Here is a 54667-nt window from a genome sequence, read left to right on the forward strand (position 1 = left end):
AGGTCCGCCGCCACCGCCTCCTCCGTCACCTCAGATGGTGCTGCAATGGAACTGAAACTTAACCGGACAGCCGTGGGCTTGACCCGGCTATCCAGGGGCCGCACCGGGCTGAAGCGTTTTGCGATTTGGCGGAACCACCAAGAATCGCAAAGACACATCGGAACAAGGGGTTAGAGCAAATGAGCGTTCACGCTTGAACACACTTTGCTCCAATGTCAGCGGTCGCGATGACGGTACCTGATCGGTCAATCATCAATACCGTTGGTATAGGGCTGGATTACCGGCTCAAGCTCAGCCATGGCAAAGGTCGTGTGAACTCGAAGACGCGGAATTGAGCTGCACGAGGCCTCGGCCCCTACCCTTCGTGATGCACCTTGCGCTTGGGCGGCTTGGCAGGAGTCTTGGGCAGCGTCTTCGGCTTGCTGTCGGCGGCCTTCTTCAGGTTCTTGCGCCCCTTGTTGAGCTTGGAGTCGGTGAGCTGATCGGGCACCGCCAGGGACTTGCCGGGGTCGGCATAGCCGGCGGCCGTCACGCCCTTCTTGCCGGCGAGTTTGCTGGCCGGCAGTGCTTTCGCAGGCTTGGGCGGCAGATCGGCGAGAATGGGCGTATTGGGCAGGCTGTAGATCGGGCGCCGGGGGCCGAGATAGGGGCCGACCGCAATGGGCGGTGCCGTCACCCAGCTCGCCAGCAGCGGGCTGGGTTCCGGCGCGGGTGCAGGCGCTGCCGGACTGCCGGGCTGCACTTCGGCGGTGTCGGCACTCTCCGCCGCTCCCGAACCGCCCTTCTTGCGCGAGCAGGCGATGTCGCGGATGTCGGTCGGGCCGGGATAGGCCGAGGCCGGGAGTTGGGTGGCGAGCGGCGCCTTGGTGAAGAAGCCGCCGCCCGAATTGGTGTAGTTGGCCTCGAACAGAGCCACCGCCTGGTTGGTGCGCTCCTTGGGCGTCGGCGCACCCATGATCACTGTGATCAGCTTGCGGCCATTGCGGGTGGCCGTCGCCACCACATTGAAACCGGCGGCGCAGATGAAGCCCGTCTTCATGCCGTCGGTGCCGGGATAGCGATAGACCAGCGCATTGTGGGTGCGCATGACCCGGCTGCCGGACTGGATGGTCTGGATCTGGAACAGCGAGGCATATTGCGGAAATTGCGTGATGATGGCGTCGGCCATCACCGCCATGTCGCGCGCCGAGGTGATCTGGCGCGGATCGGGCAGGCCGTTGGGATTGACCCATTGGCTCTGGGCCATGCCCAGCGCCCGCGAATTGGCGTTCATTTCAGCGGCGAAGGCATCCACCGAACCGGATACCCCTTCGGCCAAGGCCACCGCGATGTCATTGGCCGAATGCACCACCAGCATTTTGAGGGCGTCGTCGATGGTGATCATCGTGCCGACGGGATAGCCCATCTTGGACGGCGCCTGCTTGGCGGCCAGCGGCGAGATGGCGATCGGCGTGCCCAGGTCGACACGCCCGGCCTTGATGGCCTTGAACACCGTATAGGCTGTCATCAGCTTGGTGAGGGAGGCCGGATACCAGGGCCGGGTTGCATCCTGCTGCTGCAGGACCCGCCCGCTGGCGGCATCGACGACGATGGTGGGGTTTGCCATGGGATTGGAACGCGCAACGCTTGCGGCGAGTCCGAGGGCCAAACCGGCCACGAGCGTGGTTGTGATTGCGCGATTCGTAATACCCATCAGTTCCTCTTTCGGCTGCAGCGGCGGCGACACATCGACCTCAAGGGGGGCATTTTAATGACCGCCGGGTGATTTGGCATGCAGGCATTGGCAGACGCGCAGTATCGCGGCAAAGCCTTAACGGATCAATGCGGGCAGGAAGACAGGTCGGCTGCGTCGTTTCGGCAGGAAAGATGGCTCGTTCGGCGGGTATAGTCCCGGGAGCACGGACGGAGGCGGTCCGCGCTCCCGGCTGGTCTCGTCCCTTCAGGCGTCCTGCTGCCGGAGAACGGCTTGCAACACATCCTTGACGCCGATGGCGCCGACAAAGCGCTCTTGGTCGTCGAACAGGGCGACAGGGGCCGTGTTGGATCGATGCATGGCCAGCATCACCGTCTTGAGCGAGGTACCGGGGCTGGCCCAGTAGCAGGGGTGTTCCCCGTCAGCCACCGGTTTTTCGCATTCGGAGCAATGCACCCAGGCGCCATGCACGCCGTCGCGCTCGGCTTCCACGACATGGCCGCCGTCATCGAGCCGGAAGCGCGTGGTCTGGCGGGTATCGAGCCAGATCCAGCCATCCTCGCCGCGATGGAGATCGCGTGCGTCCTGCATGACATGCCAGGCGGTGAGCACGCTGAGCGGGTTCACATTGGCGATGAATTCCTGGACATAGTCGTTGGCCGGGCGCAGCACGATATCCTCGGGCCGGCCCGACTGCACGATGCGCCCACTCTCCAGGATGGTGATGGTGTTGCCGATCTTGAGGGCTTCCTCGAGATCGTGGCTGACGAAGATGATGGTCTTCTTCAGTTCCTTCTGCAGCTGCAGCAACTCGTCCTGCAGCTTCGTGCGGATCAGGGGGTCGAGCGCCGAGAAGGGCTCGTCCATCAAAAGGATCGGCGCCTCGGTGGCGAAGGCACGGGCAAGGCCGACGCGCTGCTGCATGCCGCCCGACAGCTCATGGGCGAACTTCTTTTCCCATTGCTTGAGGTGGACCAGCTCCAGCTGCTTGTCGACCTTGGCCTTGCGCTCGGCCTCGGGCACGCCGGCCAGTTCCAGACCGAAGCCGACATTCTCCGCCACGGTCCGCCAGGGCAGGAGGCCGAACTGCTGGAACACCATGGCGACGGAATGCTGGCGGACATGGCGCAGGGTCTGCTCGCTGCAGCTGACCACGTCGACCATCTTGTTGTCGGACTTCACCAGCACCTGGCCGCGTGTCACCTTGTTGAGGCCGTTGACGGCGCGCATCAAGGTCGATTTGCCGGAACCCGACAGGCCCATCAGCACGCTGATCTCGCCTTCCTGCACGGTGAGGTTGCCATCGGCGCACCCCAGCACCGCGCCGGTCTTTTCCAGGATCTGGGCGCGGGTGGCACCGGCGTCGAGCAGCTTGATGGCTTCGGCCTGACGGGATCCGAAGATGATATCGACATTCTTGAAATCGACGGCGACGCTCATCAATGCGCTCCCTTCACTCGGCACAGACGATCCAGCACGATCGCCAGGATAACGATGCAGGCACCCGCTTCGAAGCCACGCGGAATGTTGAACTGGCCCATGGCGCGCACGACGTCGACGCCGAGGCCTTCGGCACCGACCAGGCCGGCGATGACCACCATCGACAGGCTGAGCATGATGCACTGGGTGACACCGGCCATGATGGTGGGCATGGCATGCGGCAGTTCCACCTTCCACAACAGCTGGCGCTTGGTGGAACCGAAGGACTCGCCGGCCTCCTTGAGTGCGACCGGCGTGGAGGTGATGCCCAGATAGGTCAACCGGATCGGCGCAGGCAGGGCGAAGATCAGCGTGGCGATCAGGCCTGGGGCGGCGCCGAGGCGGAACAGCGCCACCATCGGGATGAGATAGACCAGAGTGGGCAGGGTCTGCATCATGTCGAGGACGGGGTGCAACACGGTATAGAGCTTGGGACGGTGCGCCGCCATCACGCCGAGCGGGATGCCGATGGCCATGGCGACGGCGGCCGACCAGAATACCAGTGAGACCGTCTTCATGGTCGCGGCCCAATAGCCCTGGTTCCAGATGAACAGGCAGCCCAGCACGATGAACAGGCACAATTGCCAGGAACGGTGCCGCCACCACGCCAGGGCAACGACGAGCACGATGACGACGATGGGCGGCGGGTAGACCAGCAGCGCGGAGGTGCCGTTGACGATGAACTCGATGCTCAGGCGCAGCGGATCGAACAGCCAGGTGGTGCAGTATTTCTGCAGGAACTCGATGACGAGCTGCATGAACTTGCCGAATGGCAGCTTCGTATCCGTCACCCAATCGAACATCATATCCCCCGCGCTATGGCGTTTTGCGATTTGACGGAATCGGCAGGGATCGCAAAGACGCGTCGAACCAAAGAGTACGAGCAAAAGGGTGTTCACACCGAACGCGCTTTGCTCCGGGTCGCGGGCCGTCCGGCGCCCTGGCTGTGAAGCCACGACGATCCGCATTGCCCGTCGACGTCATGACTGCCGGCCCAAGAGAGGACATGACATCATTGAGGGCCGATCTGTGTCGGCTTCGTCGAGCCACCCAGCGAGTTGCCCCGCCGGGCGATCCTATACGTTCAGTGGAATGGCGCGTCCGCTCAGAGGCCGAGGCTCTTCTTCACGGCATCGAGGCCGGGCTGCCCGTCGAAGGTGGTGACGCCGGCAAGCCAGGCATCCAGAACACCCGGATTGGCCTTGAGATATTCGGTGGCGGCCGTCGGGCCATCCTTGCCGTCGCCGGTGATCGCCTGCATCACCTTGTTCTCGAGGTCCACGGTGAATTTGAGGTTGGCGATGAACTTGCCCGCATTGGGGCATTCCTCGCTCCAGCCGGCGCGCTCGTTGGTATAGACCTTGGCGGCACCGAAATTCGGGCCGAACGTATCGTCGCCACCCGTCAGATACTGGATCTTGAAATTGACGTTCATCGGGTGCGGCGCCCAGCCGAGGAAGACGATGTCCTCGCCGCGCGCCACGGCACCCTGGACCTGGGCGAGCATACCCTGCTCGGATGACTCGACGAGCTGGAAGTCCTTCAGGCCGTTCTTGTTGCCGTCGATCAGGCTCTGCACCAGGCGGTTGCCGTCATTGCCGGGCTCGATGCCGTAGATCTTGCCCTGGAGCGAATCCTTGAACTTGGCGATGTCGCCGAAGTCCTTCAGGCCCTTGTCATAGGTCGCCTGCGGCACGGCCAGCGTGTATTTTGCACCTTCGGGCAGATTGGCACCCACTTCGATCACCGATTTGTCGGCGATATAGGCCTTGCGATCATTCTCCATGCTCGGCTGCCAATTGCCGAGGAAGACGTCGATATCCTTGCTCTTCATCGAGGCATAGGTGACCGGGACGGCCAGAACCGTGGTCTTGGGGGTGTAGCCGAGACCTTCGAGAACGCGGGAGGCGATCGCCGTGGTCGCGGTGATGTCGGTCCAGCCCACATCGGAGAACTTGACCGTCTTGCAGGCTTCCGCATCGCCCGCCAGCGCGGCGCCCGTGCCGAGGCCGATGGCCAGGGCGACGCCTGCAATCATTCTACCAATACCCGTCATTTCATTTCTCCCGGAAAACACCGAAGGCCGAATCTGGGATAGACCCAGTCCGTCTTGTCTTTGTTAACCCCTCTCGACCCCAGATGGGATCGAACTCTTGCCACGGAGCCCTTTCCCCTATGGCAATTCAGCACGAAAGACAGTGCTTGTCCCGCGATTTTCCGGCGCTGGATGACGCCGACGGCACAAAGCCGCCCATCCGCGCCAGAACCGGTTTGCATCGATTTCTTGGCGTTGCCGTATGGGCATTCTATTGATTGAACATATAATCAATTAAACCTGGAACCGGCCGATCTTGGATGCGTGCAGGCGACACTCTGTGTCATAGTCGCGCCACTTTCCCAATCCGGGATGCGACGAGAATTCGAGTGATTTGCCTCAAGCAGAATTTCCGGATGTTGCAAGAATGGGCAGCATCCGGAAATTCTGCAGGCATCCGAGATCCTGCAGCAACCAAGGCAGCCCATACCGGCCTTCAACTCTTCCAAAGGACCCAACATGCTCAAGACCAAGGCAGCCGTCGTCACCGGTTCGACATCGGGCATCGGCCTCGGCATCGCGCGCGCTCTGGCCCGCGAAGGCGCCAATGTCATGCTCAACGGACTGGGCGATGCCGCCGAGATCGAGAAGACCCGGGCCGGCATCGAGGCCGAATTCGGCGTCAAGGCCCTGTTCTCGCCGGCCAACCTGATGGAACCGGCCGCGGTGAAGGGCCTGATCGGCGAGGCCGAGACCGCCTTCGGCGCGGTCGACATCCTGGTCAACAATGCCGGCATCCAGTTCGTCTCGCCGATCGACGAATTCCCCGACGACAAGTGGGAAGCGATCATCAGGCTCAACCTGCTCGCTTCCTTCTATGCCATCAAGGCGGCCCTGCCCGGCATGAAGAGGAAGGGCTGGGGACGGATCATCAACACCGCCTCGGCCCATTCCCTGGTCGCCTCGCCCTTCAAGTCCGCCTATGTCGCCGCCAAGCACGGCATTGCCGGCCTGACCAAGACGGTAGCGCTGGAGGTGGCGCAGCAGAAGATCACCTGCAACGCCATTTCCCCGGGCTATGTCTGGACACCGCTGGTCGAGGCGCAGATTCCCGACACCATGAAGGCGCGCAACATGACGGCGGAGCAGGTCAAGAATGACGTGATGCTGGGAGGTCAGCCGACCAAGGAGTTCGTCACCATCGACCAGGTCGCCTCGCTCGCGGTGTATCTGTGCTCGGATGCGGCGGCGAGCATCACCGGCGCCAATCTGTCGATGGATGGCGGCTGGACTGCCGCATGAGCACCGCCGCCAAACCCGTAAATCTGGCGTTGCAGGGCGGCGGCGCCCATGGCGCCTTCACCTGGGGCGTGCTCGATGGCCTGCTGGAGGACGGCCGCCTCGAGGTCAAGGCGATCACCGGCACCAGCGCCGGGGCCATGAACGCCGTGGTCTTCGCCGAAGGTTACCTCGAAGGCGGGGCGCCAGGCGCCCGCCGCCAGCTCGAGACATTCTGGCGTGAGATCAGCCGCAAGGGGCGGCTGTCGCCCATGCGCCGCCCGTTGCTGGAACGCTTCATGGCCGGTTGGTCGCTGGAAGATTCGCCCGGCATGGCCCTGTTCGAGAATTGGAGCCGGCTGTTCAGCCCCTATGACAGCAATCCGCTCAATCTCAACCCGCTGCGCGATCTCATCGCCGAACTGATCTGCTTCGACAAGCTCAAGGCGAGCGAGGCGATCAGGCTGTTCGTCTCCGCCACCAATGTGCGCAGCGGCCATATCCGCATTTTCGAGAATGCCGAACTGAGCGCCGATGTGGTGATGGCCTCTGCCTGCCTGCCCCAGATCTTCCAGGCCGTCGAGATCGGCGGGCAGGCCTATTGGGACGGCGGCTATCTCGGCAACCCGGCCCTGTTTCCGCTGCTCGACGAGCGCACGCCCGATGATACCATCCTGGTGCAGATCAACCCCGTGCTGGTGCGGGAGGTGCCGCAGACGGCCGGCGGTATCGCCAACCGCCTCAATGAGATCACCTTCAACGCCTCCCTCCTCGGCGAATTGCGCGCCCTCGCCATGATGCAGCGTCGCGCCCGGGGCGCCGACCGTTTCGGCGACATCCGCCTGCATCGCATCGCGCTGGGCCAGAAGGAGGGTCTCGACGCCACCTCCAAGCTCAATACCGAATGGGATTTCCTCACCTTCCTGCGCGACCAGGGCCGCCGGGCGGCGAAGACCTTCCTCACCCGGCATTTCGACGCGATCGGCACGACGGCAACGCTCGACATCGAAGCCATGCTGGGGTGAGCCGAACCGATTGACCGCCGCAACGGCTGCTGGAACGCAGCCCTGACATGCCGATCCGCCCCTTGATTTCGGGAAGGAGTCCGGCACAATGCCACTCGTTCGCGGCCTCCATGTCGCGATCGAGGAGGCCACGCCCTCCCCCATGATGGGTTTGATGTCCGGGACGGCCCGGGCCCTTTTTAGAGGAGGGCCTGATGGCCTGGATCTATCTCGTTATCGCCGGCATCTTCGAAGTGGTGTGGGCCTTCTACATGAAACAGTCGGAAGGCTTTTCGAAGCTGGTGCCGACCATCGTCACCTTCGTCACCATGGCCATCAGCTTCGGCCTGCTCTCGATCTCGATGCGCAGCCTGCCGCTCGGCACCGCCTATACGATCTGGACCGGCATCGGCGCCGTGGGCGCCTTCATCGTCGGCGTGCTGGTGCTCGGCGAACAGGCCAACGCCATGCGCATCATCGCCGCAGCCCTGATCGTCTCCGGCCTGACCATGATGAAACTGTCGACGCCGGCCTGAGGATCCATCCCGGGATCGCAGGCATCCAGCCTGCCCTTCCTCGTCTGCAAGCGCAGCGCTTCCAAGAGCAGGCTGGATGCCTGCGATCCAGGAAAAGCCTCAGATCAGGACCTGCGTGCCGATCTCCACCACCCGGTTGGAGGGGATGGAGAAATAGTCGCTGGCGTCGTCGGCATTGCGGGCGAGGATCATGTAGAGCCGGCGCTGCCAGCGCCACATCAGGGGCTGCGCCCCGCCGCGCAGGTGGCGGCGCGACAGGAAGAAGGAGGTGTCCATGATGTCGAAGGACCAGCCGGCCCTGCGGCTGAGCGCCAGCGCCTTCGGCACGTTCGGGCTTTCCATATAGCCGAACTGCACCCGCATCTTGGTGAAGGAGGCCGAGACCTCTTCGAGCGTGATGCGGCCGCCTCCCGGCACGATCGGATCATCGGTGGTCTCGATGGTCAGGATCGCGACCTTCTCATGCAGCGCCTTGTAGTGCTTGAGGCTATGCAGCAGCGCCGTGGGCGTATAGTCGGGATCGCTGGTCAGGAAGATTGCCGTACCCGGCACGCGGGCAACCGAGCCCTTTTCCAGGCTCTTGACGATGGTCATCAGCGGCACCTCGGTGCGGCGCGTCTTCTCCAGCACCAGCCGCGTGCCACGCCGCCAGGTGATCATCAGGATCATCAGGGCAGCCGCGATCATCAGGGGCACCCAGCCACCATCATGCACCTTGAGCAGGTTGGCGGAGAGGAAGACGAGGTCGATCAGCAGGAACGGCACGATGATCAGCGCCGCCGTCAGCGCCGACCAGCGCCAGACCTTCCAGATCACCAGGAAGGCCATCATCGCCGTCACCACCATGGTGGTGGTCACCGCGATGCCATAGGCCGAAGCCAGGCGAGAGGAACTCTCGAAGGCCAACACCAGGATCAGCACGCCGACCAGCAGGATGCCGTTGACCTGGGCGATATAGATCTGGCCCGACTGGTGCTCGGAGGTATGGGCCACCTTCATGCGCGGCAGAAGGCCGAGCTGGATGGCCTGGCGCGTCAGGGAATAGGCGCCGGTGATCACGGCCTGGCTGGCGATGATGGTGGCGACCGTCGCCAGGACCACCATCGGCACCAGGAAGAGCGGGTTCTGGGGCACCAGCATGTAGAAAGGATTGTCGAGGATTTCGGGTGCCGGGTTGTTCAAGACCAGCGCCCCTTGGCCGAGATAGTTCAGCGCCAGCGAGGGCAGAACCAGGGTCATCCAGGCCATCTGGATCGGCTTGCGGCCGAAATGGCCGAGATCAGCATAGAGCGCCTCGGCCCCGGTGACCGCCAGGAACACTGCGCCGAGCGCCACGAAGCCGATATGACCATGGCTGAGCATGAAGGCGACGGCGTGCCAGGGATTGAAGGCCGCGAGCACCACCGGTGCATCCTTGATGTGCCACAGGCCCGCCAGACCCATCACCACGAACCACAGTGCCATGATCGGCCCGAAGAAGGCGCCGACCCGCGCCGTGCCGTGGCTCTGGACGGCGAACAGCGCCACGATGATCGCCACGGTGATCGGCACCACGAAGGGATCGAAAGCCGGCGTCACCAGCTTCATGCCTTCCACTGCCGAGAGCACCGACACGGCCGGCGTGATGATGGCGTCGCCATAGAACATGGCAGCCCCGATGGTGCCGAGCAGCAGGAGCACGGTGCCCGAGCGCCCCAGGGCCCGCTGGGCCAGCGCCATCAAGGTAAGGGTACCGCCCTCGCCCTTGTTGTCGGCCCGGAGCAGCAACAGCACATATTTCAGCGTGACGATGACGATGAGCGCCCACAGGATCAGCGAGATCACGCCGAGCACCGCTTCCTGGCTCATCAGCCTGCCACCCTCGGTCGCCGCATGCAGCGCCTCGCGGAAGGCGTAGAGCGGGCTGGTACCGATATCGCCGTAGACGACGCCGATGGAGCCGAGCGTCAGCGCCCAGAAGCCACCACCATGGCCACTGGTTTCCTCGCCGGTGTCGGCGCTATGCGTAAGCCCCATACGGGCCTCCGTTGGATATGTTGAAGTCGGGCAGAATGAAGATGAAAAGCGCGGCTGCCATCGCCAGGCAAGCCCGTCCCCTGTTTGTGCAGCGCAGCAAGCCCGCTCTCTTACACCTTTCCGATTTCACGGCAAAGGGCTCCCGACGAGGCCGGGCCGGCTTGCGGATGCGCAAAAGCCGGCCGCCGGAACCGTTTCCCGGGAGCATGACTGTTTCAGATCAGCCTGGTCTCAGATCAGGACCTGAGTGCCGATCTCCACCACGCGGTTGGAGGGGATGGAGAAATAGTCGCTGGCATCGTCGGCGTTGCGGGCGAGGATCATGTAGAGCCGGCGCTGCCAGCGCCACATGGTGGGCTGCTTGCCGCCCCTCAGATGGCGGCGCGACAGGAAGAAGGAGGTCGACATGATGTCGAAGGACCAGCCGGCCTTGCGGCACAGCGCCAGCGCCTTCGGCACGTTCGGGCTTTCCATATAGCCGAACTGCACCTTCATCTTGGTGAAGGACGCCGAGATCTCCTCGATCGAGACCCGTCCGCCTCCCGGCACGATCGGATCGTCGGTGGTCTCGATGGTCAGGATGGCCACCTTCTCATGCAGCGCCTTGTAGTGCTTGAGGCTGTGCAGCATGGCCGTGGGCGCGTAATCGGGATCGCTGGTCAGGAAGATCGCCGTGCCCGGCACGCGGGCGACCGAGCCCTTTTCCAGGCTCTTGACGATGGTCATCAGCGGCACCTCGGTACGCCGGGACTTCTCCAGTACCAGGCGCGTGCCGCGCCGCCAGGTGACCATCAGCGTGATCAGGCCGAGGGCGATCAGGATCGGCAGCCAGGCGCCGTCGAACAGCTTGAGCAGGTTGGCGCCGAGGAAGATCGAATCGATGAGGAGGAAGGGCACGATGATCGCCGCTGCGGCCCAGGGCTTCCACAGCCAGACCCGCCAGATCACCACGAAGGCGAGGATGGCATCCACCACCATGGTGGTGGTCACGGCGATGCCATAGGCCGAAGCCAGGCGCGAGGAACTCTCGAACACCAAGACCAGCAGCACCACGCCGGCAAGCAGCATGCCGTTGACCTGGGCGATGAAGATCTGGCCGGACTGGTGCTCCGATGTGTGCGAGATGCGCATGCGCGGCACCAGGCCGAGCTGCACGGCCTGCCGCGTCAGCGAGAAGGTGCCTGTGATCACCGCCTGGCTGGCGATGATGGTGGCGCTGGTGGCCATGATCACCATCGGCACCAGGAACAGGGGCGAGGCCGGCACCAGGCGGTAGAACGGGTTCTCCAGGGCGCTGAAATCATTGAGCACCAGGGCGCCCTGGCCGAGATAATTGAGGGTCAGGGCCGGCAGCACCAGGCCGAGCCAGGCCGTTTGAATCGGCTTGCGGCCGAAATGGCCGAGATCGGCATAGAGCGCCTCGCCGCCGGTGACGGCCAGGAACACCGCGCCCAGCGTAACGAAGCCGATATGGCCATGGGTGAGCAGGAATTCGGCGGCATACCAGGGATTGATCGCCGCGATGATGCCGGGATGCTGCAGGAAATTGACGAAGCCGATCACGCCGACAAGCGTGAACCAGATCGCCATGACCGGGCCGAAAAAGGCACCGACCCGCGCCGTGCCGTGGCTCTGCACCAGAAAGAGGGCGACGATGATCACCAGCGTCAGCGGCACCACGAAGACGTCGAAGCCGGGCGCCACCAGCTTCAGGCCTTCCACGGCCGACAGCACGGAGACAGCCGGGGTGATCATGGCGTCGCCATAGAACATCGAAGCGCCGACGATGCCGAGCAGTACGATGGGTGCCCCGGTGCGCCCGAGGGCCCGCTGGGCCAGCGCCATCAGGGTCAGGGTGCCACCCTCGCCCTTGTTGTCGGCCCGAAGCAGCAGCAGCACATATTTGAGCGTGACGATGATGATCAGCGCCCACAGGATCAGGGAAATCACGCCGAGCACGGCGGTGGGCGTGACGTTCTTGCCGCCATCGGTGGCGGCATGGGCGGCCTCGCGAAAGGCATAGAGCGGGCTGGTACCGATATCGCCATAGACGACGCCGATGGAGCCAAGCGTCAACGCGGCAAACCCGCCGCTATGCTTGTGTTCGGTGGTGTCTTCGCCGTTCTCGACGGCGTTCGCGAGCCCCATGCGGGCAACTCCGTTCTGACCTGTTGGGATTGTTTCGATCGGTCGATCGCGAGATGCGATCTTCGCTCTCCAAAATGCGGCTCAAGGCGCCGCCGGTCGCATCAGGGCCGGACGGCAGGTGACGGCACGCCGGTCGAACCCGGGGTTTCCTGCCCTCGGGGTTGGGCCTCTTACACTCTTCTGCCGGTCGGGCATAGAGGCCCGCAACCCTTTTGACCAACAACTCCCCAGCCAATCGGTCCCGAAACCATGCATAGCCCACATTCAACCCGAGCGCATCATCGCGAAGGCGACACATCCTGTGACGGTTTCGGACAAGCCGATTCGATTGCAATCGGCTACCTATCTTTCATGCGACGCCGCGTCGTATTCGGAACAGTCTTTCTCTTATTTTTTCCGTAATCGCCGCAATACAAGCCCCTACTGCCAAGAAAGATATTTTCATTTCCGTGAAAATATGTCTCAACTGCGCAGAACAACCGCCCCAGAGGGAACCAGCATGGCCCAAGACCCGAAAAAGCCACTGAGCGACATCGAAATCGCGCGTCAAGCCAAGATGCAGCGCATCGAGGCGATTGCCGAGAAAGCCGGCATTCCCGACGAGGCCTTCGAGCCCTATGGCAAACATATCGCCAAGATCGATCTCGACAAGATCCCCGGCCTGCAGGATCGCCCCGACGGCAAGCTGATCCTGGTCACCGCCATCAACCCGACCCCGGCCGGCGAAGGCAAGACCACCACCACCGTCGGCCTCGGTGACGGCCTGGCCGCGATCGGCAAGAAGACCATGATCTGCCTGCGCGAACCCTCGCTCGGCCCCTGCTTCGGCGTCAAGGGCGGCGCGGCCGGCGGCGGCTATGCCCAGATCGTGCCGATGGAGCAGATCAACCTGCACTTCACCGGCGACTTCCACGCCATCACCTCGGCGCATAACCTTTTGTCGGCGATGATCGACAACCACATCTATTGGGGCAATGCGCTCGGCATCGACACCCGCCGCGTCACCTGGCGCCGCGTCCTCGACATGAACGACCGCTCGCTGCGCGCCATCAACTCCTCGCTCGGCGGCGTCTCCAACGGCTTCCCGCGCGAAGACGGCTTCGACATCACCGTGGCTTCCGAAGTCATGGCCGTGTTCTGCCTCGCCAAGGACCTCGCCGATCTCGAGGAACGCCTCGGCAAGATGATCATCGGCTACACCCGCGACAAGAAGGCGATCACCGCCGCCGACATCAAGGCTTCCAGCGCCATGACGGTGCTGCTCAAGGACGCCCTGAAGCCCAATCTGGTGCAGACGCTGGAAGGCAACCCCGCCTTCGTGCATGGCGGCCCCTTCGCCAACATCGCCCATGGCTGCAACTCGGTGACCGCGACCCGCGCCGGCCTCAAGCTCGCCGACTACGTGGTGACGGAAGCCGGCTTCGGCGCCGACCTCGGTGCCGAGAAGTTCTTCGACATCAAGTGCCGCAAGGCGGGCCTCACCCCGGCAGCCGTGGTGATCGTCGCCACCGTGCGCGCCCTCAAGATGCATGGCGGCGTGCCGAAGGACCAGCTCGGCAAGGAGAATCTGGAAGCCTTGCGCAAGGGCCTGGCCAATCTCGGCCGCCATGTCGAGAACGTGCGCAAGTTCGGTGTCTCCGCCATCGTCGGCATCAACCACTTCATTGCCGACACGCCGGCCGAGCATGAGCTCATCGCCCAGGTCTGCAAGGAGCAGTTCGGCGTCGACGCCGTGGTCTGCAGCCATTGGGCCGAGGGTTCGAAGGGCACCGAGGAACTCGCCCGCCGCGTGGTCGCGCTGGCCGAGGCACCGCATCCGCTCGACGGCCGCGGCTTCCGCACCCTCTACCCGGACGAGATGCCGCTCTGGGACAAGATGAAGCTGATCGCCAAGGAGATCTATCGCGCCGCCGATATCATCGCCGACCAGAAGGTCCGCGACCAGTTCAGGGACATCGAGGCTGCCGGCTTTGGCCATCTGCCGATCTGCGTGGCCAAGACGCAATATTCCTTCTCGACCGATCCGAACCATCGCGGCGCGCCGGTCGATCACGTCGTGCCGATCCGTGAAGTGCGCCTGTCGGCCGGCGCAGGCTTCCTGGTGGTGGTCTGCGGCGAGATCATGACCATGCCGGGCCTGCCCCGCGTGCCCTCGGCGGAGTTCATCCGTCTCGACACCAAGGGCCAGATCGAAGGTCTGTTCTGATCCCGGGTCTGCCATGCCGGTCCGGTGCGACCGGCATGGCAACACCGGCTCGAGAGCCGGGACCAACGGGTGCGTACAGCTGAACGCGCTTTACTGGGCAGGGCCGCTATGCTGCGGCCCTTCCGATCGCTCGGCGAGGAACACATCGCCATAGCCGACGATTCAAGGCAGCTCCGCCTTGAGCCGGTGCCGATGGGCGGCCTGCTTGGCCCGGTTGCCGCAGAGCGCCATGCTGCACCATCGCCGCCGATGCCCGCGTGTATGATCCGCGAACACAAGCGTACAGGACGCCCCCTCGCAAGCCTTCACGTTTGAAAAGTCCTCCGTGCAGACGAAGCGCCCCATGGCTTCGGCGAGAGGCTGAAGCAGGGTCTCGGGGGAGCGCCATTTGCGCAAGGCCTGGAACTCCAGCCCCTCATGACCCTCATCTCGCCTGGGCGCGATCCGATGAAAGCCTTCATTGCGCTCAAGCAGGCGATTGAGCGGCTCCAGTTCGCTTACGGCGTCGGCTGCAAGCGGCCTGCCCCGATGCTTTCGCACGAAGCCCCTGAACCATTCACGCAAGGCCCTGGCCTGGCCGGCCACCCTGTCGAGTTCCTCGGGCAGAGCTTGCGCCCGCACGGACTCGGCAATGTCCGGCGGCAGCAACCGCGCCTGCTCCAGCCAATTTAGCAGGCCGTCCCCGTTGTCGATCCAGTCGACCGGCGTGTCGACCGGCGTCGCCACGGAATTGAGGAAATCCAGCCCCTCGGCGTCAGCGACGAAAAGGGCGGGGGAACGCACATCCATCACATACTCCCATTGCGGCCGGCATCCTGGCCGGCGCCAAACATCTGTCCATCCCTCAAATAACCCGTTCAACAAGGCTTGACAAGTTACGATAAGCTGAAGTAACCATTTTAAGGCTATCAAGACAGTTACTCTAAACATGCCATAGAGGAGAACGTCGATGCCCCGCAAGCCTGTCAGCGTTGTTCTCGTCCATGGCGCCTGGGCCGATGGCACGAGTTGGGCAAAAATCATCCGTCCCCTCGCCGAGGAAGGGTACGGCACGGTTGCGGCGCCGCTGCCGCTGACCTCCTTCGCCGACGACGTGGCAGCGCTCGAGCGCACGTTGGAGCGCGTGCCTGGCCCGGTCGTTCTGGTCGGTCATGCCTATGCCGGCGCCGTCATCGCCGCCGTGCAAAGCAGGAAGGTCGCGTCGCTGGTCTATGTGGCCGCCCTGGCACCGGACGAGGGCGAGACGGTTGCAGATGTCTTCTATCGCGGCCGACCACATCCCGAGGCGCCGACACTTGCCCCGGACGGCCACGGCTTGATCTATCTGCCGCCAGAAGCCGTCTCCACCGCGTTTGCACCAGGAGCAACGGCCGGCGAACTGGCCCTGCTCACCGCCGTGCAACGGCCGATCTCGCTGGCCTGCATTACGGCTCCGGTCGGTCGCCCGGCCTGGAAGCAGGTACCGGCTTGGTTCCTGGTCGCGGAACAGGACCGCATGATCATCGCCGACAATCAGCACTTCATGGCGAGACGCATGCAGGCACGCATCCATGCTCGCCCGGTCGATCACACGCCGATGGTAACGGCACCGGATGTGGTCCTCGCCATCATTCAGGAGGCGATCCGCGAAGCGGCCTTGGCGTGAAGCCAAGCCCTGACCCGCCCCCGACGAACAAAGCCATGCGCGAGCCGAAGGTGCCGAGTGGACCGCGCATTCCCAGCCGCCACGACCGTGGCGTAACCCGAAAATACCGATCCATCAGGTTATAGCAGACAGGAGAGAGCCATGACGATCATTACCTACCGCACCGCGGACGTGGACGGGCTCAAGATCTTCTACCGGGAGGCGGGATCACCGCAGGCACCCAAACTCCTGCTGCTGCATGGCTTTCCGAGTTCGAGCCATATGTTTCGCGACCTGATACCGCTTCTGGCCGATCGTTTTCATATCGTTGCACCAGATCTGCCAGGCTTCGGCCAGTCGGGCCTGCCCGCGAGCGGCCATAGTTTCGAAGCGATCGCCGCCGTGATCGACCGGTTCACCGAGATCGTCGGCCTCGACCGCTATGCCATCTACGTGTTCGACTATGGCGCTCCGACGGGATTTCGCCTCGCCTTGAGGCATCCCGAACGCATCACGGCGATCATCACGCAAAACGGCAACGCCTATGAAGAAGGGCTGAGCGAGGGCTGGAACCCGATCCGCGCCTATTGGGAGGATGCGTCGGAGGCCAACCGGCAGGCGCTGAAGGCTCTTCTCAGGCCGGAGGCGACGATCTGGCAATATACCCATGGCGTGCCGGATACGCACACGGTCTCGCCTGACGGCTACTCGCTGGACAATTTCTACCTGGCCCGCCCTGAATCAGAGGCGATCCAGCTCGATCTGTTCGGCGACTATAAGAGCAATGTCGCACTCTATCCGGCCTTCCAGGCCTATTTCCGCGCACACCGGCCGCCTTTGCTGGCGGTATGGGGCAAGCACGATCCCTTCTTCCTGCCGCCCGGCGCCGAAGCCTTCAAGCGCGACATCCCAGACGCCGTCATCCGTTTCTTCGACACGGGGCACTTCGCGCTGGAGACGCATGCGACGGAGATCGCAGCGGCGATCAGGGATTTCCTGCCGCGTTGAGCGCGGTGCCCGGACAGCCATGCGGATGACGCATCGGCATCGCCATCCCCATCTGCCATGCAAAAACCCCACGGTTCGGTGAACCGTGGGGTCGATGTTTCTACGCGAGCGATACCAAGCGCGTCCGGGCAACCGACTGTGCCGGGATCGTTCGGCACAGCGTCATTCCCACCTCAATATTCGCGATAATCGCGGTAGTACCGGCGGGGACGTTCCCGATAGCGCCAGCCACCGTCATCGCGCCAACCACGCCGGTAGCCGCGATCGGGGACACAGCCATAGGGGGAGCGGTGCATCCCATAGGGGCACAAACGGCGAATTTGCTGGACGAGCCCGTTGTCGGCCTGTGATTGCGCGGATGGTGCCATCGGCATTGCCGAAGCAACCTGCGGAGCAAACATCATGCTTCCAGCGGTCAGACCAGCTGCAACAAACAGCTTCAGGGATAGTTTCATAGCTCCCTCCCTCAATTTCAATACTCGATGTCTAGCAGTATGATCTGAATGCAAGGTGAACAGGTCAGGACAAGCGATCAGATTAACGTAACGTCAACAAATCCCCAAACCTCACCAAGCCGACAAGAGACGGCCGGTCGGAAGACCTGCCCAGCGCGCTAGCTTAGAGGCGGCCCTTCCTGAAACCAAGCTCATAGATTTGCCAGACGAGCACGGCCAGCATGGCGAGGGTTACGATCCAGCGTCCATAGACCGGCAACAGCTGGTCGCTGAGGATCGGCGAGAAGATCTGGAAATAGATGGCAGCGGGCAGGATGAGCGCCAGTTGCGCCGGCCGGCCCAGGTCGTTGTAGCGCTTGGCGCCGACGAAATAGATGCAGACCGAGACCAGCACCATCACCAGATAGATGACGTCGACCGCAAAAAGCGACAGGTAATAGGGCGCCGTCATCAGCCGGGTATGCTCGCGGGCAACTTCGTCGACCAGGGCTTCGGCCGCCGCGGGATTGCGCGGCAGGACATGATTGAGCCCGTAGGCCGCCGCCACCAGCGCCCCCAGGACCAAGGCCAGCACCGCCATGGCGCGCCACCAGGTCTGCCGGTCGATGCTGCCCTTATCGTCACGAAACAGGAAACGGGCGCTGTGCGCGCCCAGGATACCAGCCATATCTCCTCCGAGGCCTGCATGCCGCCGGCTTCTAGAGCAAAGCGCGTTTAGACGGCAACACTGCTTTGCGCTGCCTCTTTGGTTCGACGCGTCTTTGCGACTCCTGGCGATGCTGCCAACGCAAAACGCTCCTGCCTGCGTGGCAAGGCAGGATCAAGGCATTTCTACTCGACCACGCCGACGAAGGGCAGCTGGCGATAGGAATGGGCGACGTCCATGCCATAGCCGACCACGAAGACGTCGGGGCACTCGAAGCCGATGAAATCGGCCTTGATGTTGACGGCGCTCTTGCCCGGCTTGTCGAGGAGCACGCAGCTCAGCACCTGCTTGGCGCCGCGCGCCGCGAGCAGGTCCTTGGCGAAGGCCAGGGTACGTCCCGATTCGAGAATGTCGTCGACCAGGAGGATGTTGCGCCCGCGCACATCGCTCTCCACGTCATGGAGAATGTTCACCGTGCCGGTCGATACGGTCGCCTCCCGATAGCTCGACAGATGCACGAACTCCACTTCCGGCGCCATGCCGGCCTTGTGCATGGCGCGCAGGAGGTCGGCCGTGAACACGAAGGAACCTTTCAGCACCGCGACCACGAGCAGATTCTCGAGATTGCGGGCCTTGATCTCCTGCACCAGCGACGCGTTGCGCTTGGCAATCGTCTCGGCATCGAACAGGACTTTGATATTACGCGACGTGGCCATCGAACTCCTCATTTCTGCCGGCACCATAGCCGCAGGAGGGTATCGGCGACAATGGCGTTGCAGTGCCGCCCGCCGCCCACCCACAGCCGCCGGATCGCCGGTCGGGCAGAGCTCTTCCCTCCTGCCTGCGAAAAGGGAGATCTTCCGAAGGTTAAATTCGTTGTCATTTCGTTAACGTTAACACCTCGTTAACGCCCTCCCGGCACAGTGCAGCCGAGGCGGTCGGGGCCGTCTTTTCGGAGATTCTGTCTTGGTTCGGTTCGAGAATGTGGGATTGCGCTACGGGATGGGCCCGGAAGTGCTGCGCGACGTCAGTTTCGACCTGCCCGCCAATTCCTTCCAGTTCCTCACCGGTCCCTCCGGCGCAGGCAAGACCACGCTGCTGCGCCTGCTCTTTCTCACCCTCAAGCCGACCCGTGGCCTCATCCACACCTTCGACCAGGAGGTGTCGACCCTCTCCAAGCACGCCCTCGCCGAGACACGGCGGCGCATCGGCATCGTCTTCCAGGATTTCCGCCTGCTCGACCACCTCACCACCTATGAGAACATCGCCCTGCCCCTGCGCGTACAGGGCCAGGACGAGGCGCGCTACCGGGCCGAAGTGGTCGAATTGCTGCATTGGGTCGGGCTGGGCGAGCGCATGCATGTGCTGCCGCCCGTATTGTCCGGCGGTGAGAAGCAGCGCGCCGCCATCGCCCGCGCCCTGATCGTACGCCCCGAATTGCTGCTGGCGGACGAGCCGACCGGCAATGTCGATCCGGCCCTGGCGCGGCGCCTGCTGCGCCTGTTCATCGAACTCAATCGTTCCGGCACCTCGGTGGTGATCGCCACCCATGACGAAAGCCTGATGGAGCTCTTCCCCGCCCGGCGCCTGCGCCTCGAGGATGGCCACGTCACGGTCCAGGAGCCCGCGTCATGGTCGTGAACGATAGAGGCCAGCCTGCCGGCCGGCGCGCCGAGACGCTGATCCGCCCGGCTGCCCCGATCGTGCCGTCGGGTTCGATCGCAGGGCGCTCGCTGATGGCCGTGGTGGCCATCATGACCTTCCTGGTCGCCCTTACGGCCGGCGGCGTGCTGCTGATTGCCGGCGCGGCCGCCGATTGGGGTTCGCAGATCGCGCGCGAGGTCACCATCCAGGTCCGCCCGGTGGAGGGGCGCGACGTCGAGGCCGAGATCGCCAAGGCCGTCGTCGCCGCCCGCGCCACCGAAGGGATCAGCGACGTGCAGGTCTATTCGCGCGAGGAAACCGAGCGCATGCTGGTGCCCTGGCTCGGCGAGGGCCTCGACATGGGCGACCTGCCGATCCCGCGCCTCATCGTGGTGAAGATCACGCCGGGCAGCCTCCCCGACTTCGCCACCTTGAAGAAGACGCTGGCCGAAACCGTGGCCGGCGCCAGCCTCGACGATCACCGCTTCTGGATCGCACGCCTGGCGGCCATGGCGCGTGCCATGGTGCTGGCGGGCCTGGCCATCCTCGTGCTGATGGTCGTCGCCACGGCACTGTCGGTGGTATTCGCCACCCGCGGCGCCATGGCCGGCAACAAGGACGTGGTGGAGGTGCTGCACTTCGTCGGCGCGCATGACAGCTTCATCGCCAACGAATTCCAGCGCCATTTCCTCTGGCTCGGTCTCAAGGGCGGGCTCATCGGCGGCGGCGCGGCGGCGCTGACCTTCCTCTTTGCCCATATGCTGGCCTCGCGCTTCACGGCCACGGCGGCGGGCGACCAGATGGAAGCCCTGTTCGGCTCCTTCAACATGGACTGGCGCGGCTATGCCGCCATTGCCGCGGCAGTCGTGCTCATTGCCATCATCACCGGCGTCACATCGCGCATGACGGTTCACCGTGTGCTGCGAGGCCACATATAGGGGTCATCCATGAGCGTCTGGCAGGGCTCTGCGCCCATTCCGCTACACACCCGCCCCGCCGACCCCATTTTCGCCCAAACCATCCGTAAGAATTTCGGATATGGCGGATTGGCCAGTTTTCGCAGGCTGGCCAGATTCGACCGGCTGACATGGGCGCGTCCGATGCGGCAGGCCTCGACGATCGATGGCATCGCTTCCCCCTCCCAGGCGGAGCACCCGCCGAGGCGGCCGCGCCGTTGGCTGCGCTGGGTCATGGAAATCACCGGCGCCTGCCTGCTGTTCTTCACCGCGGCCGTGGTGACGGATTTCGCCTATTTCGTCTCCAGCCTGCAGAACCAGACGCCCAGCCCGGCGGTGAGGGCCGACGGCATCATTGCCCTCACCGGCGGCGCCGACCGCATCAGCGAGGCCTTCGACCTGCTCAACCAGGGCCGTGCCAGGCGGCTTCTCATCACCGGCGTCAACAAGGCCACCAGCCAACAGGCGCTGGCCGGACATAGCGCCGGCGGCGTCGAGGTGCTCGACTGCTGCGTGGATATCGACCGCAACGCCCTCAATACCCTCGGCAACGCCCTGGAAACGGCACGTTGGGTACGCGACAAGCAGTTCAAGTCGATCATCGTGGTGACCTCGAACTACCATATGCCGCGTTCGCTGCTGGAATTGCGCCGGGTGCTGCCGGATACCACGCTGATCGCCTATCCCGTGATCTCGCAGAATCTTAGGCTCGATTCCTGGTGGTCCGATCCGGCCAGCATCCGCCTGCTGCTGTCGGAATATGTGAAATATGCAGGCGCCACCTTCCAGCTCCGGATGGAACGGGCCACGGCGGAGAGGGTGCAGGCGCGGGCCAAGTGAGGGATATTGCGAGAGCAGGATAGAGCCGTCCTGTCCTCGCATCGCAAAGCTCAGAGGTAGAAATGCATCCTTGATCGGGATTTCCGCAGCAAAACAGTCCCGTAGAAACTCACAGAAGATAGATTATGTCATTTCTTGCACGAGCCGGCTATTTACTGGCGCTGGCGGCGGCCTTGCCGACCGCTGCCGCCTCACAAGACGCCCGGACTTTCCAATCCGTCGATGGCTCCTATACCTTCAACTATCCCTTGAATTTCGCGCTGGATCGCGAGTTCGCCGACGGAACTGGCGATGTGACGGGCGTGACCGCATCTTCGCCGGCGAACGGTGACGTCATCATCACCTTTCTCGGCCCGCGTGATTTGGGAGATTTCAAGGAAGTGAGCGAGAAGACACGTCAGGAAATTACGGATGCCTTCACGAAGGCGATCGCGAATCTGCCTTTGATCAAGCTCAAATCCTCATCCATGACCAAGATGCTCGGACAGCCCGCCATCGACATGGTCTTCCAGAACGCTCGAATGCCTTTTGGCAAGGAGCGCCCGCAAATCAAACGCTATGTGTTCACGATCGCGAACGCCAAGGCGTACAATTTCGAGTGCATCTATCGCGAGGACAAGGCCGCCGAGTTCGCTCCGGCCTGCGATCTCGCCGTTTCCACGGTCCAATTGGCAGACGCTGCGGCGGCGAACATGTTGCCCGCGGACGAGGATGATAAGGATGCTCCGGCGGCCGGAAGCTGCACCAAGCTTGAACTCAACAGGCGCGCCATGCAGGTGACGGATCTCACCTCCGACATGCTGATGAAGGATCAGTCGCCGGCGATGGTCACCCGGGTCCGGAAGGCACACGATGCGGCGACGGCGATCGACGAGCGCGCCGGACAAAACCCATCAACGCAGGATTGCATGGACGTCGACGCGATCATAGCAACACTGAAATAGCCCGCCGTACCGCGACAACTGTCATTCCCCTGGTCGCAAAAGTCGCGCGCGAGAGTGCCGCCAAACAAGAGACATTTGCCTCGGGCAACAAAGTTTGCTCCCCCTCCCCCGAAGATGACAGTCCCTGGTCGACCGGCAATGAAGAGGGAGGCATCCGCCGTCAATTCTGCTATAGCCGCACCAGCATCCCTCGAATGATCCAGTTCATGCTCGTATTGCGCTCGCTCCTGTTCAACCTGGCCTTCTATGTCAACATCGTCCTGTGGATGATCCTGGCGCTGCCGACATTGCTGATGCCGCGCGCTGCACTGCTCTGGATCGTGAAGAACTGGGCGCGGGTGAATATCTTCCTGATGCGCCACATTGCCGGCATCACCTGCGAGATTCGCGGGCGGGAGAACCTGCCGCCCGGGCCGGTTCTGGTCGCCGCCAAGCACCAGTCGACCTGGGACATCTTCGCCATGTTCCTCGTCTGCGAGGATCCCTGCTACGTGCTCAAGCGCGAACTGATGTGGCTGCCCGTCTTCGGCTGGCTCGCCGCCAAGGCGCAGATGATCGCCGTCAACCGTGGCGCCCGCTCCAAAGCGATGAAGCAGATGAAGGCGGATGGTGAGCGCGAACTCGCCCGGGGCCGGCAGATCGTGATCTTCCCCGAGGGGACCCGCCGGGCGCCGGCCGCCGAGCCGGCCTATAAATATGGCGTGGTCTATCTCTACAGCGAGTTCGACGTTCCCTGCGTCCCGGTTGCCCTCAATTCCGGGCATTTCTGGCCGCGGCGCCAGTTCATCCGCCAGCCTGGCAGGCTGGTGATGGAAATCCTGCCGGCCATACCGGCCGGCCAGGACAAGACGGTCTTCTTCGAGCGCCTCGTGAACGACATCGAGACGGCGTCGGACCGGCTGCTTGCAGAGGCCCGCGGCCCCCTGGCAGCGGAACAAACCCGAATCGCTTGACGCCACGGCAGGCGATGTTCTAGATTTGTTCCATGACACAGATCGCGATTCGTTCTCGTTCATCGTCGCCCGAGCACCGCCTGTGCACGACGCTGGCCGCCTTGGGCCGCGATGCGCCGGCGGCGGCATCGCGCTTCCGTCGCTGGGTCGGCATATCAGGCCGTTCCTATCTGGTCTCGGTCTATCCGATCGCCCAATGCCCTGATTATGTCGATGCCGTCCTGATCGCGGTCGATGCAGGCGGTGCCTGTGTGTGGATCGGTGAGGCCGGCCAAGGCGGCGACGATCTCCTCGCCATGCTCGCGGCAGCAGCCGGGGCCGGCGCCTGCGAAGTCCACGTGCATCTCCTGGCCGGGGATCCGGCAGCGCGGGCGGCAGCCATTCGCGATCTCGACGGCCGGCACTGAACGCCCACCTGTCGCAACACGCCCTTGCGAGACGTCTTGTCTCCGTCAGATCGCAAGGTGTTTCGGACCGCAAACTTCTTTGCCGCCCGACCGACGGATTTTCCTGGCCCCGCCGTTCAAATGGCGTCCCTCGCGCTGCTATCCGCGCGATCTGTCCCAGGAGATGCCCATGATCGGCCGTTCGATCCTTGCCTTGATGCTGGCCTTGCCGGCCGCAGCCGCTATGGCACAGACGACGCAACCGGCGCCGTCCGAGACCCCGGCCGCCCAGGCCCCCACTCCCCAGGCCCCCGATCCTCAGGCCCCTTCACAATCCAACGCACCGGCCAAGGTCGGACTCAGCCTTGCCGAATTCCAGGCCCGCCGCGAGAAGGCCCTGATGAAGGCGGATACCGATGGCGACGGTAAGATCAGCCTGGCGGAATGGAGCGCCTTCCAGACCAAACGAAACGCCAAGACCGACCCGGCCAAATCCTTCGTTCGCCTCGATACCAACAAGGACGGCTTCCTCGACAAGGCCGAACTCGACGCCTTCTTCGCCAAGCGTTTTGCCCGGCTCGATGCCAACAAGGACGGCGCGCTCGCCCGGGAGGAACTGCCGGGCCACAAATCGGCTGCCAAACCGGCGCAATGATGCTGGACCATGGCCCTCGATGAGTCCCGGGAGTGCGCCTGGCCATGGTGTCCGATCCAGACGAGGAGTTGGTGCGCCGGATCGGTTCGGGCGACGATGCCGCCATGCAGGCCCTGGTCTCGCGCAAGCTGCCCCGGCTGCTCGCTTTGGCGCGCCGCATGCTGGGCGATGCCGCTGAGGCCGAGGATGTCGCGCAGGAGACCTTCCTGCGGATCTGGCGCAATGCGGCGCGCTGGCGGCCCGGCGCAGCCCGATTCGACACCTGGATCCATCGTGTCGCGCTCAATCTCTGCTATGACCGCCTGCGCCGCCGCAGGGAGTGGACAGGCCTCGATCTACCCGAATTGGCCGCCCCTGTGGACCATCCGGCGACCAGCGGGATCGAGGAGGCCAGCGACCATGTCGAGCGAGCCTTGCAGGCCATTGCTCCGCGGCAGCGGGAAGCCATCGTCCTGACCTACTATCAGGCGATGTCTAATATCGAGGCCGCCGCGGCCATGGAAATCAGCGTCGAGGCGCTGGAGAGCCTGCTTGCCCGCGGACGCCGTTCTCTGCAATCGCTCCTGATCAGGAAGGCCGACCATGACTGAAGCTCCCTTCGCGATGAGTGCAGAGCGTTTTGCGGCCCTCGCCGCCGCCTATGGCGCGGTGATGGAGACCTGGCCCGCATCCGAGCGTAGCGCCGGGCGCGCCTTCGCGCTGACACCGCAGGGCCGGCATATTCTCGCACGGGCCGGCCGCCTCGACCTGGCGTTGCGCGGCATCGGGGAACATGGCTGCATCCGCCTCCAGGCTGCAGGACAGGGCAATGCAGCCGCTCCCGCTCCCCAAGCCCGGACAGCAGCCGGCCTCCCGCAGCGCCTCGCAGCACCCGTCCGCCGGTCCCGTTCGGACAAGCTTGAAGCCCTGCTGTCAGGGAGCAGCTCCCATGCCTGACCGACCCACACCAATGGATGCCAGGCGTTTTGCCGCCCTTGCCGACAGCCATGGCAGCCGCCTGCAGCACTGGCCGGAAGCCGAACGGGCTGCAGCCATGGCCTTTGCGTCGAGCGCCGAGGGGCAGGCCATCCTGCAGGCTGCCGCCCAACTCGACGCCATGCTGGATCGCTATGCGGTCCCGTCCCCAACCGCCGATCTTCATGCACGGGTCGTGGCGGCCGGAACCGCCAGCCTCGCTCCCCGCCGCCGGACCCGCCGCTGGTGGCTCGGCCTCGGCCTCGCAGGCGCCGGTCTTGCCGGCGCCCTGGCGGGAACCCTGGCAATCGCCCTGCTCGATGCGCCGACAAGGACAGAGCATCTCGGTCTGGGCGCGACGGTCACGGCTTTCGGAGACGCCGGGCCTGATACCGAGATCAGCGAGGAAGGATCGTGATCATGGCCGGCGCGCGCGTCCCCCTCATCGTCTCGATCGCCCTCAACATTTTCCTGGCCGGGGCGATCGCCGGCGGCATCGTCTGGTTCGAGGCGCGCAGATCCGTCCCGCGTGCCTCGCTGCAGGCCCTGGGCAACCAGCTTCCGGCGCCGGAACGCGATGCCTTCTACAAGACCCTGCGCGAGGCGCGCCATCAGGCGCGGCAGACAATCCTCGACGGACAGCAGGCTCGGCGCGATGCCGCCGCCCTATTGCGGCAACCGACACTGGATGCTCCGGCCCTGCTTGCGGCCCTGGAACGCGCCCGCATCGCCGATTCCGCCATGCGGGCCGGACTCGAACAGCGCATCGTCGAATTCGCGGCCACGAGTTCGCCGGCCGATCGCGCCATCCTGGCCGAAGGGCTGAGCCGCTATATCCACGCGCCGCCGCCACCGCCGAAGAAATCCGCTCAATAGCGACGGATTTCCCTGCGGACTGCGTTCAAGCTCGCAGGAGGCCACGCCGGCCTTCCGCAAGCAGTATCCGGTGGAGTTCCATCATGAAGCGTATCATTCAAATCGCCGCCATCGCCACGCTCGGCCTGCCCGGCCTGGCCGCCACGACCACAGGCGCCTCGGCCATGCCGCTGGCTGCCTCCAACCCGGCCTCCGCGCCCTTGGTGCAGCAGGTGGCCTGGGGCTGCGGCCCTGGCTGGCGTCCCAACATCTGGGGGCGCTGCGTGCCGCAATATCCGGTCTACAGCTATGGCTGGAGCCGCCCCGTCTACTATTACGGCTGGGGCGGCGGTTACGGCTGGCATCGCCCCTATTACAGGCACGCCTGGCATCGCTGGTAGACCGAGCTGCGACAGGCTGATCGCTCAAAGCACCGGATCCGGAAGCGGATCCGGTGCTGCAAATCCTGCCGTCGCATCCCATTTTCCGAAAATGGCGCTCGCTTTCCGGCGCCATACTCCCGGCCGTAGCCCGCTCGCCGCTCAGTCGTGGCCGTGCTTGCCGTGATGCCCGTGCTCATGGTCGTGCCCACAACCGCAAGCATCACCATGGTCATGGTGATGATGATGGTCGTGCTTGTGATCATGGCCGTGATGATGGCCGTGATCGTGTCCATGCGCGTCGTGGCTGTGATCCCCGCCCTCCGGCTGGAACGGCCCTTCGATCGCCACGACCTTGGCGCCGAGCCCCTTGAGGACTTCGGCGATCGCGGCATCCTGGCGGATGCGCAGCCATTTCGCCCCGATCTCGGTTTCGCGGTGGCGGTCGCCGAGATGCCAGGCCAGACGCATCAGGTGCAGGGGGTCGCGGCCCTTGATCTCGAGCAAGGGCTCGGCCTCGGCCACGATCTCGATCAGCCGGCCGTCCTCCAGCCGATAGGCATCGCCATGGGCAAGCGCCGGCGCCTCGGAGAGGTCAACCAGGATATCAAGGCCACCCACCGTCTGCACCACGCCCTGGCGCTGGCAGCGATCCTCGAAGGTCAGCACGACACTGTCGGCAATGGACTTGGCTTCGACCTCGCGGGCCGGCACGAAAGAATGGGCGTGAAGCATGGATGTTTCCTGCAGGGGTCTCACTGCCTCATATAGACTGCTTCGCGCCGATGTGCAGGGGCGAAATCGTCGCCGGGCCGGCGAATGACGCCGGCGGCTCAGGCCGCATCGCGCCTGGCAAGACAGTCGCCGTCCCGCAATACGCGCTCCGTCGAAGGCGGGTATTTGGCCAGCAGGGCGGCAGGACGGACCGGCCGGCGCACGAGGTCGCCGCCGCAATTGGGGCAGGTGCCATCGAAGGCATTCGCCGCACAATCGGCGCAGAAGGTGCACTCGAAAGTGCAGATCATCGCGTCACGCGCATCGGGAGGCAGGTCCCTGTCGCAGCATTCGCAATTGGGGCGCAGTTTCAGCATGACTCACCTGGAGAACGGCCTGGAACCAGGCCATCTTGCGCGATCGGACGCTCAAGACAAGCCCGATCAAGAATCGCCCCCCACCCCTTGAAACCGCCGAAACCCGCACCAAATCATGGTTTGTGCAGGCCCGGACGGGATGCACATGTCAGCTCCGGCCAGATGGCGGAGCATTTCAACGGCTTGTCGCTTCAAAGGAGGATAGCCATGCGTCAGTTTGATTTTTCGCCCCTTTACCGTTCCACCGTTGGTTTCGACCGCCTGTTCTCGGCGCTCGATCAGGTCGCCGGCGTCGATGCTGCGGCCACCACCTACCCGCCCTACAATATCGAGCGCACCTCGGATAACACCTACCGCATCTCGGTTGCCGTCGCCGGCTTCGCCGAGAGCGACATCGCCATCGAAGTGAAGGAAAACTCCCTCACCATTCGCGGCGAGAAGTCCGAGAGCAAGGAAGCCAGCAAGGGTGAGATCCTGCATCAGGGTATCGCCGCCCGCGCTTTCGAGCGCCGCTTCCAGCTCGCCGATTACGTCCAGGTGACGGGTGCCAGCCTCGAGAACGGCCTGCTCCATGTCGATCTTGTCCGCGAGATCCCGGAGGCCAAGAAGCCCCGGCTGATCCCGATCAATGGATCGGGCCCCCGGCAGGTTGAAGCCAAGGCCGCCTAAGCCAACAGGATAGAATGGAAAGTCAGGGCGCTCCGGGAAACCGGGGCGCCCTTTGCGTTGGGTGCTTCCTCAGCACCCCGGCGCGATCTGGCGGTAGCGGCACCAACCCGGCGTCAGCTGCCCCCTCGAATTGAGCGGGTAGGCGTAGCTTCCGGGCGTTCGCAGCGCCGGGGGCGGCACGGTAAGCGGGACGATGCGGGGCACCGGCTTGATTTGCGTCTGCTGCAGCGGAGGCATCGGCCTCAGGGCCTGTCGTGCCGGCAATGCCGCACCACTGCCCCGCAGCGGCACCACGGCGACGATCTTGCCGCTCTGGTCGTCGACGGTCACGCGTACGCGCCGATGCTTGGCGTCGACGGCAGCTGCGTAATAGAAATTGAGGTCATGGGTCACGCCGCCGATGCCGGAATAGCCGGCCTGCGTCATCACCCGGATCGCAGCCTTCGGCGTCAGCGTATCGGCAAGCGCGGGCATGGCCACGACCAGGGCCGCAAGCGCCAGGAAGGCTCCGGCCAACAGGTGCGACAGCACTGTCGTCTTGCTCAAGGCCATTGCTTCAACTCCTGCCCCCATCCGACAACTCAACACCGATCAGAACCGAAAAGTTCACAGCGATCTGGTCAGGGTTGCCAGGTATTGTTCTTTTCCAAAACCGGTTTTTCGATGATGGCGTCGGCGGCCTTGGCCGCACCGATCACCTCGAAAAGCTCGCGCAGGGCCTCCTGCACGCCGGCACCGGAGATGGACGACAGGATGATCGGCGTCTTCTTCGCCGCCCGCTTCAGCCGCGCCACCTGTTCCTTCAGCAGTTCGGGCGAGAGCGAATCCGTCTTCGACAGCGCTACGATCTCCGGCTTGGTGGCCAGATCCCCGCCATAGGCGGCCAGCTCGTTGCGGATGATCTTGTAGGCCTTGCCGGCGTGCTCGCAGGTGCCGTCGACCAGATGCAGCAGCACGCGGCAGCGCTCGACATGGCCGAGGAAGCGGTCGCCGAGGCCGTGCCCCTCATGGGCGCCTTCGATCAGGCCGGGAATGTCGGCGAGCACGAATTCGCGCCCGTCAACCCGGACGACGCCGAGGCCAGGATAGAGCGTGGTGAAGGGATAGTCGGCGATCTTGGGCTTGGCGGCCGTCACCGTGGCCAGGAAGGTCGACTTGCCGGCATTGGGCAGGCCGACCAGGCCCGCATCGGCGATCAGCTTGAGGCGCAGCCAGATCGTCTTCTCCTCGCCCGGCAGGCCGGGATTGGCGCGGCGCGGCGCCTGGTTGGTCGAGGTCTTGAAATAGGCGTTGCCGAAGCCGCCATTGCCGCCCTTGCAGATCAGGGCGCGCTGGCCGACCTCGGTGAAGTCGGCGATCATGGTCTCGCCGTCCTCCTCGTAGATCTGGGTGCCGACCGGCACCTTCAGCACCACGTCGGGCGAATTGGCGCCAGTGCGGTTGCGGCCCATGCCATGCATACCGACGCGCGCCTTGAAATGCTGCTGGTAGCGATAGTCGATCAGCGTGTTGAGATGGTCGACGCATTCGGCCACGACCGAACCGCCCTTGCCACCGTCGCCGCCGTCGGGGCCGCCGAATTCGATGAATTTTTCGCGCCGGAAGGACACAGCGCCCCCACCGCCATCGCCGGCTTTGACGTAGATCTTGGCTTGATCGAGAAACTTCATGGCTCGGTTCTAGTCCTCATGGAAGATGGTCAAGCCAGATCCGAAACGAGGTCTCTCGGCCAATTCTCCCGCTGCGCAAGCCGAACGGCCCACGCCCACACTGTCGATGCTATCTAGCTGATGGCGCTGACATAGTGCCTTTGCGGGTAAAAAGCGAGGGATTTCATATGGACCGCTCTGCCCTGCGGCCGAGAACGACTGCCCCCGGTGGCGCCGGTTTTGATGGTCTGCCCCCGTGCCGGCGGCAATGATTACAGGAAATACACTTGCATCGCCCCCGCCACGCCCCCACATTCCGGACGCGGGCCGGGCCCCTCTGACGTCGCGCTTGATGCGCACGTGATGTCGGACCGCTGAAAAAGGGCCCGTTCGCAGACATCGAAGCGGGCAACAGCAAGATAGGTTGCCGATCATGCGCTTCAGCAAGACTCGTCTCTTTTCCCTGGTCACCGCCCTGTCCCTGGCGTTTACGCTGGCGGCGGTGGATCTGTCCGAGGCCCGCCGCGGCGGCAGCATCGGCAGCCGTGGCGCGCGTACCTATGATTCCGTGCCGGCCACCCGCACAGCGCCGGACCAGGCTGCCCCGGTCCAGCGTTCGATGACCCCCAATCCCGGCCCGAGCGCGACCCAGCCCGCTTCGCCGCTGGCGCAAGGCGCTGCGCAGCAGCGGCCTGGCCTGTTCGGCGGCGCCGGCGGCCTGATGCGCGGCCTCCTGGTCGGCGGCCTGATCGGCGCACTGCTGGGCTATGGCTTCGGCGGCCTCGCCGGCATGCTCGGCTTCCTGCTGCAGGCCGCCCTGATCGCCGTGATCGCCTTCTTCGCGATCTCCTGGTGGCGTTCGCGCCGCACGCCGGCCGCTGCGACGGCAGGCGGGCCGCAAATGTCGCGCGGATTCGGCTTTGGCAACCAGGGCTTGGGCAATCAGGGCCTGGGCAATCAGGGCTTCAACCGCGACGCGCAGCCGACCACGAGCGGCCGCACCGGTTTCTTCGGCCTGTCGTCCCCGGCGGCGGCCAGCCCTGCCCGTGGCGAGGCCTTGGAGACCACGCAGGCCGATCTCGATACCTTCGAGCACCGGCTGACCGAGGTCCAGGATGCCTTCGCCAAGGAGGATCACGCCGCCCTGCGCCGCCTGACGACACCTGAAATCGTGTCCTACTTCTCCGAAGAACTGGCCGACAACGCCAAGCGCGGCGTCCGCAACGATGTGCGCGACACACGCCTGCTCCAGGCCGACATTGCCGAAGCCTGGCGCGAGGGCGATGAGGACTATGTCAGCGCCGCTTTCCGCTACCAGTCGGTCGACGTCCTGCGCGACCGTACCACGGGCGCAATCGTCGAAGGCAAGGACGAGCCCAGCGAAACGACCGAGATCTGGACCTTCGTGCGGCGCAAGGGTGAAGACTGGAAGCTGTCGGCGATCCAGGAAGCCTGACGCTTGGAGTCCCTGTCGGGCTGGTCTTCAGGCCAGCCCGAGTAGCCATGGTTCCAACTGCCATGTCCCCGCCCGGGCTTTGGCGGAGCTGAAGACCCGGCGCCCTTTGCCGCGCTTTGCATCAGCCGCCGTGATGCCCGGCTGGCCTATCGCTGCTTCGTCTGCCAATCCTTGGCCTGATAGACCGGCGCGTTGGAGGGCGCCAGCAGCGGCTTGCCGAGGATGTGGTCGGACGCCTTCTCGCCGATCATGATCGAGGGCGCGTTGAGGTTGCCGTTGGTGATCAGCGGGATGATCGAGGAATCGGCGATGCGCAGATTCTCCAGACCCACCACCTTCGTCTCGAAATCCACCACCGTCATCGGATCGGCCGGGTCGCCCATCTTGCAGGTGCCGGACGGGTGGAAGGCGCTTTCGACATGCTGGGCGATGAAGGCATCGATCGCCTCGTCCGAGGTGACGTCGGCGCCGGGCGAGATCTCGCGGCCGCGATAGGGCTCGAAGGCCTTCTGCTGGAAGATCTCGCGGGTCAGCCTGACGCAGGCCCGCATCTCCGTCCAGTCGTCTGGGTGGCTCATATAGTTGAAGCGGATCAGCGGCGCCTCGCGCACATCGCGCGATTTCAGGCGGATATGACCGCGGCTCTTGGAGCGCATCGGCCCGACATGGGCCTGGAAACCATGCTCGGAAGCGAGCGAATTGCCGTTGTAGCTCACCGCCATCGGCAGGAAGTGATACTGGATGTCGGGGTAGGGAATGCCGGCGCGCGAGCGGATGAAGCCGCAGCTCTCGAAATGGTTGGTGGCGCCGAGGCCGTCCTTGCGCAGCAGCCACTGCACACCGACCATGCCCTTGGCGATCGGGTTGGTGACGGAATAGAGGGTGATCGGCTGCGTGCTCGCCATCTGGAAATAGAATTCGAGATGGTCCTGCAGATTCTCGCCGACGCCGGGCAGATCGTGCACGATGTCGATGCCGAAGCCCTTGAGTTCGGCCTGCGGCCCCACTCCCGAGGCCTTCAGCAGTTGGGGATCGTTGATCGGCCCGGCCGCCAGGATCACCTCCCGCCGCGCCACCACGCGCTTGAGCACGGAGCCCTGCCAATATTCGACGCCGACCGCCTTCCTGCCCTCGAACAGGATGCGGCTTGCCAGCGCATGCGTCTCTACCGAGAGATTGGCCCGTTTCATCGCCGGCTTGAGATAGGCATTGGCCGTGGACCAGCGCCGGCCCTTATGGACCGTCATGTCCATGCGGCCGAAGCCTTCCTGCTGATAGCCGTTCACATCATCGGTGGCCGGATAGCCGGCTTCGACGGCCGCATCGATGAAGGCCTGGTAGAGCGGGTTGGCGAGCTTGCCATAGGAAGTCTTGAGCGGGCCGTCGGCGCCGCGATATTCGTCCCCGCCCTCCTCGCGCCCTTCCGCCCGGCGGAAATAGGGCAGCACGCCGGCGTAGTTCCAGCCCCGCGCGCCTGCGTCCTGCCAGGCATCGTAGTCCAGGGCATTGCCGCGGATATAGACCATGCCGTTGATCGAGGAGGAACCGCCCAGCACCTTGCCACGCGGGGTGTGCAGGCTGCGTCCCCCCAGCGCCGGCTCAGGCTCGGCATGGTAGCGCCAGTCATAGCGCGGCGAGTTCATCGGGATGGAGAGCGCGCTCGGCATCTGGATGAACACCGAGCCGTCACTGCCGCCGAACTCGAGTAGCTTGACGCGATGCGTGCCATCCTCGGTGAGGCGGTTGGCCATCACGCAGCCGGCCGAGCCGGCGCCAACGATCACATAGTCGAATGTTTCGGTCATGGTTCAATCCCAGGGTGCGCGGACGTCTCGTCCGCTCGTCCCATCCTGCAATCGTCGCGTTTCCAGGTGCGGACGCCGGGACATGCCGGCATGTCGCTGTGACGTCTGCGTTCCCAGAGCTCAGTACGGCGCCTCGATGTCGCCCAGGGCGACGTAGACGCTCTTGATCTGGGTGTAGTGCTCCACCGCCGCGCGCGAATTCTCGCGCCCGAGGCCGGAGAGCTTCACCCCGCCGAAGGGCAGCTCGATCGGCGTGACGTTGTACTGGTTGATCCAGCAGGTGCCGGCCTCGAGATTGGCGATGACGCGATGACCGCGGGAAAGGTCGTTGGTGAACACGCCGGCCGCCAGGCCATATTCGGTGTCGTTGGCGCGGGCGACGACCTCGTCCTCGTCGTCGAAGCTCAGCACCGTCATCACCGGGCCGAAGATCTCCTCGCGCACGATGGCCATGTCGTCCTGGCAGCCGTCGAAGATGGTGGGGGCGACGAAGGCCCCCTTGGCGAGCGCACCGGTGGTGACGCGATGGCCTCCGGTGAGCAGCTTCGCCCCTTCTGCCTTGCCCTTCTCGACATAGGACATCACCTTTTCCAGGTGCTCCTGGCTGACGAGCGCACCGACATGGGTGTTGGGATCGAGGGGATCGCCGATCACCATCTTCTCGACCCGCGCCTTGAGCTTGGCGAGGAAGGCGTCCTTCACCGATTTGTGCACGAAGACGCGCGTGCCGTTCGAGCAGACCTCGCCGGCCGAATAGAAATTGCCGAGCAGGGCGCCGGAGACGGCATTGTCGAGCTTGGCGTCCTCGAACACGATCAGGGGCGACTTGCCGCCGAGTTCGAGCGTGACATGCTTCAGCGTCTTGGCGGCATTGGCCATGATGATGCGGCCGGTGCCGGCCTCGCCCGTCAGCGAGATCTTCTTGATGGCAGGATGGGCGACCAGTGCCTTGCCGACACGGGCATCGCCCTGCACCACGTTGAAAACGCCATCCGGCAGGCCGGCTTCCTTGAAGGCCTCGGCGAGATAGGGCGCGGTCAGCGGCGTCACCTCGGAGGGCTTGAAGATCATGGCGTTGCCACAGGCGAGCGCCGGGGCGGATTTCCAGCAGGCGATCTGGATCGGGTAGTTCCAGGCGCCGATACCGGCGACGACACCGAGCGGCTCGCGGCGGGTATAGCCGAAGGCAGACGGGCCGAGATCGACATGCTCACCGGTGAGGGTGGCGGCGATGCCGGCGAAATATTCGAGGCAGTCGGCGCCCGACAGCACGTCGACGGCGATGGTTTCCTGGATCGGCTTGCCGGTATCGCGCGTCTCGATCTCGGCCAGCGCCGCATTCTTCTCGCGCAGGATGTCGGCGGTGCGCTTGAGGATGCGGCCGCGCTCGGCGCCCGTCATGCGCGACCACACCTTGAAGCCGGCCTTGGCCGCCTCGATCGCCCGCTCGATGTCGGCATCGCCGGCCTGCTCGACCTCGGCGATGGTCTCGCCGGTGGCCGGATCGACCGAGGGGAAGGTCTCGCCCGAGGTGGCGTCGACGAAGGCGCCGCCGATATGGTTCTTCACAACGCCGTAGCGCATTCTTCAAACTCCCCGCCTGGAAGGGCCGCCGCTTGTTCGGAGCCGTTTTCCGCTTTTCGATATGAACTCAACTTCCAAATGCAAGCCGGCGCCCTCGCCTCCGGCCAATCCTCGGCGCCAACTCCCGGCGCCTGACCTCAGCGGCTGAGGCCGAGCAGCATGAACTGACTGTCGACGAAGCCGGTCGCCACACTCCTGGCCATGCGGCCATCCGGATCATTGGCCAGGGTGGCGCGCAGCCAAAGCCCGTCGATCATCGCGGCGATGGTCTCGGCCAGCGCCCGCGCCGGCTCCGGCCGCAGCACCGGCAGCAGCGCATGGGCGAGATTGCCCGCGATGCGGCGATGATAGGCCCGCTGCACCCGGGCAAAGCGCGGCGAATGCGGCACCTGCCCCCAGAAAGCCAGCCAGACCGTGCCGATGCGCCGTTCGAACTGGCTGACACCGAGCATGGTCTCGATCACCGCCTGGACACGGGCCCGCGGCGTAGTGGCGTCGCGCAGGCGGGCTGCGGCCCCCCGTGACAACTGCCGGGCGAGATGACGCAGGGTCGCTTCCAGGAGCCCGTCCTTGTCCCCGAAATAGAAGGAGACCAAGCCGGTGGAGACGTCCGCGCGGCGGGCAATCTCCGCAATCGTCGTGGCATTGAAGCCGAGTTCGCCGATCGCCTCGATGGTCGCTTCGATCAACTGCCGACGCCGCACATCTCCGGCGTCGACGCGACGCAGACGGATCGGGCGTTGGTTGGTTGAGGTGAGTTGAGCGGCCATGGCCAATACAATATTTTGAACGTTCAATCAGTCAAGAGCCGATCGCCATGCCGACGCCGATTCTTGGCGGCGATCGGAACTGGAGACCGGCGTCGATCCCCTTTCCATTTTCCTGCGAAGGCGGCATGCTGGCGTGCGACGAGCCCAAGCGTTCGCGATTTGCGGAATCACCAAAAATCGCCAAGGCGCTCTAGCCAATCCGGTGGATTGGCCTGAAAACAAGGAGCTGGAGCACATAAGCGCTCAGTCATGAGCGCGCTTTGCTCCAGGAATCAGACGGGAGGAACAACCGGATGCGCGACAAGTCGACCGAAGGTCAACTCGTACCAGGGCTTAATGTCATCGAGACGACGGAAACGGATAATGTCCTGCGCTGGGATGGCCATATGGTCTATGTCGAGCACAAGGTCTTCCATAACGGGCAGGTGGTCCACGAGCGCTACAAGCGCCGCGTCACGACCGAAGTCGCCAAGGCCCTGCTGACCACGATCCAGCTGAACGGCTGAGCGAAGCGCGAATGTCGTCGCACCATGCCGGGCATGGTGCGATCTTCGCTTTGCTGCGATCGTGGCTTTCCGCCCTCGCAAAAACAAAAAGCGCGCCGAAGCGCGCTTTTCAGAACGAAAGGATGAGCGAACTCAGCTCAGCGCCTTCTGCAATTCCTTGATCTGGCCGAGCTTGAGATCGGCCAGGGCCTTAGCGGCATCGTCGACGGCGGCCTGGACTGCAGCCTCGGCGGCCGCGATTTCCTGGCTCAGTTTGTCGGGGGTCATTTCCTCGATCGGAACGGCCTGCTCGGCAAGGATGGTGAGGCCCTGCGGATTGACATCCGCGAAGCCGCCGCGCACGAACAGATGACGGGACGAGCCGCCGGCGGTTTCCTTGACCACGATGATGCCGGGCCGGATGGTCGACATCACCGGAGCGTGCTGGGACAGCACCTCGAAATCGCCTTCGCTGCCAGGAACGACGACGGATTCGACAGGGCCGGAGAACAGCAGCTTCTCAGGCGTGACGAGTTCGAATTGGAAGCTGGCCATCGATGCGGTCCTTGATTTCCAGAAGAGGGGCGCCTGGCGGCGCCCCCATTAGCCTTGTTACGCAGCCTCGGCGGCGAGGCGCTTGCCCTTTTCGACGGCCTGCTCGATGGTGCCGACCATGTAGAAGGCGGCTTCCGGCAGGTAGTCGTACTGGCCTTCCACGATGCCCTTGAAGCCCTTGACGGTGTCCTCGATCGGAACCTGCACGCCGTCCGAGCCGGTGAACACCTTGGCGACGTCGAAGGGCTGCGACAGGAAGCGCTCGACCTTGCGGGCGCGGGCCACGGTGAGCTTGTCCTCTTCGGACAGTTCGTCCATGCCGAGAATGGCGATGATGTCCTGCAGAGACTTGTAGCGCTGCAGGATCTGCTGGACCGAACGAGCCACCGCATAGTGTTCCTCGCCGACCACGGCCGGGGAGAGCATGCGCGAGGTGGAGTCGAGTGGGTCGACCGCCGGATAGATGCCCTTTTCAGCGATCGAGCGCGACAGCACGGTCGTGGCGTCCAGATGGGCGAAGGAGGTGGCGGGCGCCGGGTCGGTCAAGTCGTCGGCCGGCACGTAGATGGCCTGCACCGAGGTGATCGAGCCCTTGGTCGTGGTGGTGATGCGCTCCTGCAGCGCGCCCATGTCGGTGGCGAGCGTCGGCTGATAGCCCACGGCCGAAGGAATACGGCCGAGAAGCGCCGACACTTCCGAGCCGGCCTGGGTGAAGCGGAAGATGTTGTCCACGAAGAACAGCACGTCCTGGCCCTGGTCGCGGAAGTTCTCGGCGACGGTGAGGCCGGTCAGGGCGACGCGGGCGCGGGCACCCGGCGGCTCGTTCATCTGGCCGAACACCAGGGCGCACTTCGACTGGATGCCCTTGGGGTTGTGCGGGTCGTCGTTCACGCCGGCTTCGATGAACTCGTGATAGAGGTCGTTGCCTTCGCGGGTGCGCTCGCCGACGCCGGCGAACACCGAGAAGCCGCCATGGGTCTTGGCGATGTTGTTGATCAGTTCCTGAATGAGCACGGTCTTGCCGACGCCGGCGCCGCCGAACAGGCCGATCTTGCCGCCCTTGGCGTAGGGAGCCAGGAGGTCGACGACCTTGATGCCGGTGACCAGGATCTGGGCTTCGGTCGACTGCTCGGCGAAGGTGGGCGCCGCAGCGTGGATCGGGCGAACGCCGTCGCCGTTGACCGGACCGGCTTCATCGATCGGCTCGCCGATCACGTTCATGATGCGGCCGAGCGTGGCATTACCGACCGGCACGGCGATCGGGGTGCCGGTGTCGGTGACTTCCTGGCCGCGGACCAGACCTTCGGACACGTCCATGGCGATGCAGCGCACGGTGGATTCGCCCAGATGCTGGGCGACTTCCAGCACGAGGCGCTGGCCGTTGTTGGTGGTCTCAAGCGCGTTCAGAATCTCGGGCAGATGCTCGTCGAACTGCACGTCGACGACGGCGCCGATGACCTGCACAACGCGTCCGGTCTTGTTGGCCATGGGGTTCTCCAAAAGTCTCTTCTATACTTGAAACGGGTCAGACGACGGTCAACGTGACCGGCACGTTGTTGCGCGTCGCGCGGGAATAGGGGCAGATCTGGTGGGCTTCTTCGACCAGCGCCTTGACGGCGGCAGGATCGGCGCCGGGAACATGGACCTTCAGCTCCACCGCGAGAGCGAAGCTGACATCGTCCTTGCTCAGGGTGACCTGGCAGGTGATCTTGGCCGTGTTGCCATCGATGCCATGCTTGCGGCCCAGCGCCACGATCGCCTGGCCGTAGCAGGCCGAATAGCCCAGCGCGAAGAGCTGCTCGGGGTTGTGGCCTTCGCCATTGCCGCCCAGCTCCTTGGGGAACGCCATGGCGAGCGCCAGCCCGCCATTGTCGAGAATCGCACGGCCTTCACGGCCACCCTTGGTCGAGGCAGAAGTCGTATAAGACATCACGAATCTCCTTGTTCCCATATGCGATCGCGGCCTGCAAAGGCCGCAAACGCCTTAGAGTGCTTCCGCACCCGAGATGATTTCGATCAGTTCCTTGGTGATCATCGCCTGGCGCGTGCGGTTGTAGGTGATCGTCTGCTTCTTGATCATCTCGCCGGCATTGCGGGTGGCGTTGTCCATGGCGCTCATCTGCGCTCCATAGAAGGAGGCATTGTTCTCAAGCAGGGCGCGCAGCACCTGCACCGAGATGTTGCGCGGCAGGAGATCGGCGAGGATGGCGCCCTCGTCCGGCTCATAGTCATAGGCAACCTTCTGCGCGCCTTCCTGGACGACCGGCACTTCGGCCGGGATCAGCCGCTTGGCGGTCGGGATCTGCGAGATCACCGACTTGAAGGTCGAATAATAGAGCGTGCAGACGTCGAAGGCGCCTTCGGCGTAGAGCTTGCGGATCTTCGCACCGACCTGATCGGCATGCTCGAAGCCGAGCTGACGAACGGAGCGGAAATCGACCAGCTCGATGATGTGCTTCTCGAACTGGCGCTTGAGCACGTCAAAGCCCTTGCGCCCAACGCACAGGATCTTCACCGTCTTGCCCTGGCCGAGCAGCGCCGTCGCCTGCTCGCGGGCAAGGCGGGCGATCGCGGTGTTGAAGGCACCGCACAGGCCACGTTCGCCGGTGCAGACCACCAGCAGATGGGTCTGGTCCTTGCCGCTGCCCGCCAGCAGCGGTGGGGCCTGGCGCGGATCAGCGATCGAGCCGGCGAGATTGGCCAGCACGGCGTCGATGCGTTCGGCATAGGGACGCGCCGCCTCGGCCGCCGTCTGGGCGCGGCGCAACTTGGCGGCCGCGACCATCTGCATGGCCTTGGTGATCTTCTGCGTCGCCTTCACTGAGGCAATGCGGTTTCTAAGGTCCTTAAGCGATGCCATCGCTTCGCCTTCCTATCAGTGCTTGCGGATCAGGCGAAGGTCTTGGCGAACGCCTCGACCTGGTCCTTGAGCTTGGCGGCAACGTCGTCGCTGAGATCGCCGGAAGAACGGATCGCCTCGAGGATCGAGCCCTCGGCGCGCAGCTTGGCGAGCAGACCCGTTTCGAAGGGCTTCACCTTGCTGACCTCGATCTTGTCGAGATAGCCGTTGACGCCGGCGTAGATCACCACGACCTGCTCTTCCATCTTCAGCGGCGAGAACTGGCCCTGCTTCAGGAGCTCGGTCAGGCGGGCGCCACGGGCGAGCAGACGCTGGGTGGTGGCGTCGAGGTCGGAGCCGAACTGGGCGAAGGCGGCCATTTCGCGATACTGGGCGAGCTCGCCCTTGATCTTGCCGGCAACCTTCTTCATCGCCTTGGTCTGCGCCGAGGAGCCGACGCGCGACACCGACAGACCCACGTTCACGGCAGGACGGATGCCCTGGTAGAAGAGGTCGGTCTCGAGGAAGATCTGGCCGTCGGTGATCGAGATCACGTTGGTCGGGATGTAGGCCGACACGTCGTTGGCCTGGGTTTCGATGACCGGCAGGGCGGTCAGCGAGCCGAGGCCGGCATCCTTGCCCATCTTGGCGGCGCGCTCGAGCAGGCGGGAATGCAGGTAGAACACGTCGCCCGGATAGGCTTCGCGGCCCGGCGGGCGGCGCAGCAGCAGCGACATCTGGCGATAGGCGACGGCCTGCTTGGACAGATCGTCATAGATGATCACGGCATGCATGCCGTTGTCGCGGAAATATTCGCCCATGGCGCAGCCGGCGAAGGGCGCCAGGAACTGCATCGGGGCCGGGTCGGAAGCGGTCGCGGCAACGACGATCGAGTAGTCGAGCGCGCCGTTCTCTTCCAGCACCTTGACGAACTGGGCGACGGTGGAGCGCTTCTGGCCGACGGCGACGTAGACGCAATAGAGCTTCTTGGTCTCGTCGTCGCCCTGGTTGAGCGGCTTCTGGTTGAGGATGGTGTCGAGCGCCACGGCGGTCTTGCCGGTCTGGCGGTCGCCGATGATCAGCTCGCGCTGGCCGCGGCCGATCGGGATCAGGGCGTCGATGGCCTTCAGGCCGGTCGCCATCGGCTCGTTCACCGACTTGCGCGGGATGATGCCGGGCGCCTTGACGTCCACGCGGGCGCGGGTATCAGCCTGGATCGGGCCCTTGCCGTCGATCGGGTTGCCGAGGGCGTCAACCACGCGGCCGAGCAGGCCCTTGCCGACCGGCACGTCCACGATGGCGCGGGTGCGCTTGACGGTGTCGCCTTCCTTGATCTCGCGGTCGGAACCGAACAGCACGATACCGACATTGTCGGTTTCGAGGTTCAGCGCCATGCCACGCACGCCGCCAGGGAACTCGACCATCTCACCGGCCTGGACGTTGTCGAGGCCATAGACGCGGGCAATACCGTCACCGACGGAGAGAACCTGACCGACTTCGGAAACTTCGGCTTCCTGGCCGAAATTCTTGATCTGGTCCTTCAGAATGGCGGAAATTTCTGCGGCGCGGATGTCCATCAGCCGACCTCTTTCATGGCGATCTTGATCGATTGGAGTTTGGTCTTGAGCGAGGCGTCGATCATGCGGCTACCGATCTTGACGATCAGACCGCCGATCAGGCTCGGGTCGACCTTGACGTTGAGGGAGATGTCCTTGCCGGTCGCGCTCTTGAGCGAGTCCTTGAGGACATTGAGATTGTCGTCGGAGAGCGGCTGGGCCGCCGTGACTTCGGCGCTCGCCTGTCCGCGCGCCTTGGCGACCAGCGCGGTGAAGGCGGAGATCATGTCGCCAACCGCGAAGAGGCGGCGGTTATGGGCGGCAAGCTTGATGAAATTGGCGGCAATACCACCGATGCCGGCGCGCTCGAGCACGGCCGTTACGGCTTTGGTCTGCTCTTCGGAGGAAAAGACGGGGCTGCGGACGAGGCGCTTGAGATCGGCGCTTTCCTCGACGAGGCCATTGAAACGGCCAAGATCGGCTGCAACGGAATCGATGGCGTTCTGCTCACTGGCGAGCTCGAACAAGGCATTGGCATAGCGGCTTGCCATGCCGGATACGATCGGTTCTTCCCCTGCCACCGCGTGTCTCTCTGCTGAAACCACTTCGGGAGAACAGCAGTCCAGCCGGGATTCCCCGCACCCGACCGCCCAACCCCTTGGCGGATATGTTGAATTTCCTCACGGTTGCAGGAAGGACAAGGTCCCGCCCCTGCAACACGAGCGCTCACCTAACACACAGGCTTGGCCGACGCAACAAGAGGGAAACACCGAAAACGCGGCGAAAAAACCTCAATCCACCGGCAGAACCCGCCCCGTTTGTCACGGTTCTCGAATGAGAGCAGCGAGGACACCTTCCGCCATCCCGGATCGGAGGTCGAATTCGGCCACACGCCCGCGCGTCAGGTCCCGTGTTTCAGTGTACGAAAAGTTCCGGGCCCCGCCCCCGGCGCCCGTACTCAAGACAAACAAAAGGGCCGGCAATCAGCCGGCCCGGACGAGATGCCGCGCGGAGAACCGCGCGCAATCTCAGGCGTCGGACTTCTGGGTCAGGATCTGGCGGCCGCGATACATGCCGGTCTTCAGATCGACATGATGCGGACGGCGCAGTTCGCCCGAATCCTTGTCCTCGACATAGGTCGGGGCCTTGAGGGCATCAGCGGAACGGCGGAAGCCGCGCTTCATGCGGGAGGTTTTTCGCTTCGGAACAGCCATTGGGGTATCTTCTTCGTGGCGTGCGGATGCCGTGACAGTCACGACAGGCCGATGACAAAATCGATTGAAGGCGCAGCCTATACAGGAAGAGAACTCAGGAAGAAAGAGGCTGGCGCGAGAATCTTTCGTCCGGGAAATAGCGCGGCTGGGACCGCGGAGGTGCATACCTTATCTCACACAGTCGAAATAGCCGGACGAGTTGCGGGCGCGGTTGACGATCAGGCCGGCCAGGTTGCGCAGGCGCCGCGTCGGCGAGCCGGCGCTGCGGCGGATCGGATTGGGCAGCACCACGGCGAGCTGGGCCGCCTCGCGGGCATTGAGCCTGGAGGCCGGCTTCTTGAAATAATGCTGGGCTGCCGCCTCGATACCGTAGATGCCGTCTCCCCATTCCGCCACGTTGAGATAGACCTCCAGCACGCGCTTCTTCGACCAGACCAGGTCGGTCCACACGGCCAGCGGCACCTCGAGCGGCTTGCGGGCGAAGGTCGGCAGCGGCCACAGATAGAGATTCTTCACCGTCTGCATCGCGATGGTGGAGGCGCCGCGCGAAGGGCCCTTTTCGCCGCCGCGTTCCAGCACGTCCGCGATGGCGCCGAAATCGACGCCCCAGTGACGGCAGAACTGGCCATCCTCGGAGGCCATCACCGAGAAGCGGGCGACCGGCGCGATATTTTCGATCGGCGTCCAGCGCCGGTCGACGGCTTGGCCGGTGAGATAGCGTCCCAGCATGGGCAGCGAGATCGGCGGCACCACCGTATAGAGGATGGTGAGCACCACGGGCAGGGCCGCGAGCCCGATCGCAACCATGACGAGGCGCCGCCATAGCGTGCGCGAGCTTCTCCTGACGGCCATTGCAACCCCAAGTTCCGGCCTGTCTTCGGGCGCTGCCGCGTCAGCCATCACCCCTGCCCGATCCCTCGTTTCACGCCTCGTCATAGCGCAAAGTGCCAGCCAGCGCACCCGGCTCGTCGCGAAGAGGTGGTGACGACCCGCCCCAGCACGACGGCTGCAGTTTTCATCCGAAGGAAATGCGGAGTGTCGGCCTCCTTGCCGACATCGTGAAAAAAACGTGCTCGTTGGCGACCAGGATGTCGGCAAGGAGGCCGACACTCCGCATGCCCCGCACTCTTTTATTCAGATGCAACCGTAATCCTAGGCAAGTCGGCAGGCACAGATCATATTAGGACAACTGTTCTGCCAAGCTTCAGCGATCATGCATCCTAATATCACGTTCACCCAATTGCGCTGTTTCGTCGCCGCAGCGGAGACCGGCGGTTTCACTGCCGCCGCCCAGCGCATCCATCTCACCCAATCGGCCGTGAGCCAGGCGATCGCCGGGCTGGAGGATGCCCTCGGCGCCAAGCTGCTGATCCGTACGCGCGTGGGCGTGAAGCTCACCGATCTCGGTGAGGCCGCCTTCGCGGAGGCCCAGGCCCTGTTGGCGGGCGCACAGCGCCTGGCCGCCGTCACCAAGGCCAGCGACAAGCTCTCCGGCACGACGCTGCGCATCGGCTCGGTGCAGAGCGCGGCGGCGAGATTGCTGCCTGGTTGGCTCAAACCGTTCCGGGCGCTCTATCCGCAGGCCGGCATCACCCTGCATCTGGGCACCGACGAGGAAGTAAATGACTGGGTGCTCGCCGATGCCGTCGATATCGGCATCAGCGGCGAGCCTCACCCCGATCTCGACAATACCATTGTCGCCAATGACGATTTCGTGCTGATCCTGCCCGGCGGCCATCCCCTGGCCAAGAACGCCTCGATCGGCCTGGACGCCATCGATGGCGAGCGCGCCATCTTCTCGGGCGGCGGCGGCAACCGCCAACTCGACGACGCACTGGCGGCAGCCCGCAGCAAGCCGAACATATTGTTCCTGGTGCGTGACAATGCCACCATCTTCGGCATGGTGCGCGAGGGCATCGGCCTCACCGTGATGCCCGACCTCACGCTGCCGGACGACACCAGCGGTCTGGCAGTTCGCCGGCTGACCCCGCCGCTGCGCCGAGACCTGCATGCCTCCGTCCGCAAGCAGGACATCAGCCCCGCCGGCCGAGCCTTCCTGGAACTGCTGCCGATCGGCAAATAGAACGCGCTTCAATTCAAGGGAGCGGGTATCAGCCCGTAGCGGCGCATGATGGCACCCATTTGCGCAAGATCGGGCGTGTCGGACGCCAGCAGTGCCGCCACTTCGCGGAAATAGTCGATGCCGAGCACGCCAGGCGTCAGCACGACGAGGCAGGTCGCCGGCACCTGTCCGTCATTGCGGAAGGCATGGACGGTGCCGCGCGGGATGAAGAGCGTCTCTCCCACGCTCAATCCAACTTCACCATCTCCGATTCGGAAGGTCATCTTGCCTTCGAGGCCATAGACCGTTTCGTCCCAGCTTTCGTGATAATGCGCGACCGGCATGCGGGCGTGCGGCTGGACGATCATCTCGAACATGTCGAGGCTGCCCTGCGTGTCCGCCTTGCTATGCAGGAAGCGCAGTTCCAGACCCTTGATGCTGATGACTTCCGACATGGCGCGATCCCCCTGGTCGCCAGTTTCGAGACAGAGATGAGCTGCGGCTCCCTGCGAGCTTGCGCTCCAATCGCTTCCCCGACAAGGGTGGGTTTTGCCGCCCGGCCGCGCTTCTCAGGCGGCTTCGGCCGCGGTCTCCAGCAGCCAGGCCAGGAAGAGTTCCGCACCCCGTCGAATGGGCGGGCGGGCCCGCACCCAGTAATTGCCGAGCAGCAACCCGTCCTGCGGGCCGACCACGGCCAGCAGGCCGTTGCGCAGTTCCCGCTCGATCAGGCGCGGCGAGGCCAGAGTCATGCCAAGGCCCGCACTCGCCGCCTCCCAGGCCGCATCGTCGATCTCGAAGCGATTGGCCATGCGCACCTCGCGCCAGTCGACGCCATTGACCTCGGCCCAGCGACGCCAGTCCCAATCGTCCTGCGTCGCCGAAATCAGGGCTCCCGAGCCGGCCAGTTCCGCGGCACCGGCATCGCGATAGCGGGCGGCAACCTCGGGTGCCGCCACCACGACGCAGACATCGTCGAACAGCACCGCTCCCCCCTGGACCGGATTTTCCGCGCGGGAATAGCCGATGACGAGATCGATGTCGTCATGGTCGGCCATTGCCGAGACCGGTGTCTCCAGGCGGACGCGGATGGAAGGATGAGCCTGGCGGAAGCGGCCGAGGCGCGGAATCAGCCAGCGCAGGGCCAGCGACACCGAGGCGCGCACGAGGACCTCGTTGGCGTCGCGCTGCAGCGCGGAAGCCGCCGCCGCGATCATGTCGAGCGCCGGCGCGGTCGCCGCCGCAAAACGCGCGCCCTCCGCCGTCAGCTCGATGGCATTGTTCGAACGGGCGAACAGGCGCACGCCGAGCCCTTCCTCAAGGTGGCGCACCTGATGGCTGACGGCGCTGGCCGTCACGCCCAATTCCTCGCCGGCCGCTTTCAGGCTGCCGAGGCGAGCCGCTGCCTCGAAGACGCGCACAGCGTTGAGGGACGGAAGACGGCGAGGCGTCTGCATCGATTTTCCTCATGCAGCAATCAAAGAACGCGTTTGTTTGCAGGGATGAAATCTGTGACCTCATCAAGCATGACGATTGCAGCAAAATCAACGCCGCTGGCTGGGACAGCCGGCATGAGTGCCAATGCCAAGGGCGCCCTCTGGCTCCTGGTCGGCACCGCTTTGTTCACCCTGATCTTCGCCTCCGGCCGTTTTGCCGGCCCCCTGCTCGCGATTCCGCAGATCCTCGTACTTCGCTATGCCAGCGGCTTCGTCACCACACTCGTCGTGGCCAAGGCCGGCGGGCAGTCCCTCACTGCCCTGCGCAGCCCGCGGCCGGGCCAGCATTTCCTGCGCGCCTGCTTCGGTAGTTTCGGTGGCCTGGCGGCGATCTATGCCGCCGCCCATATGCCGGTTGCCGCCGCCAGCGCCATCGGCCTGCTCGAAGGCATCTTCGTGGTCGCGCTCGCCGTCGTCATGCTGGGTGAGACCGTGGGCTGGCGCCATTGGCTGGCCGGCCTCACCTGCGGCCTCGGGGCGCTCGCGGTGGTGATCGGCCAGCATTCGGCCGCCACATCGTTCGGCGACGTCACCGTTCCCGCCGCGATGGCCCTGCTTGGCGCCGTGCTGATGGCCTTCGAGATCATCTATGTGAAACGGCTGACCAAGGGCGATACCCCGCTCTCCATGCTGGCCCATGTCAACCTCTTCAGCTTCCTCCTGATGCTGGTGCCGGCTTGGCTGAGCTGGAAGATCGTCGGTCCTGGCCCGATCCTGGCCTGCCTGATGCTCGGGCCGGTGGCGATCCTCGCCCAATATTGCAACATCAGGGGCTATCGGCTCGCCGACATCGCGGTGGCCGGGCCGATCGGCTATAGCTGGATCGTGTTCGCCGCCCTGCTCGGCCTCCTCGCCTTCGGCGAGGTTCCCGACCTCAAGGCCGCGCTCGGCTGCCTCACCATCCTCGCCGGCGGCTATTGGCTGACCCGGCTCCCCGCGACCAGCGGCGGCTGAGAGACGATCTCATCCGCCCGTCTGGGTGATCACCATCTCCAGCATCTGCGAGGCCTTGGTGCGGTAGCGCTCGCGGTGGCGCAGCATGCGGAAAGCCCGCGGCGGCATGTCGAAGGCGATCCGCACCAGCCGCCCCGCCTGCAAATCGGGCGCCGCGACGAGTTCCGACATCACGGTGGCAAATGGCCCCGAGCGCACGGCCGAACGCACGGCCTCGTTCGAGGGCAGCACCAGAGCGATCTCGAGGGCGCCTGGGTCGACGTCCCGCGCCCGCAAGGCCTCCTCGAAGACAGAGCGGGTGCCGGACCCTTCCTCGCGCATGATCCAGCGCGCGGTGGCGATGTCATAGGGCCGCACCGTACGCCCGTCGGCCCAGGGATGGCCCGGCGCCACCACCACGATCAACCGGTCATGCGCCACCGTCTGCACCGCCAGGGCCGGCTCGTCGATGGCGCCCTCGATGAAGCCGATCTCGGCCGCCCCTTCCAGCACGGCCTGGGTAACGCTCTGGGTGTTGCCGATCTCCAGCCTGAGATCGACATGCGGATGCACGTCATGATAGCGCGCCAGGAAGGGCGCCACCCAATAGCTTGCAATGGTCTGGCTGGCATGCACGACAAGCGAGCCGCGCGCGCCGCTACCAAGTTCGGACAAAGCCAGCTCCGCCGCCTTGGCCGAAGCGAGCGTCGCCCGCGCCGTGGGCAGGAACTCCCGCCCGCCCGGCGTCATCTCGATGCGGCGGCCGACGCGATGGAACAAAGCCGCGCCGTAACGATCCTCCAGCACGCGGATGGCCGAGCTGACGGCCGAAGGCGTCAGATGCAGTTCGCCCGCGGCCTGCGTCAGGTGTTCACGCTCGGCGACCGCCACAAAAATTCTGAGCTGCTCCAGGGTCATCGCAAAACCATTCGATTTTATCGAATGATTTCTACACTATTTTGAAATGGATTGAACAGAGCCAATAAGGCAGAAGAAACCTGTGAATTGCAGGTGGATCATGAGCAGCAAATTCGGCAGCCGGTTCAGCGATAGGACAGGACTTCGCGGGATTCTTCCCGGCGCGGGCCTGTGCATCGTCGTCACCGCCCTCGCCATGGGCGCCGAGCTCATCGAGGCCAAGCTGTTCGGCAAGGCCTGGCTGGAGGCTCTCGTTCTCGCCATCCTGATCGGCGCCCTGATCCGTACCTTCGCCCAGCCGCATGCCCGCTTCGATCGCGGCATCACCTTCGGCGCCAAGACCCTGCTGGAGGTCGCCGTCGTCCTGCTCGGCGCTTCCGTCAGCGCTGCCGCCATCGCCGATGCCGGGCTCGGCTTGATGGCGGGCATTGCCGGCGTGGTGATGGTGTCGATCACGCTGAGCTTCGGCATCGGCCGCGCCTTCGGCCTGCCGCACAACATGGCCCTGCTGGTCGCCTGCGGCAATTCGATCTGCGGCAACTCCGCCATCGCAGCGACGGCACCGGTGATCGGCGCCAACGGCAAGGACGTTGCCGCCTCGATCGCCTTCACCGCCGTGCTCGGCGTGGTCGCCGTGATCGGCCTGCCGCTGCTGGTGCCGGCGCTCGACCTCACGCCGGGCCAGTATGGCGTCTTCGCCGGATTGACCGTCTATGCCGTGCCGCAGGTTCTGGCCGCGACCGCGCCGGTCGCCGCCCTCAGCGTGCAGATCGGCACCCTGGTCAAGCTCGCCCGCGTGCTGATGCTCGGCCCGGTCATCGTGATTCTGGCCCTTATCAGCGATATCCGGCGCAAGGCGGACGCCTCGGCAGCAGGCACGCCTGCCCAGGCACGTCCCCGCCTCAGCCAGATCGTGCCTTGGTTCATCATCGGCTTCCTGGCCATGATGGCTCTGCGCTCCTTCGGCCTCCTGCCACAGGCCTCGCTCCAGCCGATCGCCTCGGCCGCCAACACGCTCACCATCATTTCGATGGCCGCGCTCGGCCTTACCGTCGACATCCGAGCCGTCGCCAAGGCCGGGCCGCGGGTGACCTCGACGGTGATTCTGTCCCTGCTCGCCCTCGGCGTGATCAGCTACGCGTTGATCGTCCTGCTCAAGGTTGCCTGAAGACCGTTTTCAGCAAGGCGCGCGCCTCGTCCCAACTCCCCGTCGCCAGGGCGTGCGGTGAGGCACCATCTTCGGGCGAATGCCAGCGCAGCGGCAAAGCGCCTGGCCTCAATACGATCTGCCTGGGCCGAAAGCGCAGCAATTGCTCGGCGCCTTCGAAGGCGGCGATCTCCGGCCCCTCCAGGATCACCTCGCCGTCTCCCGAGAGCTGGAGCAGGTCTCCCGTCGCGAAATCGACGAAGGTGAAGCCGCAGCGCGGATCGACCAGGATGTTGCCCAGCGTGTTGAAGAAGAGATTGCCGGCAAAATCCGGCATCAGCAGGCTGCCGTCGTCCTGTACCGCCACGAAGCCCGGCCGGCCGCCACGATGGGAGACGTCGACCTGCCGGTGGCCGGCCGCGCCCACCACCGAAGACGCGATGAAGAGTGTCTCGGCGCCGGCGATCAGAGCCGCCGCAGGGCCTTCGATGCGATCGAAGCGCCGGACCGGCAGCGTGGAAGCCGCGGCCGGATCGCGAGCGAAGCTGAAGTCGCGCAAGCGGATATAGCGCGGGCAATTGCCGAAGCTCTCGCCGACCTCGACGTCGAAGGCGTCCGGGCCCGTGCGCCGCACCGTGCCGTTGAGCCGGTTGCGCCGCCTCGTATGCAGCTCGATGCCGAGCAGGCCGATCGCGGCACCATCCTCCAGGCCGGAAGCCGCAGGGTCGGCGGGATCCGCCATGGCTGCCACATGCAGCGCGTGGGGCTCGGGCGAATGGAGGAACCCCGGCCGGCCGGCCAGGATCGTTGCCCAGATCTCGCCGGCACGATCGGCGGCACCGACGACGATGAAGGGAAGCAACGGGTAGAAATCGCGATGCTGCTCGATCAGATGGTCACGCAGCACACGCCGCCCGACCACATCCATGCGCTCGGCGGCTCCCGCCCGGCGCTGCAGGGCGAGCTCGCCCTGATGCCACGGTGAATCCGCGGCGACAGGCACATTGCCATCCATGACATTTGCCTTTCGAAAGCGTTTTGCGATGAGACGGAGCCGCCTCAGGCGGCCAGCCCGATAGCGGTCTTCTGGAACGGCACGAAGCCCGGCAGGGCCTCGACCCGCCGCAACCACGCGCCGATCTGCGCATAGGGCGTCAGATCGACATTCCCCTCGGGGGCCGAGGCGATATAGCTGTAGAGGGCCACATCGGCAGCGGTCGGGCGATCGAGAACGATCCAGTCGTGTCCGACCAATTCCTGGTCGATTAGTCCGAGAATGGCATGAGCCGCCGCCAAGGTCTGCTCGATGTCATATTTGGCTCCGAAAACCGTGATCAGGCGAGCGGCGGCCGGGCCCATCCGGAGCTGGCCGGCCGCGACCGAGAACCAGCGTTGCACGGCTGCCGCGGCGGCCGGCTCGGTCGGCAGCCAGCTCTCCAGGCCGAGCTTGCGGGCGACATAGACGATGATGGCGAGCGAATCCGGCACGATGACGCCGCCATCGTCGAGAACCGGTACCTGGCCCAGCGTGTTGAGCTTGAGGAAATCCGGCCTCTTGTGTTCGCCGGCCTTCAGGTCGACATCCACCAGTTCATGGGGCACGCCCACCAGCGACAGAAACAAGTGGGCCCGATGGGAATGGCCCGACAGGGGATAGTGATAGAGCTTCATAGGTAACCTCCTCGCCAATGCCGGCGTCGTGGGAGGATTTTGATCATTTCGACTGGGATAGAGAATATGGATTGCATGCAAGACATCATTCCCAATATTGAAATAATCATTCGACCGCGATAGCAGAGGGAAGTTCATGGATCGCTGGCAGGCCATGCGGGTCTTCGTGAAGGTGGCCGAGAGCGGCGGCTTCGCCGAGGCCGCCCGCCGCCTGTTCATGAGCCCGCCCGCAGTCACCCGGTCCGTCGCCTTTCTCGAAGATGCCATTGGCGCGCAGCTTCTGGTGCGCACCACCCGGTCGCTCAAGCTCACGGAGACCGGAGAGCGCTACCTGCATGACTGCCAGCGCATCCTGGCCGACCTTGCCGACGCCGAAGCGGCTGCCGCCGGCTCCTACACCACGCCGACGGGCACGCTGATCGTCACCGCGCCCGTGATGTTCGGGCAGCTCCATATCCTGCCCGTGGTGATGGATTATCTCGGCCGGCATCCGGTCGTCAGCGCGCAGACCCTGTTCCTCGACCGCATCACCAATCTGGTCGAGGAAGGCATGGACGTTGCCATCCGCATCAGCCATTTGCCGGATTCGGAACTGACGGCGATCCGGGTCGGCAGCATGCGGCGGGTGATCTGCGCCTCTCCCGCCTATCTCGCCGAACATGGCGAGCCGCGCAGTCCCGCCGACCTCGCCGGTCACAGCGTCATCGCCAGGATCGGTGCCTGGCCTCGACTGGAATGGCGCTTCGGCCGCGACGAAAAGATCCATGTCGGCATCCAGCCGCGGCTGATGTGCAACCTCAACGAATCGGGGATCTCGGCTGCCATCTCCGGCTGGGGGCTGGTGCGCGTTTTCGCCTATCAGGTCGACACGGCCCTGCGAGAAGGCGCGCTGCGCACCGTGCTGACCGAGTTCGAGGAAGAGCCGGTGCCGATCCATATCGTGCATGCCGGCGGCCGGGCTCCCTCCGCCAAGGTGCGCTCCTTCGTCGATTTCGCCGTGGAACGCCTGCGGGCGAATCCGATCTTCGGCGACCTTGCGCGAGCTCGCCCACTCTCCTAGATAGGAGACGTCGGCCACCCCAGTGAGTGAGAAGCAATGGATCTGAACCTGACCGCAACACCGCTTTGCCTTGTGTCAGGGATCATCCATTCTCATGCCTGCTTCGATTACGCTCTCCAATCTCTCCTGGTCCACGCCTGACGGCCATGCACTGTTCTCCGGGCTCGACCTGAGCGTCGGCCCCGAACGGTCCGGCTTCGTCGGCCGCAACGGCGTCGGCAAGACGACCTTACTCAAACTGATAGCAGGGGATCTCCAGCCCCGTTCCGGCCGTGTCATCGTCCATGGCAGCCTGGGACGCCTGCGTCAGGTCGTCCAAGTCGGACCGGATGAGACTGTCGCCGACCTCTTCGGCGTAACGCAGGCCCTCGCCTTGCTTGCCCGCGCGGAAGCCGGCCTTGCCTCCGCCGAAGATCTCGTCACCGCCGACTGGACCCTGGAGGCCCGTCTCGCCGCGGCCTTCGCCCGGGTCGGCCTGCCGATCGAACCCGATACCCCTCTGACGACATTGTCGGGCGGGCAGCGCACGCGGATCGGCCTGGCGGCGCTGGTCTTCGCCGAGCCGGACTTCCTGCTGCTGGACGAGCCGACCAACAATCTCGACCGCGAGGGCCGAAAGGCCGTCATCGATCTCCTCGCCGGCTGGCGCGGCGGGGCGGTGGTGGTCAGCCACGACCGCGAACTGCTCGAGGCCATGGATGCCATCGTCGAGCTGACCTCGCTCGGCGCCAGCGTCTATGGCGGCAATTGGAGCCAGTACCGGGCACGCAAGGCCCTGGAGCTGGCGGCAGTCCGCCATGATCTGGGCGAGGCCGAGAAGCGGCTTGATGAAGCCGAGCGCAAGGCCCAGATCGCCGCCGAACGCAAGGCACGCAAGGACAGCGCGGGCCGCAAGGCGCGAACCAAGGGCGATGCCCCCCTGCTGCTGCTCGACGCGAAGAAGGAACGCAGCGAAAAGAGCGGAGGCGCGGGAGCCCGCCTGGCCGAACGGCAGCAGTCACAGGCGAGCGAAGCTCTCTACAAGGCGCGCGAACGCCTCGAGATCCTGCAACCCTTGTCGGTGAAACTCGCGTCCACGGGTCTGCCCGCCGACAAGGTGGTCCTGCGCCTCGATGCGCTGCGTTTTGGCTACGAGCCGCTTCGGCCTGTCCTGGACGACCTCCGCTTCACCCTCGCAGGGCCCCAGCGCGTCGCCGTGACCGGTGCGAATGGCAGCGGCAAGACGACACTGCTCGGCCTGGTCACCGGGCGGCTGCAACCCCAGGCCGGCCATGTCTGGGTCCTGCCCGGCTTCGCGCTGCTCGACCAGGAGGTGAGCGTGCTCGACCCGAGCGAGACGATCCGCGACAATTTCAAGCGGCTCAATCCGCGATCGGACGAGAATACCTGCCGTTCGGCCCTGGCCCGCTTCATGTTCCGGGCGGACGCGGCTCTCCAGAAGACCGGCAGCCTCAGCGGCGGGCAGATGCTGCGGGCCGGCCTCGCCTGCGTCCTGGGCGGAGAGAGACCGCCGCCATTGCTGATCCTGGACGAGCCGACCAACCATCTCGACATCGATGCGATCGAGGCGGTGGAAGCAGGCCTGCGCGCCTATGATGGCGCCCTGCTGGTGGTCAGCCATGACGAGAGCTTTCTGGAGGCCATTGGCATCACACGGCGGCTGGAACTGTCTCCGGCAGCTTGACCCCGCTGGGGCCCAGGCCGTAATGTGGGGACATGGGGATGGAGTCCCCCCAAACCGCCGCAAGGCTGATGACTCCTACCAGGTGCTTGGCGCCGGTAGGAGTTCGTTCCAACTCCCGCTTTCGTCGAAGTGCCGCAGCGATCTCCCTGGAGGTATGCCATGCGCCCTTCGCGGCCAGGACGGCCGATCCCGCTTCTCCTCCTGCGCATCTGGCTGATTTTGGCTGTCCTCGGCCTGATCGGCCTTGCCATCGCCTGGCGGCTGGGGCTGATTCCGCCATGAATCACGGAGTGTCGGGATTTCAGATTGGCGGTGGCCTAAACCCAATACCATTCACGCGAGCGCCTTCAAGTTTGCACTACCCCTGTCATTGCCGGGCTTGACCCGTCAATCCAGCCCGGAGCCCGGTCAAGTCGCGGGTTTCTGGATAGCCGGGTCAAGCCCGGCTATGACAAATCGTAGTGGTTCCTTGCTTGGTGATCCGCATTGGGCCTAAGCCCGGCTATCCTCATCAGACCAGCCTATTGCCGCCGAAATCTTCATCTCTCTCTCACCGAATTTTCGGAGCATCCATGTCACCCGTGCTCGCCAACACCATCATGATCGCCATCGGCGGCGCCATCGGCTCCGTCGGCCGCTATTGGATCGGTTTGTGGATGGCGCCCTACAGCGAAAACCTGCCCTGGGCGACCATTCTCATCAACATCGCCGGCTCCTTCGCCATCACCTTCTTCGGCACCCTGACCCTCGCCAATGGCCGGGCGCCCCTGCCCGATCTCTGGCGGCTGTTCTTCATGGTCGGCATCTGCGGCGGTTTCACCACCTTCTCGTCCTTCAGCCTGCAGACCTTCGAACTCTTGCACATGAACATGCCCCTGCGGGCCCTGATCAATATCGGCGTCTCCGTGATGCTCTGCGTCGCGGCGTCCGCCCTCGGCTTCTATGGCGCGGCGACGATCAATGGCACGCAGCAGGTGGCACAGGTACAGGTCGACGAAGAGACGTCCTGACACCGGCCCCCATGGCGGGTGTCATCTCCAACGATTCTTGGCATCAGCCGCCGATCTCGATGTTGGAGACGTCGAAATCCTGGTGGTGGGCAATGGTGGCCGCGCCGATGGCGCACTCCATTTCACCCAGGGTCGAAAGGCGGATCTGCGGCCTGGTCATCCCCGGTACGATGCCGGCACCGACCGCCTGCGACAGCCTGTCGAGATGGGCGGCGAGTACCGGACGCATGGCACCACCGAGCACGATCGTGCTGGGGTTGAAGATGTTGGTCAGGGATGTCAGCCCGATGATGAGATGGTCCGCGAGTTCGTCGATGGCGA

59 protein-coding genes and 1 riboswitch (1 of these 60 cut by a window edge) are annotated in these 54667 nt (G+C 64.6%); of the genes, 28 read left to right on the top strand and 31 right to left on the bottom strand.

Translation table 11 applies throughout. The features are described from left to right. Positions 1-355: 355 nt before the first annotated feature. The 4 genes from ABXS05_RS31430 to ABXS05_RS31445 form a co-directional block, all read right to left on the bottom strand. Positions 356-1693, bottom strand: a complete 1338-nt coding sequence (locus ABXS05_RS31430; protein WP_367626638.1) for a D-alanyl-D-alanine carboxypeptidase family protein — start codon at positions 1691-1693, stop codon at positions 356-358. 246 nt (positions 1694-1939) lie between these two features. Then, complete coding sequence (gene choV, locus ABXS05_RS31435; protein WP_311934656.1) at positions 1940-3133, bottom strand: choline ABC transporter ATP-binding protein; 1194 nt, start codon at positions 3131-3133, stop codon at positions 1940-1942. Beyond that, positions 3133-3963 carry a choline ABC transporter permease subunit gene (gene choW / locus ABXS05_RS31440; RefSeq protein ID WP_311934655.1) on the bottom strand — a complete coding sequence of 277 codons (831 nt, stop codon included), beginning with the start codon at positions 3961-3963 and terminating at the stop codon, positions 3133-3135. Before choW ends, choV begins: the two co-directional genes overlap by 1 nt. A gap of 314 nt (positions 3964-4277) precedes the next feature. Further along, positions 4278-5228, bottom strand: coding sequence for a choline ABC transporter substrate-binding protein (locus ABXS05_RS31445; RefSeq protein WP_311934654.1), 951 nt, complete (start codon positions 5226-5228; stop codon positions 4278-4280). 498 nt (positions 5229-5726) lie between these two features. On the opposite strand from ABXS05_RS31445, the gene ABXS05_RS31450 reads away from it, so the two are divergent. The 3 genes from ABXS05_RS31450 (at position 5727) to sugE (ending at position 8025) form a co-directional block, all read left to right on the top strand. Beyond that, on the top strand, positions 5727-6509 hold the full coding sequence (locus ABXS05_RS31450; RefSeq protein WP_311934653.1) for a 3-hydroxybutyrate dehydrogenase: 783 nt from the start codon (positions 5727-5729) through the stop codon (positions 6507-6509). Next, a complete protein-coding gene (locus ABXS05_RS31455; protein WP_311934652.1) occupies positions 6506-7510 on the top strand; it encodes a patatin-like phospholipase family protein in 1005 nt (334 codons plus the stop codon). The genes ABXS05_RS31450 and ABXS05_RS31455 overlap by 4 nt, the downstream gene beginning before the upstream one ends. A 194-nt stretch (positions 7511-7704) precedes the next feature. Continuing rightward, complete coding sequence (gene sugE, locus ABXS05_RS31460; RefSeq protein ID WP_311934651.1) at positions 7705-8025, top strand: quaternary ammonium compound efflux SMR transporter SugE; 321 nt, start codon at positions 7705-7707, stop codon at positions 8023-8025. A 99-nt stretch (positions 8026-8124) separates the two neighbouring features. Here the strand turns inward: sugE and ABXS05_RS31465 are convergent, their stop codons facing one another. Both ABXS05_RS31465 and ABXS05_RS31470 read right to left on the bottom strand, forming a co-directional pair. Continuing rightward, complete coding sequence (locus ABXS05_RS31465; RefSeq protein ID WP_376717652.1) at positions 8125-10041, bottom strand: potassium transporter Kup; 1917 nt, start codon at positions 10039-10041, stop codon at positions 8125-8127. 231 nt (positions 10042-10272) lie between these two features. After that, complete coding sequence (locus ABXS05_RS31470) at positions 10273-12189, bottom strand: potassium transporter Kup (protein WP_367626639.1); 1917 nt, start codon at positions 12187-12189, stop codon at positions 10273-10275. A 499-nt stretch (positions 12190-12688) separates the two neighbouring features. On the opposite strand from ABXS05_RS31470, the gene ABXS05_RS31475 reads away from it, so the two are divergent. Beyond that, on the top strand, positions 12689-14395 hold the full coding sequence (locus ABXS05_RS31475; protein WP_149252641.1) for a formate--tetrahydrofolate ligase: 1707 nt from the start codon (positions 12689-12691) through the stop codon (positions 14393-14395). Between the two features lie 162 nt (positions 14396-14557). Here ABXS05_RS31475 and ABXS05_RS31480 read toward each other — a convergent pair whose 3' ends face one another. Then, positions 14558-15184 carry a CGNR zinc finger domain-containing protein gene (locus tag ABXS05_RS31480; RefSeq protein WP_367626640.1) on the bottom strand — a complete coding sequence of 209 codons (627 nt, stop codon included), beginning with the start codon at positions 15182-15184 and terminating at the stop codon, positions 14558-14560. Positions 15185-15344: 160 nt separating this feature from the next. On the opposite strand from ABXS05_RS31480, the gene ABXS05_RS31485 reads away from it, so the two are divergent. Together ABXS05_RS31485 and ABXS05_RS31490 are read left to right on the top strand one after the other, a co-directional pair. Further along, positions 15345-16040 (top strand): alpha/beta fold hydrolase, encoded by a 696-nt coding sequence (locus tag ABXS05_RS31485; protein WP_367626641.1) that lies wholly within the window; start codon positions 15345-15347, stop codon positions 16038-16040. Between the two features lie 141 nt (positions 16041-16181). After that, positions 16182-17027: an alpha/beta fold hydrolase gene (locus ABXS05_RS31490; RefSeq protein ID WP_367626642.1), complete on the top strand. Its 846-nt coding sequence runs from the start codon at positions 16182-16184 to the stop codon at positions 17025-17027. A gap of 173 nt (positions 17028-17200) precedes the next feature. On the opposite strand, the gene ABXS05_RS31495 is transcribed toward ABXS05_RS31490, so the two are convergent. From ABXS05_RS31495 to hpt, 3 genes are all read right to left on the bottom strand, one after another. After that, complete coding sequence (locus ABXS05_RS31495; RefSeq protein ID WP_311934646.1) at positions 17201-17482, bottom strand: hypothetical protein; 282 nt, start codon at positions 17480-17482, stop codon at positions 17201-17203. 163 nt (positions 17483-17645) lie between these two features. Then, complete coding sequence (locus ABXS05_RS31500; protein WP_367626643.1) at positions 17646-18149, bottom strand: hypothetical protein; 504 nt, start codon at positions 18147-18149, stop codon at positions 17646-17648. Positions 18150-18313: 164 nt separating this feature from the next. Continuing rightward, complete coding sequence (gene hpt, locus ABXS05_RS31505; RefSeq protein ID WP_367626644.1) at positions 18314-18844, bottom strand: hypoxanthine phosphoribosyltransferase; 531 nt, start codon at positions 18842-18844, stop codon at positions 18314-18316. Positions 18845-19094: 250 nt separating this feature from the next. Here hpt and ftsE point away from each other — a divergent pair, with 250 nt between their 5' ends. The 12 genes from ftsE (at position 19095) to ABXS05_RS31565 (ending at position 26716) form a co-directional block, all read left to right on the top strand. Continuing rightward, positions 19095-19769, top strand: a complete 675-nt coding sequence (gene ftsE / locus ABXS05_RS31510) for a cell division ATP-binding protein FtsE (RefSeq protein WP_068299045.1) — start codon at positions 19095-19097, stop codon at positions 19767-19769. Beyond that, positions 19760-20710 (top strand): cell division protein FtsX, encoded by a 951-nt coding sequence (locus ABXS05_RS31515; protein WP_367626645.1) that lies wholly within the window; start codon positions 19760-19762, stop codon positions 20708-20710. The genes ftsE and ABXS05_RS31515 overlap by 10 nt, the downstream gene beginning before the upstream one ends. 9 nt (positions 20711-20719) lie before the next feature. Then, a complete protein-coding gene (locus tag ABXS05_RS31520) occupies positions 20720-21568 on the top strand; it encodes a YdcF family protein (protein ID WP_367626646.1) in 849 nt (282 codons plus the stop codon). Between the two features lie 125 nt (positions 21569-21693). After that, complete coding sequence (locus tag ABXS05_RS31525) at positions 21694-22512, top strand: hypothetical protein (RefSeq protein ID WP_367626647.1); 819 nt, start codon at positions 21694-21696, stop codon at positions 22510-22512. 206 nt (positions 22513-22718) lie between these two features. After that, positions 22719-23465, top strand: coding sequence for a lysophospholipid acyltransferase family protein (locus ABXS05_RS31530; protein WP_311934641.1), 747 nt, complete (start codon positions 22719-22721; stop codon positions 23463-23465). 32 nt (positions 23466-23497) lie between these two features. Next, positions 23498-23872: a hypothetical protein gene (locus ABXS05_RS31535; protein ID WP_367626648.1), complete on the top strand. Its 375-nt coding sequence runs from the start codon at positions 23498-23500 to the stop codon at positions 23870-23872. A 169-nt stretch (positions 23873-24041) separates the two neighbouring features. Next, positions 24042-24506, top strand: a complete 465-nt coding sequence (locus tag ABXS05_RS31540; RefSeq protein ID WP_367626649.1) for an EF-hand domain-containing protein — start codon at positions 24042-24044, stop codon at positions 24504-24506. A 44-nt stretch (positions 24507-24550) separates the two neighbouring features. Next, the gene (locus ABXS05_RS31545) at positions 24551-25096 is read left to right on the top strand and encodes an RNA polymerase sigma factor (protein WP_367626650.1); all 546 of its coding nucleotides are present in this window, start codon (positions 24551-24553) and stop codon (positions 25094-25096) included. After that, positions 25089-25442, top strand: coding sequence for a hypothetical protein (locus ABXS05_RS31550; RefSeq protein WP_367626651.1), 354 nt, complete (start codon positions 25089-25091; stop codon positions 25440-25442). Before ABXS05_RS31545 ends, ABXS05_RS31550 begins: the two co-directional genes overlap by 8 nt. Further along, positions 25435-25878, top strand: coding sequence for a hypothetical protein (locus tag ABXS05_RS31555; RefSeq protein ID WP_311934636.1), 444 nt, complete (start codon positions 25435-25437; stop codon positions 25876-25878). The genes ABXS05_RS31550 and ABXS05_RS31555 overlap by 8 nt, the downstream gene beginning before the upstream one ends. 2 nt (positions 25879-25880) lie before the next feature. After that, positions 25881-26336 (top strand): periplasmic heavy metal sensor, encoded by a 456-nt coding sequence (locus ABXS05_RS31560; RefSeq protein WP_311934635.1) that lies wholly within the window; start codon positions 25881-25883, stop codon positions 26334-26336. Between the two features lie 83 nt (positions 26337-26419). Beyond that, positions 26420-26716 (top strand): GCG_CRPN prefix-to-repeats domain-containing protein, encoded by a 297-nt coding sequence (locus ABXS05_RS31565; RefSeq protein WP_311934634.1) that lies wholly within the window; start codon positions 26420-26422, stop codon positions 26714-26716. 141 nt (positions 26717-26857) lie between these two features. Here the strand turns inward: ABXS05_RS31565 and ABXS05_RS31570 are convergent, their stop codons facing one another. Both ABXS05_RS31570 and ABXS05_RS31575 read right to left on the bottom strand, forming a co-directional pair. After that, a complete protein-coding gene (locus ABXS05_RS31570; protein ID WP_367626652.1) occupies positions 26858-27430 on the bottom strand; it encodes an urease accessory protein UreE in 573 nt (190 codons plus the stop codon). 98 nt (positions 27431-27528) lie between these two features. Further along, complete coding sequence (locus ABXS05_RS31575) at positions 27529-27786, bottom strand: DUF1272 domain-containing protein (protein WP_311934632.1); 258 nt, start codon at positions 27784-27786, stop codon at positions 27529-27531. A 207-nt stretch (positions 27787-27993) separates the two neighbouring features. Between ABXS05_RS31575 and ABXS05_RS31580 the strand changes: the two genes are divergently transcribed. Next, positions 27994-28455: an Hsp20 family protein gene (locus ABXS05_RS31580; RefSeq protein ID WP_367626653.1), complete on the top strand. Its 462-nt coding sequence runs from the start codon at positions 27994-27996 to the stop codon at positions 28453-28455. A 69-nt stretch (positions 28456-28524) separates the two neighbouring features. Here ABXS05_RS31580 and ABXS05_RS31585 read toward each other — a convergent pair whose 3' ends face one another. Beyond that, positions 28525-29007, bottom strand: a complete 483-nt coding sequence (locus tag ABXS05_RS31585; protein ID WP_367626654.1) for a hypothetical protein — start codon at positions 29005-29007, stop codon at positions 28525-28527. A gap of 68 nt (positions 29008-29075) precedes the next feature. Then, positions 29076-30125, bottom strand: coding sequence for a GTPase ObgE (gene obgE, locus ABXS05_RS31590; RefSeq protein ID WP_367626655.1), 1050 nt, complete (start codon positions 30123-30125; stop codon positions 29076-29078). A 412-nt stretch (positions 30126-30537) separates the two neighbouring features. Here obgE and ABXS05_RS31595 point away from each other — a divergent pair, with 412 nt between their 5' ends. Then, on the top strand, positions 30538-31560 hold the full coding sequence (locus tag ABXS05_RS31595) for a TIM44-like domain-containing protein (RefSeq protein ID WP_367626656.1): 1023 nt from the start codon (positions 30538-30540) through the stop codon (positions 31558-31560). Positions 31561-31706: 146 nt separating this feature from the next. On the opposite strand, the gene betA is transcribed toward ABXS05_RS31595, so the two are convergent. The 3 genes from betA to betI form a co-directional block, all read right to left on the bottom strand. Beyond that, a complete protein-coding gene (betA, locus tag ABXS05_RS31600; RefSeq protein ID WP_367626657.1) occupies positions 31707-33365 on the bottom strand; it encodes a choline dehydrogenase in 1659 nt (552 codons plus the stop codon). 120 nt (positions 33366-33485) lie between these two features. Then, complete coding sequence (gene betB, locus ABXS05_RS31605; protein ID WP_367626658.1) at positions 33486-34949, bottom strand: betaine-aldehyde dehydrogenase; 1464 nt, start codon at positions 34947-34949, stop codon at positions 33486-33488. A 137-nt stretch (positions 34950-35086) separates the two neighbouring features. Next, complete coding sequence (gene betI, locus ABXS05_RS31610; protein WP_311934625.1) at positions 35087-35719, bottom strand: transcriptional regulator BetI; 633 nt, start codon at positions 35717-35719, stop codon at positions 35087-35089. 293 nt (positions 35720-36012) lie between these two features. Between betI and ABXS05_RS31615 the strand changes: the two genes are divergently transcribed. Then, on the top strand, positions 36013-36225 hold the full coding sequence (locus ABXS05_RS31615) for a hypothetical protein (RefSeq protein WP_322433605.1): 213 nt from the start codon (positions 36013-36015) through the stop codon (positions 36223-36225). Positions 36226-36357: 132 nt separating this feature from the next. On the opposite strand, the gene ABXS05_RS31620 is transcribed toward ABXS05_RS31615, so the two are convergent. From ABXS05_RS31620 to ABXS05_RS31655, 8 genes are all read right to left on the bottom strand, one after another. Continuing rightward, positions 36358-36759: a F0F1 ATP synthase subunit epsilon gene (locus tag ABXS05_RS31620; RefSeq protein WP_311934623.1), complete on the bottom strand. Its 402-nt coding sequence runs from the start codon at positions 36757-36759 to the stop codon at positions 36358-36360. Positions 36760-36816: 57 nt separating this feature from the next. Next, positions 36817-38247 carry a F0F1 ATP synthase subunit beta gene (atpD, locus tag ABXS05_RS31625; RefSeq protein ID WP_068294763.1) on the bottom strand — a complete coding sequence of 477 codons (1431 nt, stop codon included), beginning with the start codon at positions 38245-38247 and terminating at the stop codon, positions 36817-36819. A 37-nt stretch (positions 38248-38284) separates the two neighbouring features. Beyond that, positions 38285-38689, bottom strand: coding sequence for an organic hydroperoxide resistance protein (locus ABXS05_RS31630; RefSeq protein WP_311934622.1), 405 nt, complete (start codon positions 38687-38689; stop codon positions 38285-38287). A gap of 54 nt (positions 38690-38743) precedes the next feature. Then, positions 38744-39619, bottom strand: a complete 876-nt coding sequence (locus ABXS05_RS31635; RefSeq protein WP_311934621.1) for a F0F1 ATP synthase subunit gamma — start codon at positions 39617-39619, stop codon at positions 38744-38746. Positions 39620-39648: 29 nt separating this feature from the next. Next, a complete protein-coding gene (atpA, locus tag ABXS05_RS31640) occupies positions 39649-41175 on the bottom strand; it encodes a F0F1 ATP synthase subunit alpha (RefSeq protein WP_068294755.1) in 1527 nt (508 codons plus the stop codon). Next, positions 41175-41735, bottom strand: a complete 561-nt coding sequence (locus ABXS05_RS31645; RefSeq protein ID WP_311934620.1) for a F0F1 ATP synthase subunit delta — start codon at positions 41733-41735, stop codon at positions 41175-41177. The genes atpA and ABXS05_RS31645 overlap by 1 nt, the downstream gene beginning before the upstream one ends. 447 nt (positions 41736-42182) lie before the next feature. Continuing rightward, the gene (gene rpmF, locus ABXS05_RS31650; protein ID WP_068294749.1) at positions 42183-42368 is read right to left on the bottom strand and encodes a 50S ribosomal protein L32; all 186 of its coding nucleotides are present in this window, start codon (positions 42366-42368) and stop codon (positions 42183-42185) included. A gap of 168 nt (positions 42369-42536) precedes the next feature. Further along, on the bottom strand, positions 42537-43268 hold the full coding sequence (locus tag ABXS05_RS31655; protein ID WP_311934619.1) for a transglycosylase domain-containing protein: 732 nt from the start codon (positions 43266-43268) through the stop codon (positions 42537-42539). 313 nt (positions 43269-43581) lie between these two features. On the opposite strand from ABXS05_RS31655, the gene ABXS05_RS31660 reads away from it, so the two are divergent. Continuing rightward, positions 43582-44451 (top strand): LysR family transcriptional regulator, encoded by an 870-nt coding sequence (locus tag ABXS05_RS31660; protein WP_311934618.1) that lies wholly within the window; start codon positions 43582-43584, stop codon positions 44449-44451. Positions 44452-44459: 8 nt separating this feature from the next. Here ABXS05_RS31660 and ABXS05_RS31665 read toward each other — a convergent pair whose 3' ends face one another. Together ABXS05_RS31665 and ABXS05_RS31670 are read right to left on the bottom strand one after the other, a co-directional pair. After that, entirely contained in the window at positions 44460-44885 is a 426-nt protein-coding gene (locus ABXS05_RS31665; RefSeq protein ID WP_367626659.1) for a cupin domain-containing protein, read from the bottom strand. Positions 44886-44999: 114 nt separating this feature from the next. Beyond that, positions 45000-45884, bottom strand: a complete 885-nt coding sequence (locus ABXS05_RS31670; protein WP_367626660.1) for a LysR substrate-binding domain-containing protein — start codon at positions 45882-45884, stop codon at positions 45000-45002. Between the two features lie 114 nt (positions 45885-45998). Between ABXS05_RS31670 and ABXS05_RS31675 the strand changes: the two genes are divergently transcribed. Then, complete coding sequence (locus tag ABXS05_RS31675) at positions 45999-46877, top strand: DMT family transporter (protein WP_367626661.1); 879 nt, start codon at positions 45999-46001, stop codon at positions 46875-46877. A gap of 9 nt (positions 46878-46886) precedes the next feature. Here ABXS05_RS31675 and ABXS05_RS31680 read toward each other — a convergent pair whose 3' ends face one another. Beyond that, a complete protein-coding gene (locus ABXS05_RS31680) occupies positions 46887-47774 on the bottom strand; it encodes a LysR family transcriptional regulator (RefSeq protein WP_311934614.1) in 888 nt (295 codons plus the stop codon). 100 nt (positions 47775-47874) lie between these two features. Between ABXS05_RS31680 and ABXS05_RS31685 the strand changes: the two genes are divergently transcribed. Next, on the top strand, positions 47875-48942 hold the full coding sequence (locus tag ABXS05_RS31685; RefSeq protein ID WP_367626662.1) for a YeiH family protein: 1068 nt from the start codon (positions 47875-47877) through the stop codon (positions 48940-48942). Here the strand turns inward: ABXS05_RS31685 and ABXS05_RS31690 are convergent. Then, positions 48929-49936 carry a pyridoxamine 5'-phosphate oxidase family protein gene (locus ABXS05_RS31690; protein WP_367626663.1) on the bottom strand — a complete coding sequence of 336 codons (1008 nt, stop codon included), beginning with the start codon at positions 49934-49936 and terminating at the stop codon, positions 48929-48931. The two genes, ABXS05_RS31685 and ABXS05_RS31690, sit on opposite strands and share 14 nt — an antisense overlap. Before the next feature lie 44 nt (positions 49937-49980). After that, complete coding sequence (locus ABXS05_RS31695; protein WP_367626664.1) at positions 49981-50592, bottom strand: glutathione S-transferase family protein; 612 nt, start codon at positions 50590-50592, stop codon at positions 49981-49983. A 136-nt stretch (positions 50593-50728) separates the two neighbouring features. Here ABXS05_RS31695 and ABXS05_RS31700 point away from each other — a divergent pair, with 136 nt between their 5' ends. The 4 genes from ABXS05_RS31700 (at position 50729) to crcB (ending at position 54346) form a co-directional block, all read left to right on the top strand. Next, positions 50729-51652 (top strand): LysR family transcriptional regulator, encoded by a 924-nt coding sequence (locus tag ABXS05_RS31700; protein WP_311934610.1) that lies wholly within the window; start codon positions 50729-50731, stop codon positions 51650-51652. 94 nt (positions 51653-51746) lie between these two features. Then, positions 51747-53336: an ABC-F family ATP-binding cassette domain-containing protein gene (locus ABXS05_RS31705; protein ID WP_367626665.1), complete on the top strand. Its 1590-nt coding sequence runs from the start codon at positions 51747-51749 to the stop codon at positions 53334-53336. A 25-nt stretch (positions 53337-53361) separates the two neighbouring features. Then, positions 53362-53421: riboswitch (Fluoride riboswitch) on the top strand. Positions 53422-53495: 74 nt separating this feature from the next. Further along, positions 53496-53618: a hypothetical protein gene (locus ABXS05_RS31710; RefSeq protein ID WP_311934608.1), complete on the top strand. Its 123-nt coding sequence runs from the start codon at positions 53496-53498 to the stop codon at positions 53616-53618. A 290-nt stretch (positions 53619-53908) separates the two neighbouring features. Continuing rightward, a complete protein-coding gene (gene crcB, locus ABXS05_RS31715) occupies positions 53909-54346 on the top strand; it encodes a fluoride efflux transporter CrcB (RefSeq protein WP_367626666.1) in 438 nt (145 codons plus the stop codon). A gap of 43 nt (positions 54347-54389) precedes the next feature. Here the strand turns inward: crcB and ABXS05_RS31720 are convergent, their stop codons facing one another. After that, positions 54390-54667, bottom strand: the 3' end of a protein-coding gene (locus ABXS05_RS31720; RefSeq protein ID WP_367626667.1) for an ROK family protein. Its footprint extends 895 nt past the window's final position; only the last 278 of its 1173 coding nucleotides appear in the window; the start codon falls outside the window, past its right edge; it ends in the stop codon at positions 54390-54392.

The organism is Labrys neptuniae, from assembly GCF_040797145.1.
GTDB lineage: Bacteria > Pseudomonadota > Alphaproteobacteria > Rhizobiales > Labraceae > Labrys > Labrys neptuniae.

What these genes read in the sequence shown, in the direction of transcription:
- ABXS05_RS31455 (WP_311934652.1), top strand. Translation starts at nt 6,506, where the DNA reads ATGAGCACCGCCGCCAAACCCGTAAATCTGGCGTTGCAGGGCGGCGGC.
- ABXS05_RS31495 (WP_311934646.1), bottom strand. Translation starts at nt 17,482, where the DNA reads ATGAAACTATCCCTGAAGCTGTTTGTTGCAGCTGGTCTGACCGCTGGA.
- betA (WP_367626657.1), bottom strand. Translation starts at nt 33,365, where the DNA reads ATGACCGAAACATTCGACTATGTGATCGTTGGCGCCGGCTCGGCCGGC.
- ABXS05_RS31665 (WP_367626659.1), bottom strand. Translation starts at nt 44,885, where the DNA reads ATGTCGGAAGTCATCAGCATCAAGGGTCTGGAACTGCGCTTCCTGCAT.
- ABXS05_RS31525 (WP_367626647.1), top strand. Translation starts at nt 21,694, where the DNA reads ATGTCATTTCTTGCACGAGCCGGCTATTTACTGGCGCTGGCGGCGGCC.
- ABXS05_RS31450 (WP_311934653.1), top strand. Translation starts at nt 5,727, where the DNA reads ATGCTCAAGACCAAGGCAGCCGTCGTCACCGGTTCGACATCGGGCATC.
- ABXS05_RS31705 (WP_367626665.1), top strand. Translation starts at nt 51,747, where the DNA reads ATGCCTGCTTCGATTACGCTCTCCAATCTCTCCTGGTCCACGCCTGAC.
- ABXS05_RS31615 (WP_322433605.1), top strand. Translation starts at nt 36,013, where the DNA reads ATGCGCGACAAGTCGACCGAAGGTCAACTCGTACCAGGGCTTAATGTC.
- ABXS05_RS31475 (WP_149252641.1), top strand. Translation starts at nt 12,689, where the DNA reads ATGGCCCAAGACCCGAAAAAGCCACTGAGCGACATCGAAATCGCGCGT.
- betB (WP_367626658.1), bottom strand. Translation starts at nt 34,949, where the DNA reads ATGCGCTACGGCGTTGTGAAGAACCATATCGGCGGCGCCTTCGTCGAC.
- ABXS05_RS31570 (WP_367626652.1), bottom strand. Translation starts at nt 27,430, where the DNA reads ATGCTTCACGCCCATTCTTTCGTGCCGGCCCGCGAGGTCGAAGCCAAG.
- betI (WP_311934625.1), bottom strand. Translation starts at nt 35,719, where the DNA reads ATGGCCGCTCAACTCACCTCAACCAACCAACGCCCGATCCGTCTGCGT.
- ABXS05_RS31535 (WP_367626648.1), top strand. Translation starts at nt 23,498, where the DNA reads ATGACACAGATCGCGATTCGTTCTCGTTCATCGTCGCCCGAGCACCGC.
- ABXS05_RS31580 (WP_367626653.1), top strand. Translation starts at nt 27,994, where the DNA reads ATGCGTCAGTTTGATTTTTCGCCCCTTTACCGTTCCACCGTTGGTTTC.
- crcB (WP_367626666.1), top strand. Translation starts at nt 53,909, where the DNA reads ATGTCACCCGTGCTCGCCAACACCATCATGATCGCCATCGGCGGCGCC.
- ABXS05_RS31685 (WP_367626662.1), top strand. Translation starts at nt 47,875, where the DNA reads ATGAGCAGCAAATTCGGCAGCCGGTTCAGCGATAGGACAGGACTTCGC.
- ABXS05_RS31695 (WP_367626664.1), bottom strand. Translation starts at nt 50,592, where the DNA reads ATGAAGCTCTATCACTATCCCCTGTCGGGCCATTCCCATCGGGCCCAC.
- ABXS05_RS31530 (WP_311934641.1), top strand. Translation starts at nt 22,719, where the DNA reads ATGCTCGTATTGCGCTCGCTCCTGTTCAACCTGGCCTTCTATGTCAAC.
- ABXS05_RS31575 (WP_311934632.1), bottom strand. Translation starts at nt 27,786, where the DNA reads ATGCTGAAACTGCGCCCCAATTGCGAATGCTGCGACAGGGACCTGCCT.
- ABXS05_RS31470 (WP_367626639.1), bottom strand. Translation starts at nt 12,189, where the DNA reads ATGGGGCTCGCGAACGCCGTCGAGAACGGCGAAGACACCACCGAACAC.
- ABXS05_RS31585 (WP_367626654.1), bottom strand. Translation starts at nt 29,007, where the DNA reads ATGGCCTTGAGCAAGACGACAGTGCTGTCGCACCTGTTGGCCGGAGCC.
- ABXS05_RS31710 (WP_311934608.1), top strand. Translation starts at nt 53,496, where the DNA reads ATGCGCCCTTCGCGGCCAGGACGGCCGATCCCGCTTCTCCTCCTGCGC.
- ABXS05_RS31630 (WP_311934622.1), bottom strand. Translation starts at nt 38,689, where the DNA reads ATGTCTTATACGACTTCTGCCTCGACCAAGGGTGGCCGTGAAGGCCGT.
- ABXS05_RS31655 (WP_311934619.1), bottom strand. Translation starts at nt 43,268, where the DNA reads ATGGCTGACGCGGCAGCGCCCGAAGACAGGCCGGAACTTGGGGTTGCA.
- ABXS05_RS31490 (WP_367626642.1), top strand. Translation starts at nt 16,182, where the DNA reads ATGACGATCATTACCTACCGCACCGCGGACGTGGACGGGCTCAAGATC.
- rpmF (WP_068294749.1), bottom strand. Translation starts at nt 42,368, where the DNA reads ATGGCTGTTCCGAAGCGAAAAACCTCCCGCATGAAGCGCGGCTTCCGC.
- obgE (WP_367626655.1), bottom strand. Translation starts at nt 30,125, where the DNA reads ATGAAGTTTCTCGATCAAGCCAAGATCTACGTCAAAGCCGGCGATGGC.
- ABXS05_RS31555 (WP_311934636.1), top strand. Translation starts at nt 25,435, where the DNA reads ATGCCTGACCGACCCACACCAATGGATGCCAGGCGTTTTGCCGCCCTT.
- ABXS05_RS31480 (WP_367626640.1), bottom strand. Translation starts at nt 15,184, where the DNA reads ATGGATGTGCGTTCCCCCGCCCTTTTCGTCGCTGACGCCGAGGGGCTG.
- ABXS05_RS31430 (WP_367626638.1), bottom strand. Translation starts at nt 1,693, where the DNA reads ATGGGTATTACGAATCGCGCAATCACAACCACGCTCGTGGCCGGTTTG.
- ABXS05_RS31540 (WP_367626649.1), top strand. Translation starts at nt 24,042, where the DNA reads ATGATCGGCCGTTCGATCCTTGCCTTGATGCTGGCCTTGCCGGCCGCA.
- ABXS05_RS31595 (WP_367626656.1), top strand. Translation starts at nt 30,538, where the DNA reads ATGCGCTTCAGCAAGACTCGTCTCTTTTCCCTGGTCACCGCCCTGTCC.
- atpA (WP_068294755.1), bottom strand. Translation starts at nt 41,175, where the DNA reads ATGGACATCCGCGCCGCAGAAATTTCCGCCATTCTGAAGGACCAGATC.
- ABXS05_RS31485 (WP_367626641.1), top strand. Translation starts at nt 15,345, where the DNA reads ATGCCCCGCAAGCCTGTCAGCGTTGTTCTCGTCCATGGCGCCTGGGCC.
- ABXS05_RS31670 (WP_367626660.1), bottom strand. Translation starts at nt 45,884, where the DNA reads ATGCAGACGCCTCGCCGTCTTCCGTCCCTCAACGCTGTGCGCGTCTTC.
- ABXS05_RS31560 (WP_311934635.1), top strand. Translation starts at nt 25,881, where the DNA reads ATGGCCGGCGCGCGCGTCCCCCTCATCGTCTCGATCGCCCTCAACATT.
- ABXS05_RS31515 (WP_367626645.1), top strand. Translation starts at nt 19,760, where the DNA reads ATGGTCGTGAACGATAGAGGCCAGCCTGCCGGCCGGCGCGCCGAGACG.
- ABXS05_RS31635 (WP_311934621.1), bottom strand. Translation starts at nt 39,619, where the DNA reads ATGGCATCGCTTAAGGACCTTAGAAACCGCATTGCCTCAGTGAAGGCG.
- ABXS05_RS31690 (WP_367626663.1), bottom strand. Translation starts at nt 49,936, where the DNA reads ATGGATGGCAATGTGCCTGTCGCCGCGGATTCACCGTGGCATCAGGGC.
- ABXS05_RS31680 (WP_311934614.1), bottom strand. Translation starts at nt 47,774, where the DNA reads ATGACCCTGGAGCAGCTCAGAATTTTTGTGGCGGTCGCCGAGCGTGAA.
- atpD (WP_068294763.1), bottom strand. Translation starts at nt 38,247, where the DNA reads ATGGCCAACAAGACCGGACGCGTTGTGCAGGTCATCGGCGCCGTCGTC.
- ABXS05_RS31620 (WP_311934623.1), bottom strand. Translation starts at nt 36,759, where the DNA reads ATGGCCAGCTTCCAATTCGAACTCGTCACGCCTGAGAAGCTGCTGTTC.
- ABXS05_RS31675 (WP_367626661.1), top strand. Translation starts at nt 45,999, where the DNA reads ATGAGTGCCAATGCCAAGGGCGCCCTCTGGCTCCTGGTCGGCACCGCT.
- ABXS05_RS31700 (WP_311934610.1), top strand. Translation starts at nt 50,729, where the DNA reads ATGGATCGCTGGCAGGCCATGCGGGTCTTCGTGAAGGTGGCCGAGAGC.
- ABXS05_RS31465 (WP_376717652.1), bottom strand. Translation starts at nt 10,041, where the DNA reads ATGGGGCTTACGCATAGCGCCGACACCGGCGAGGAAACCAGTGGCCAT.
- choV (WP_311934656.1), bottom strand. Translation starts at nt 3,133, where the DNA reads ATGAGCGTCGCCGTCGATTTCAAGAATGTCGATATCATCTTCGGATCC.
- ABXS05_RS31660 (WP_311934618.1), top strand. Translation starts at nt 43,582, where the DNA reads ATGCATCCTAATATCACGTTCACCCAATTGCGCTGTTTCGTCGCCGCA.
- sugE (WP_311934651.1), top strand. Translation starts at nt 7,705, where the DNA reads ATGGCCTGGATCTATCTCGTTATCGCCGGCATCTTCGAAGTGGTGTGG.
- ABXS05_RS31550 (WP_367626651.1), top strand. Translation starts at nt 25,089, where the DNA reads ATGACTGAAGCTCCCTTCGCGATGAGTGCAGAGCGTTTTGCGGCCCTC.
- ABXS05_RS31500 (WP_367626643.1), bottom strand. Translation starts at nt 18,149, where the DNA reads ATGGCTGGTATCCTGGGCGCGCACAGCGCCCGTTTCCTGTTTCGTGAC.
- ABXS05_RS31445 (WP_311934654.1), bottom strand. Translation starts at nt 5,228, where the DNA reads ATGACGGGTATTGGTAGAATGATTGCAGGCGTCGCCCTGGCCATCGGC.
- ABXS05_RS31545 (WP_367626650.1), top strand. Translation starts at nt 24,551, where the DNA reads ATGGTGTCCGATCCAGACGAGGAGTTGGTGCGCCGGATCGGTTCGGGC.
- hpt (WP_367626644.1), bottom strand. Translation starts at nt 18,844, where the DNA reads ATGGCCACGTCGCGTAATATCAAAGTCCTGTTCGATGCCGAGACGATT.
- ABXS05_RS31565 (WP_311934634.1), top strand. Translation starts at nt 26,420, where the DNA reads ATGAAGCGTATCATTCAAATCGCCGCCATCGCCACGCTCGGCCTGCCC.
- ABXS05_RS31520 (WP_367626646.1), top strand. Translation starts at nt 20,720, where the DNA reads ATGAGCGTCTGGCAGGGCTCTGCGCCCATTCCGCTACACACCCGCCCC.